This window comes from Cellulomonas sp. SLBN-39 (assembly GCF_006715865.1).
Taxonomy (GTDB): Bacteria; Actinomycetota; Actinomycetes; order Actinomycetales; family Cellulomonadaceae; genus Cellulomonas.
On record NZ_VFOA01000001.1, the window covers coordinates 2,631,611 to 2,686,422 of the forward strand.

The window sequence follows — 54,812 nt, forward strand, 5'->3', positions numbered from 1 at the left end:
ACCAGGGCGTCGGCGAGGCCGCCCGCCGCCAGGTCGGGCGGCGCGAAGGCCGCCACCAGCGCCCGCGCCTCGGCCAGGTTGTCGCGCGCCACCTGCTCCATCTGCCCCACGCGTCGCCGCGCCTGCTCCGTGCGGCCGTGCTCGATCTCCGCCGACGCGGCCTGCGCCAGCATCACCACCGACGTGAACCCCTGGGCGAGCGTGTCGTGGATCTCCCCGGCCAGCCGGGCCCGCTCGGCGAGCACCCCCGAGGCGTGGTGGGAGCTCGCGAGCTCGTCCTGCGCGGCCCGCAGCTCCTCGAGCAGGTACGCCCGCTCCTCGCTCTGCTCGGCGACCTGCGTGATCCACAGGCCCAGCACGATCGCGAACACGAGCGCCACGCCGAACTGCGCGCCGATCTCCGCGGTCGCCTGCAGGTCCGTGCCGAGGCGGGTCGCGGCCGCCGCGACGATCCCCACGGTGAGCACCGTGCTCCACGCGACGCCCGCCCACCGGTGCCGGCTGAAGAACCAGATGTGCGAGAACGCCACGAACAGCAGGACGCTGCCGATGCCGCCCATCGCGACCTGGACGACGACGACGGTGACGAGCAGCACCAGGTAGGCGTCGGCGAGGCGCGGGTCGCCCCGGACGGCGCCGCGGCGTCCCACCAGCACGTACGCCAGGCCGAGCACGACCAACGCCCCGAGCGCCACGGCCTTGCGGGCGGGCGGCATCGTGTCGACCAGCACCGCTACGGCGTACACCGCGAGCATCGCGACCAGCACGAGGTCCCACATCCGCAGCGTGCGCAGCCAGAACCCGTGCCGGTCGACGCCGCTGACGGGCACCGGGGGGCCGGGCGCGCTCATGGCCCGACCCTCTCACGGGCCGCCCCACGGCACGCGCCCGCCCCGCCCGACCCCCGGGTCCGGGCGGGGCGGGCCCCGACGTGCCGTGTCACCCGTCGTCCCGGCGTCGCCACCGGAACGTGCGCACGCCCACGACGAGTGCCACGACGAGCCACGCGGCCAGCACCGCGGCGGTCGCCCCGTGCTGCCACGACCCCGACGGCTCCAGCACCACCGCCTCGTCGGGCAGGAACACCGACCGCATGCCCTGCGCCATCCACTTCAGCGGGAACACCGACGCCAGCTGCTGCATCCACGACGGGAGCTGGTCGAACTGGAAGAACACGCCCGAGACGAACTGCAGCACCAGCACGACCGGGATCACCACGGCGCTGGAGCTGCGCCCCGAGCGCGGCACGGACGAGAACGCGACCCCGCACAGGGCCCCCGCCGCCGTCCCCAGGACGAACACCCACGCGAACGTCCACCACCGGCCCGGCTCGTCCGGCAGCGGCACGTCGAACGCCAGCGCCGCCACCGCCAGGAGCAGCGCGTTCTGCACCACGCTCGTCACGAGCACCTGGCCGGTCTTGCCCAGGAAGTACGCGGCAGCGGGCAGCGGCGTCGCCCGCAGCCGCTTGAGGCCACCCTCGTCGCGCTCCACCGAGATCGCGATCGCGAGGTTCTGGAAGCTCGACAGCATGACGCCCGTCGCGACCATCCCGGGCAGGAAGTACTGCGGGAACGTCACGCCCGACCCGGGCAGCACCTCGGTGTCGGCGCCGAACACGGTCGCGAAGATCGCGAGCATGAGGATCGGGTACGCGAACACGAACACCACGGCGTCGCGCTCGCGGAAGAACGACCGGACCTCGTAGACCGACCGGCTCAGCCCGAGCCGCAGCAGGCCCGGCAGGCGGCCGGTGCGCGGGACCCCGGGGGCCGGGGCGGCGGGCGTCGTGGTCGTGCTGGTCTCGACGGTGCTCATCACGCGGCCTCCTCCGTGCCGGTGCCGCTGCTCGCGGCGTTGCTCGTCCCGGCGGCGGTCGCCGCCTCCCCGATCAGGGACAGGTACACGTCCTCCAGCGTCGGTCGCAGCACCTGCAGGCCGGGGACCTCGCCCGTCTGCGCGCCGACGGTGGCCGCGAGGCGGGCCACGAGCGCCGTGGGGGAGTCGGTGCTCTCCTCGTGCCCGACCCCGTCCACCGTCCACCGCACCCGCGCGTGCCGTCCGGCGCGCCCGCCGATCTCGGCCGGCGTGCCCTCCGCGACGACGCGTCCCTGCGCGACGACGACGACGCGGTCCGCGAGGCGCTCGGCCTCGTCGAGGTAGTGCGTCGTCAGCAGGATCGTCGTGCCGCCGGCGCGCAGCCCCTCGACGAGCTCCCAGAACTCCAGGCGCGCCTCGGGGTCGAAGCCCGTGGTGGGCTCGTCGAGGAACAGCAGCTCGGGGTCGCCGACGACGCCGAGCGCCACGTCGAGGCGGCGCCGCTGCCCGCCGGACAGCTGGCGGGCGCGCGTGCCGACCTTCTCCCGCAGCCCGACCGCGTCGATGACGTCCTCGGGGTCGCGCGGCGTCGGGTAGAAGCCGGCGAAGTGGTGCACCAGCTCGCGCACCGTGGCCTCGGCGAGGTCGTCGTTGGTCTGCAGGACCACGCCGATGCGCGAGCGCCACGCGCGCCCGGCCGTGGCGGGGTCCTCGCCGAGCACGCGCACGTGCCCCGCGTCGGCGCGGCGGAAGCCCTCCAGGGTCTCCACCGTGGTCGTCTTGCCGGCGCCGTTGGGTCCCAGCACGGCGACGATCTCGCCCCGCTCGACCTGCAGGTCCAGCCCGTCGACGGCGCGCTTGGCGCCGTACCTCTTGTGCAGCCCGCGCACCTGCACCGCGGGTCCGTCCGCTCGTCCGGTCATGGCACGAGCCTGCTCGCCGGCCCGACGGTGGCGCGACGGCCCGACGACGGGCACCCGTGTCCACCGACCGGTGGACACGGGTGCGGGCGCGTGCCCGCTGCCGGTCTGCTACCGCGCGCCGGCCAGCAGCGCCTGGATCCGCGAGACGCCCTCGACGAGGTCGTCGTCGCCGAGCGCGTACGACAGGCGCAGGTACCCCGACGGACCGAACGCCTCGCCGGGCACGACGGCGACCTCGGCCTGCTCGAGGATCAGGGTGGCCAGGTCGGCGGAGCTGCGGACCGTCGTCCCGCGGATCGTGCGGCCGAGCAGGCCCTCGACCGACGGGTAGGCGTAGAAGGCGCCCTGCGGCGCGGGGCACACGACGCCGTCGATCGCGGACAGCATCTCGACCATCGTGCGTCGGCGCCGGTCGAACGCCGTGCGCATCGCGTCGACGGCGGACAGGTCGCCCGTCAGCGCCGCGAGCGCCGCGCGCTGGGAGACGTTCGCGACGTTGGAGGTCAGGTGCGACTGCAGGTTCGTCGCGGCCTTGATCACGTCGGCGGGGCCGGTCATCCAGCCCACGCGCCACCCCGTCATCGCGTACGTCTTGGCCACGCCGTTGAGCACGATCGTGGTGTCGGCGAGCTCGGGGACGACCCGCAGCACGGGGGTGAACACGGCGTCGTCGTAGGTCAGGTGCTCGTAGATCTCGTCGGTGACGACCCAGATGCCGTGCTCGAGGGCCCAGCGGCCGATCTGCTCGGTCTGCTCGGGGGAGTAGACCGCGCCCGTCGGGTTCGAGGGGGAGTTGAACAGCAGCACCTTGGTGCGCGGCGTCCGCGCGGCCTCGAGCTGCTCGACGGTGACGAGGTAGCCCTGGTCGACGCCGGCGAACACCTCGACCGGCACGGCGCCGGCCAGCCGGACCGCCTCGGGGTAGGTCGTCCAGTACGGCGCGGGCAGCAGGACCTCGTCGCCCGGGTCGAGGACGGCCGCGAACGCCTGGTAGACCGCCTGCTTGCCGCCGTTGGTGACCAGCACGTCGGCGGGGCGGACCTCGTAGCCGGAGTCCCGCAGGGTCTTGGCGGCGACGGCCTCCCGCAGCGCGGGCAGCCCCGCCGCGGGCGTGTACCGGTGGTTCGCCGGGTCCTGGCACGCGGCCACGGCGGCGTCGACCACGTACTGCGGCGTGGGGAAGTCGGGCTCGCCGGCGCCGAAGCCGATGACGGGCCGGCCGGCGGCCTTGAGCGCCTTGGCCTTGGCGTCGACCGCGAGCGTCGCCGACTCGGCGATCGCGGCCAGGCGCGCCGAGACGCGCGGGCGGGAGGACGTCGTCGTCGAGGTGCTCTGCTCGCTCACGGAGCCATCCTCGCACCGGCGGCCCCGCGCGGCGCCAGGGCTCTCGGCGGGTGGGCACGGCGCGTCGTACGAGGGCTCCCCGACGGTGGTTCGACCCAGCCGTGACCGTCGCGTACAGTGGGACCCCGGCGGTTGACGTCCGCCATGATGAGCCACGCCCCCGCACGGGTGCTGCCGCCCCTTCGGGAGCGGTGGTGCAGATCGCCGTGACGCGAGGCCGTTCATCGTGGATGATGTCGGTCCACCGAAGGGCAGTGGCGCAATTGGTAGCGCAGCGGTCTCCAAAACCGCAGGTTGCAGGTTCGAGTCCTGTCTGCCCTGCGCACGCGGACCGGTCCGGTCCATCGAGCTTCTCGACGGGCCGGACCGGCTCGTGAGCAGGACCGCCGGACGGTCCGGCGCGTCGCGTCGGTTCGTCCGTGCGTCCCGGGCACCTGCCGGTGCCCGTCGCCAGCACACACGAACGAGGGGCACGACGTGAGCGATACCGCTGCCGCCGCTGCGTCCGACGCCGAGGGTTCGGCGCCGCGCGCGAGCGGGTCCGCACCCCGGCGCCAGGAGCGCCGCGGCCTGTTCGCCCGGATCGCGCTCTTCGTCCGTCAGGTCGTCGCCGAGCTCAAGAAGGTCGTGCGCCCGACGCGGCAGGAGCTGCTGACGTACACGGGTGTCGTCCTGGTCTTCGTCGCCGTCGTGATGGCGTTCGTGACGCTGGTCGACCTGGGCGTCGGCCAGCTCGCCTTCCTCGTCTTCGGGTGAGGCCCGCCGGCGGAGCCGGCGCCCACCCCACCGCGCACGGCCACGGCCAGGCGCACGCACCGAAGCCCGTCGTCGGACGGACCACCGGAGAAAGCAGGTTGCACGTGTCGCAGGAGTCGCAGGAGCCCACGCCGGGTGCCGAGGCCGAGCTGGCGGACGCGCTCGCGTCCGTCGAGGCCGTCGAGGCCGGTGCCGGGCACGACGTCGACGCCGACGACGTGACCGACGCCGACGAGACGTCGCAGGACGACGCCGCCGACGAGGAGCCGGGCGCCGACGAGGACGACGCTCCCGTCGCCGACGAGCCCGACCCCGACGAGGACCCCGTCGCCGCGTTCAAGACCAAGCTGCGCCGCCTGCCCGGCGACTGGTTCGTCATCCACTCGTACGCCGGCTACGAGAACCGTGTGAAGACCAACCTCGAGTCGCGCACGCAGAGCCTCAACATGGAGGACTACATCTTCCAGGTCGAGGTGCCGATGGAAGAGGTCGTCGAGATCAAGAACGCGCAGCGCAAGGTCGTCAAGCGCGTGCGGATCCCCGGCTACGTCCTCGTCCGCATGGACCTCACCGACGAGTCGTGGGGCGCCGTGCGCCACACGCCCGGCGTCACCGGGTTCGTCGGCCACACGCACCAGCCCGTGCCGCTGACGCTCGACGAGGTCTTCTCCATGCTCGCGCCGAGCCTGGAGACGAAGGCCCCCGCGCAGCAGTCCCAGAAGCAGTCCGCGACGCCCGTCGAGGTCGACTTCGTGGTCGGCGAGTCCGTCACCGTCACCGACGGCGGCCCGTTCGACACGCTGCCCGCGACGATCTCCGAGATCAACCCCGAGAACCAGAAGCTTAAGGTCCTCGTCTCGCTCTTCGGCCGGGAGACCCCGGTCGAGCTGTCCTTCAGCCAGGTCTCGAAGATCTGACCTGCTGACCGGTCCCCGCCACCGCGGGGCCTGCAACCGGGTCATCGCCCACGGCGTCGGCCCACGACACGAGAGGGAAGGCGTCATGCCCCCCAAGAAGAAGGTCACCGGCCTCATCAAGCTCCAGATCAAGGCCGGCGCGGCGACGCCGGCCCCGCCGATCGGCCCCGCGCTGGGTCAGCACGGTGTGAACATCATGGAGTTCTGCAAGGCGTACAACGCGGCCACCGAGGCGCAGCGCGGCAACGTCATCCCCGTCGAGATCACGGTGTACGAGGACCGCTCGTTCACCTTCATCACGAAGACGCCGCCGGCCGCCGAGCTCATCAAGAAGGCTGCGGGCGTCGACAAGGGCTCCCCGACCCCGCACACCACCAAGGTCGCCTCGCTCACGCGTGACCAGGTGCGCGAGATCGCCAGCACCAAGCTCGAGGATCTCAACGCGAACGACCTCGACGCCGCCGAGAAGATCATCGCGGGCACCGCCCGTTCGATGGGGATCACCGTCCAGGGCTGACGCCCGGACGATCCCGCACCCCCAGTGGCAGGGCTCGTGCAGCCCGTCGACCACGACTGCTGACCAAGGAGAACAGGCAGATGCCCAAGCACAGCAAGGCGTACCGCGCCGCCGTCGAGAAGATCGAGGCCGGCCGGATCTACTCCCCGCTCGAGGCCGTGCGCCTCGCCAAGGAGACGTCGACCACCACGTACGACGCGACCGTCGAGGTCGCGTTCCGCCTCGGTGTCGACCCCCGCAAGGCCGACCAGATGGTCCGTGGCACCGTCAACCTGCCGCACGGCACGGGCAAGACCGCCCGCGTCATCGTGTTCGCCGTCGGCGAGCGCGCCGAGCAGGCCCGCGCGGCGGGTGCCGACGAGGTCGGTGGCGACGAGCTCATCGCCAAGGTCGCCGGCGGCTGGACGGACTTCGACTCCGCCGTCGCCACCCCCGACCTCATGGGCAAGGTCGGTCGTCTCGGCAAGGTCCTCGGCCCGCGTGGTCTCATGCCGAACCCGAAGACCGGCACCGTGACCATGGACGTCGCCAAGGCCGTCGCCGACATCAAGGGCGGCAAGATCGAGTTCCGCGTCGACCGACACGCGAACCTGCACTTCATCATCGGCAAGACGTCGTTCTCCGACGTCGCCCTGGTGGAGAACTACGCCGCGGCGCTCGACGAGATCCTGCGTCTCAAGCCGTCGTCGTCGAAGGGTCGCTACATCGCCAAGGCGACGGTCTCGACCACCAACGGCCCCGGCATCGCGCTGGACCAGAGCAAGACCCGCAACCTCACCGAGGAGGAGGACGCGGCCTGACGCGTCTCCACCACGGCAGCAGGGCCCGGCGACCGCACGGTCGCCGGGCCCTGCTGCATCCTGCTCGGGCCCCGTGGGCCGGTCCCCCTGCGTCCGGCCCGCCGACGCCCGTGTCAGCGCCGGCTCACCAGGGGAGCCATGTGGTCACGCACGTGCCCGACGCGCCGGTGCACACCAGCCGGACGGGCCCCTCGGGCCGCGTGTCGAGGCGGAAGTAGCCGACGTCGTCGGTCTCCACGCTCGCGACGTCCCCGTCGGGGGTGCGGAGCGTCACCTGGCCCGGTCGGGCCGGGATCAGCTGCCCCTCGACGCCGTCGTCGTCGATCTCGACCTCCACGCCGACGCCCTCGCCCTCGAAGACGAGGGTGCGGGACGGCTGCCCCGACCGGTCCCGGACCGCCGTCGAGGTGCCCGTGAGGTGGGAGTCGTGGACGAGGGTCAGGAGCATCAGGTCGACCGCGAGGTCGTCCCGGGCCGCGAGCATGCCGCGGTGCGCCGTGAACGCCCGGTGTGCGCTCGACGACACCCGCTCGTAGAGGTCGGCGTCGGCGAGCGCGTCGACCAGCTCCGCCGCCAGGGCGTCGTCGTCGGCCCACACGTGCTCCCAGCGCAGGGCGGCACCGCCCGTGGGGTCATCCGAGTGCCAGGACATCGCGGCCTCCTTCGCCGGGTGCAGCGCCGGTGGGCGCCCCGAGGTAGCTCCTGATCGCGGCGGTCTGCCGCAGCCGTGCCAGCCCACGCTGGCGGGTGGGGCCGATCGACCCGACGGGGATGCCCAGCTGCGCGGACACCTCCTGGTAGGTCGGCGGCGGGTCCGTGCTGAGCAGCAGGAGCAGCCGGCGCTGGTGGTCGGGCAGCTCGGCCAGCGCCGCACGCAGCGCCGCGTGGCGCTCGGTGCGCAGCAGGTCGCCGTCCAGCTCGGCGTCGTCCTGCACGTCGAAGCGGCCGGCCTGCGGATCGACCGGCACGCTGCGCCGCGAGAGGTTCGTCATGCGGATGCACTCGTGGCGCGTGGCCGTCGAGATCCACCCCGGCAGGGCCTCCGGGTCGCGGAGGTCGCCGAGGTGCTCGAGCAGGTTCAGCCAGACGGTCTGCGCCACGTCCTCGGCCTGCGACGGCGAGAGCCGGAACTGCCGCACCCGCGCCATCACCAGCTTGGTGTGCCGCCGCACGATCTCGGCCCACGCCTCTTCGTCGCCCGCGATCGCGCGGGCGACGAGCGAGGTCAGCGACGGCCCGGTCGGCATCGCTCGGGATACCGCCGGACCTGACGGGTCCACGGGGAGTCGGGTCACAGATCGCATGCTCCCGCGTTTGACACAGATTGTCTGCATCTCTCCTCCGCACGGCATCGATCGTCAGAGTCCAGGCAGGATGTGCAGCGCACGGCCGTAGTCGGGAACAGCGCGACCGGTCGCCCGCAGCTGGGCGTATGCGGTGCGGGCGCCGATCCCCTTCTCACGCATGAGGTTGGCGACCGCGCCGGCGACCTGGGGTGCGGCGAACGAGGTGCCGCTCCACCGGGCGAAGGCATCGGCGGGGAAGTCGTCGGGGTCGGCCGTGAACTCGTACGACTCCTTCCCCTTGACGAACGGTGCCTGGATGCCCTCGCCGACCGCGGAGCAGTCCACCCAGAAGCCGTGGCTCGACCAGGGCGCTGCGCGGTGCTCAGCCGTCAGAGCGGCGACGGCGACGACCTGACGGAACGCCGCCGGCCACATGGGACGTGTGTCGCCCGCGTTCCCTGCCGCCGCGACCACGAGGATCTCCCGGCCCTCGGCGTGCTCGATCTCCTCGACCCGCTCCAGCGCGGCCTCGACGGCGAGGGACGGCTGGTCGTAGAGGGTCGGCGAGCCCAGCGACAGGTTGATGATGTCCGCGCCCTGCTGCGCAGCCCGCACGATCGCCGCTGCGACGTCGACCTCGGTGCCCACCCCTCCGCCCAGCAGCGCGCGGTGCGCGGTGATGCGTGCGTGCGGTGCCACTCGTGCGACCACACCGGCGACGAACGTCCCGTGGCCCGCGCACAGGTCGAGATAGCCGTCGCCGGGATCGATATCGAGCGGGTCGATGTTGGTGTCCGGGCCCGACGTGTGTCGCGGGACGTCGACGAGCCAGCCGTCCGTCCGGACTCGCTCGTCGATCCCGGTGTCGATGACGGCGACGTGAGGTGCGTCGGGCAGGGGGCCGTGCTCGACGACCGGCAGGTGGTGCGCCAGCGCAGGGCCGCCGAGGTTCTTCATGATCGGTCCGCACGGCATGACCTGGTTCTGCGAGGCGGCGAAGCCGCGCAGGCGCAGCTCGGCGACCGTGTCGTGGAGCTCGTCCGCGCTCACGTCGTCGGCGGCCCGGAGCAGGACGATCTTGTCGTCGATCTCGGGGGCGTCGAGCTCGATACGCTCCAGGCGGCGCGCCTCGAGGTACGACCGCGCGCCCACGTCCGCCCACGTCTGCGTCGAGACGAGCAGCTCCCGTGTCGCGACGAGGACGCTGGTGCCGTCTCCCTGCGTCACCGTCTCCAGCGTCCGGTCGCACCGCGCCCGGTATCGGGCCGTGACCGACCGCACGACCTGTCGCTGGAGTGCCGGCTCCCGCGCGCTGCGTACCAGCTCCGTGACCTGCTGGCGGACCTTGGCCCGCTCGCGCGAGCTGGGTCGCGACTGCTGTGCGTCGGCGCCGGTACCGTCGGACGTGCTCATCGAGTGGTCCCTTTCTTGGGGAACGGATCAACAGGGAGAGGCTGGTCGTGATGGCGCGCAGGCGCACTGCTGCCCTCTCCGTGGACGAGGAGAGCGCAGCTGACCTCGTGATACATGCACGGCGGCTCGCGGACGAGGCCGTCGCTGACCCTCTCACCGCTGAGGCCGGTGTCGTCGACCTGCTGCACCGGGCCGAGGGCCTCGGCGCCACCCACGCGCTCGTGCACGCGCTTCGCGCGATGGCTGCTGTGCACCGGGCGCGGCTCGAGCACGTCGAGGCGCGGAAGCTGCTGGACCGAGCGGCTCGCATCGCTCGTCGCACGGGTCGCACGAGAGCGGAGGCCGAGGTTCTCGGTGCACGCGCCGCGGTCAACCTCGAGGTCGGACGCACCGACGCCGCCCGGCGCGACATCGCCCGGGCGCTCGCCCGTCTCGCTTCCACCCGGACCGCTGGTGCCGGTGTGGGCGACGGGCTCAACGCGTACCTGCGCCTTCAGCAGGCGGTGCTCGACCACAACGCAGGCCGGCTGCGCGAGGCCGAGGTGCTGTACCGACGGATCCTCGCGCTGGGGGACGTGTCGGAGGACGTCCGCGTCCGGGCGTCGAACAACCTGGCCATCCTGCTGGTGTCGCGGGGCGCCTACGACGAGGCGCTCGACTCGTCCGAGCGCGCCGTGCGGGCTGCCTCTGCACTCGGGCCGGTCACCGCCGCCATCGCGCGCCATACGCGGGCCTGGGTCGCGGTGCATCAGGGCAGGCTGACCGATGCCATGGTCGAGTTCAGCGAGGTCGCCGACGTCTATGCCGAGCAGGGGCTGCCGCTCGGAGAGTTCCACATCGAGGTCGCAGACGCGATGGCGGACCTCAGGCTTCTCCCCGAGGCTGTGTCTGCCGCGGAGCTGGCGATCAGCCAGCTCGCCGGGGCCGGGGTGTGGCTCATGCACGTCGAGGCCCAGGTCCGTCTGGCCCGTCTGCACCTCGAACGCGACGACCCGAGGCGGGCGCTCGAGGTCGCGGCGGACGTGATCGCGAGGAGTGGGCTGCAGGCGCGGGGGGCATGGGCGGACCGGGCGCGGATCCTCGAGGTGCAGGCGATGCTCGCGATCGACGCGGACGGCATCAGCGCGCGGGACGTCAGCGTCGCGCGACGAGCCGCGAGCCGTTTCGAGCGGTCCGGGGACGTGACGGCCGCCGCGGAGGCCCACGTGGTGGCGGGTCGGGCGGCGTTCGCGCTCGGGCGGACAGCTGCAGGCCATGCCGCCCTGCAGGCGGCCGGGAGACTCGCGCGACGCGGTCCGCTGCCGCTGCGGGTCCGCGGCCGGGTCGCGCGGGCGACGTCGGCGCGGGCCTCCGGAGACCTGCCCAGGGCGGTCCGTGAGGCGCGCGCGGGCCTGAAGGACCTGGCTGCTCATCGTGGAACTCTCCCGACGATGGAGCTGCGTGCGCTGGCTTCGGGGCATGGCGCCGAGCTCGGCGAGATCGGACTCTCCATCCTGTTGAGGAGCGGGTCGCCCTCGCGGGTGCTGCACTGGATGGAGCAGACGCGTGCCGCTGCGCTCCTGGCCCGGCTTCCCGTCGACGGCGACGACGTCGCGCTGGGTGGTGGTGGGGTCGCCCCGGCGGTCGACGCGCCGTCGCGCGCGCTGTCGACGGTGCTGGCGGGGCCGCTGCGCGACACCACCGATCGCGTCGGAGGCGGCGTCACGGCGGCAGCGCTCGCCCAGCCGGCGCGGGCGACGGTCGGGGTGGGCACGCTCAGGCAGCAGCTCGACGGTGGGGTGCTCGTCGAGTTCGGCCGGTGCGAGGGCCGATACGTCGCGGTGGTCGTCCGGCAGCGGACCGCGAACGTGGTCGATCTCGGACCGCAGTCCGCGGTGGCCGATCCGATCCGAGCCCTGGTGTTCGCCCTGCGCCGGCTCGCGGATCCGCGCTCACCGGCGTCGGCCGCCGCCGCTCGGGCGAGTGCGGAGATGCGGCTCGAGGCGCTGCGCACGCTGCTGCTCGAGCCGCTCGACCTGAGCCCGGACGACGAGCTCGCCGTCGTGCCCGTCGGCGCCCTGCACGGCGTGCCGTGGTCTGCGCTCCACGCCGGACCTGTGACGCTGGCGCCGTCCGCCACTGCGTGGTCCGGGGCGAGCGACGCGTCCCACGCGCCTCGCCCGCCCGGGACGGTGCTCGTGGCGGGACCGGACCTGGTGGGCGCCGAGGAGGAGGTCGACGCGCTCTCGCAGGTGCACCCCTCGGCCCGCGTCTTCGGTGCCGCTGACAGCCGTCGTGCAGACGTCCTCCCGCTCTTGCGTCAGGCCGGTCTGGCACACCTGGCGTGCCACGGCGTGCCGCGAGCCGACAACCCCATGTTCTCGTCGGTCGTGCTGGCAGACGGTCCGGTCACCGTGCAGCAGCTGCATCGCGCGGGCGCTGCACCGCGCAGGCTCGTGCTGGCGTCATGCCACTCGGGTGCCGACGTCGCCTACGCCGGCGACGAGGTGCTCGGCTTCGTCGCGGCGATGCTGTCGCGGGGGACCGCGGGGGTGGTCGCGTCGATCGCCGCGGTGCCGGACGTCGAGGTGGTGGACCTCATGCTGGGGCTGCACCGTCGGCTGGCGGCGGGGGAGACGATGGCGCGCGCCCTGCACGGGGCCCGGGGGGAGATCGACCGCAGCACGCCGGCGGGCTTCGTCAACTGGTGCACGTTCAGCGCCCACGGCGCCGGTTGAGCGCGGTCGGTCGAGGGGGCCGGGCAGGGGAGCGGCTGTGGCTGCGACGGTGGGTGCGGCGCAGATTTGGCCGGGCCGGTGATCTGGCATATGCTGCTGCGGCCCAAGACCGCCGGTCGTCGGTCCGCTCGTCGGACCGGCCGAAGCTCCGCAGCAGCGGGGACCAGCGCAGGCGAGAGTTCACCGGACCGACGTCCGCCACGTGCCCTGCTGCACGTGCGCCCGTCGTGATGTCGAGCCCCGCGCCTGCGCGGGGCTCTTTTCTGTTCTCGGGGTCGAGCACGGCGGCACCACCATCGGAAGGAATGCCATGGCGAGGCCGGACAAGGCAGCCGCCGTCGCGGAGATCACGGACCGGTTCCGTGCGTCGAACGCGGCCGTGCTGACCGAGTACCGCGGGCTCACCGTCGCGCAGCTGAAGCAGCTGCGCAAGGCGCTGCGCGGCAATGCTCACTACGCCGTGGTGAAGAACACGCTGACCGCGATCGCGGCCAAGGACGCCGGCCTCGAGGGCCTCGACGCCGGGCTCCAGGGCCCGTCGGCGATCGCCTTCGTGCACGGCGACCCGGTCGAGGCGGCCAAGGGTCTGCGTGACTTCGCCAAGGCGAACCCTGCGCTGGTCATCAAGGCAGGTGTCCTCGACGGGCGCCCGCTGACCGCGGAGGAGATCACCAAGCTCGCGGACCTCGAGTCCCGTGAGGTCCTGCTGGCCAAGGCGGCCGGCGCGATGAAGGCCAAGCTGTACCAGGCCGCGTACCTGTTCACGGCTCCTGCCTCGCAGGCCGTGCGCACCGTCGAGGCCCTGCGCGCCAAGCGCGAGGAGTCCGACGCCGCAGCCTGAGCCCACGCTCCGGCCGCACGCTGCAAGCCAGCAAGCCCCCTGCACGACCCCAGACCGCCGTCGCACCCGTCCCGGTGCGCGGTCCGAACGGAAGGAACCGCCATCATGGCGAAGCTCACCACCGACGAGCTCATCGACGCGTTCAAGGACCTCACGCTCATCGAGCTGTCCGAGTTCGTGAAGGCCTTCGAGGAGACCTTCGAGGTCACCGCCGCCGCTCCCGCCGCTGTCGCGGTCGCCGCCCCCGCCGGTGGCGGCGCGGACGCCCCGGTCGAGGAGGAGAAGGACTCGTTCGACGTCGTCCTCGAGGCCGCCGGCGACAAGAAGATCCAGGTCATCAAGGAGGTGCGCGCGCTCACGTCGCTCGGCCTCAAGGAGGCCAAGGACCTCGTGGACGGCGCCCCCAAGCCCGTGCTCGAGGGTGTCAACAAGGAGGCCGCGGACAAGGCCAAGGCTGCCCTCGAGGGCGCCGGCGCCACCGTCACCCTCAAGTGACCTCCCGGGCGGACGGGCGCGGCTGACCGCGACCGCCCTCCCGAGCCGCACGAGGCCCGCACCCCACCGGGGTGCGGGCCTCGTCGTCGTCCGGGCAGGGTCCCGCTCGAGGGCGTGCCGGACATGGCGGGGGAGCAGGGCGCACGCAGGTTGTGGGCGACAACTTCCCGGGCGGGCGTCCGTGTGCCACCATGTGCGAGGCGACGACGAGGTCGCCGGGCGCGACGGCGCCACCGTCGGACGGTTCGGCGGTGGGGCACCAGCACCACGCGACGCGAGGGCATCGGCGCCCCGCGGGCCGCGACCGCACGGGTCGTCGGAGCGTGGGTGGACTGGGCGCGCCTCGGAGAGTATGCTATCGCTTTGCGCTGGCCTGTGCCCGCGATCCCGTATAACCCGAGCCCCCAGACGCCGTTCGTGCGCGACGTCCTGCCGGCTCGCACGGCCGGGGGATCGTGCCTGCAGGGCCTGCGCAGCGTGCACTCCGATCCGCAGGGAAGGACCCCTCTTGGCTGCCTCGCGCACCCCTTCTGCTCCGTCTGCCGACGCCATCGCGAACCGCACCGCATCCCGCCGCATCTCCTTCGCCCAGATCTACGAGCCCCTCGAGGTGCCCGACCTTCTCGGCCTGCAGACCGAGAGCTTCGACTGGCTGCTCGGGAACGCCCGGTGGCAGGCCCGCGTAGCCGCGGCGGTCGAGAACGGTCGCCAGGACGTGCCGCAGACGGCCGGTCTCGAGGAGATCTTCGAGGAGATCTCCCCGATCGAGGACTTCGGCGGCTCCATGTCGCTGTCGTTCCGCGAGCACCGCTTCGAGCCGCCGAAGTACACGGCCGAGGAGTGCAAGGAGAAGGACTTCACGTTCGCCGCGCCGCTGTTCGTCACCGCGGAGTTCGTCAACTACACGACCGGTGAGATCAAGTCGCAGACCGTCTTCATGGGCGACTTCCCGCTCATGACCGAGCGCGGCACGTTCATCATCAACGGCACCGAGCGCGTCGTCGTCTCGCAGCTCGTGCGCTCGCCCGGCGTCTACTTCGAGCGCGTCGCCGACAAGACGTCCGACAAGGACATCTTCACGGCCAAGGTCATCCCCAGCCGCGGCGCCTGGCTCGAGTTCGAGATCGACAAGCGCGACAACGTCGGCGTCCGCGTCGACCGCAAGCGCAAGCAGAACGCCACCGTGCTGCTCAAGGCGCTCGGCATGACCGAGGGCGAGATCCGCGAGGAGTTCGCCGAGTTCCCCGCGGTCATCGACACGCTCGAGAAGGACCACGTCCAGACGCAGGACGAGGCGCTGCTCGACCTGTACCGCAAGATCCGCCCGGGCGAGCCGCCGACCGTCGAGGCCGGCCGCGCGCTCATCGAGAACTTCTACTTCAACCCCAAGCGCTACGACCTGGCCAAGGTCGGTCGCTACAAGGTGAACAAGAAGCTCGGCCAGGACGCCGCCCTCACGGACTCCGTGCTGTCGCTGTCCGACGTCGTCGCGACGATCAAGTACCTCGCCGCGCTCCACATCGACAAGGACACGCTGCCGGGCTCGCGCGGCGGCGAGCAGATCGACGTGCGCGTCGAGACGGACGACATCGACCACTTCGGCAACCGTCGCATCCGCGCGGTCGGCGAGCTCATCCAGAACCAGGTCCGCACCGGCCTGTCGCGGATGGAGCGCGTCGTGCGCGAGCGCATGACGACGCAGGACGTCGAGGCGATCACCCCGCAGACGCTGATCAACATCCGCCCCGTCGTGGCCTCCATCAAGGAGTTCTTCGGGACGAGCCAGCTGTCGCAGTTCATGGACCAGAACAACCCGCTGGCGGGCCTGACCCACAAGCGGCGCCTGTCGGCCCTGGGCCCGGGCGGTCTGTCCCGTGACCGTGCCGGCATGGAGGTCCGTGACGTCCACACGTCGCACTACGGCCGCATGTGCCCGATCGAGACCCCTGAGGGCCCGAACATCGGCCTCATCGGCTCGCTCGCCACGTACGGGCGGATCAACCCGTTCGGCTTCGTCGAGACCCCGTACCGCAAGGTCGTCGAGGGTCGCGTCAGCGACGAGGTGGACTACCTCACCGCCGACGACGAGGACCGCTACGTCATCGCCCAGGCGAACGCGCCGCTCGACGGCGACAACGTGTTCGCCGAGGAGCGCGTGCTCGTGCGGACCAAGGGCGGCGAGGTCGACTTCGTGCCCGGCACGTCCGTCGACTACATGGACGTCTCGCCGCGCCAGATGGTGTCGGTCGCGACCGCGCTCATCCCGTTCCTCGAGCACGACGACGCCAACCGCGCGCTCATGGGCGCCAACATGCAGCGCCAGGCCGTGCCGCTGGTCCGGTCCGAGGCGCCGCTGGTCGGCACCGGCATGGAGCGTCGTGCCGCGGTCGACGCGGGCGACGTCATCGTCGCGACCAAGCCGGGTGTCGTCACCGAGGTGTCGGCGGACCTGATCACGGTCGCGAACGACGACGCCACCACGTCGACGTACCGCGTCGCGAAGTTCCGCCGCTCCAACCAGGGCACGAGCTACAACCAGCGCGTGCTGGTCGACCAGGGCGCCCGCGTCGAGGTCAACTCGGTGCTCGCCGACGGTCCGGCCACGGACGAGGGCGAGCTCGCGCTCGGCCGCAACCTGCTGGTCGCGTTCATGTCGTGGGAGGGCCACAACTACGAGGACGCGATCATCCTGTCGCAGCGCCTCGTGCAGGACGACGTTCTGTCCTCGATCCACATCGAGGAGCACGAGGTCGACGCGCGCGACACGAAGCTGGGCCCCGAGGAGATCACGCGGGACATCCCGAACGTCTCCGAGGAGGTCCTCGCCGACCTCGACGAGCGCGGGATCATCCGCATCGGTGCCGAGGTCGCAGCCGGCGACATCCTGGTCGGCAAGGTCACGCCCAAGGGCGAGACGGAGCTGACCCCGGAGGAGCGCCTGCTCCGCGCGATCTTCGGCGAGAAGGCCCGCGAGGTCCGCGACACGTCGCTCAAGGTGCCCCACGGCGAGTCCGGCACGGTCATCGAGGTGCGCACGTTCAGCCGTGAGGACGGCGACGAGCTGCCCGCCGGCGTGAACGAGCTCGTCCGCGTGTACATCGCCCAGCGCCGCAAGATCACCGCGGGTGACAAGCTCGCCGGGCGTCACGGCAACAAGGGCGTCATCTCGACGATCCTGCCCGTCGAGGACATGCCGTTCCTCGCGGACGGCACGCCGGTCGACATCATCCTCAACCCGATGGGTGTCCCCGGACGCATGAACGTCGGGCAGGTCCTCGAGGTCCACCTGGGGTGGATCGCGTCGCAGGGCTGGGACATCCAGCTCGCGACGGAGGGCGACCTGTCGTGGAAGGAGCACGTGCCGGCCGTCGCCGCCACGAGCACCCCCCGCAACCCGGTCGCCACGCCGGTGTTCGACGGTCTGCAGGAGGACGCGCTGTCCGGGCTGCTGGAGTCGACGCTGCCGAACCGGGACGGGGACCGCATGGTCCAGCCCGACGGCAAGGCGCGTCTCTTCGACGGCCGCTCCGGCGAGCCGTTCCCCGAGGCGGTGTCCGTCGGCTACATGTACATCCTCAAGCTGCACCACCTCGTCGACGACAAGATCCACGCGCGCTCGACGGGCCCGTACTCGATGATCACGCAGCAGCCGCTGGGTGGTAAGGCGCAGTTCGGCGGGCAGCGGTTCGGCGAGATGGAGGTGTGGGCCCTCGAGGCGTACGGCGCCGCCTACACCCTGCAGGAGCTTCTCACCATCAAGTCCGACGACGTCCCCGGGCGCGTCAAGGTGTACGAGGCCATCGTCAAGGGCGAGAACATCCCCGACTCGGGCATCCCGGAGTCGTTCAAGGTCCTGCTCAAGGAGATGCAGTCGCTCTGCCTGAACGTCGAGGTGCTGTCCGCGGACGGCGTGTCCATCGACATGAAGGAGAACGACGACGAGGTCTACCGCGCCGCGGAGGAGCTCGGCATCGACCTGAGCCGTCGCCCCAACGCCAGCAGCGTCGAAGAGATCTGACGCCGAGCGCCGGTGCGGCCCCCGCCACGGGGCCGCACCGGCAGCCGACACCCCTGTGAGAGTCCATCCCGCCGGCGGGTTCGCCGCCCCCGGCAAGCGAAGGAAGTAGGACCCCCTTGCTCGACGTCAACGTCTTCGACGAGCTGCGCATCGGCCTGGCCACGGCCGACGACATCCGTGCCTGGTCGCACGGCGAGGTGAAGAAGCCCGAGACCATCAACTACCGCACCCTCAAGCCGGAGAAGGACGGGCTCTTCTGCGAGAAGATCTTCGGCCCCACCCGGGACTGGGAGTGCTACTGCGGCAAGTACAAGCGCGTGCGCTTCAAGGGCATCATCTGCGAGCGCTGCGGCGTCGAGGTGACCCGCTCGAAGGTCCGCCGTGAGCGGATGGGCCACATCGAGCTCGCCGCCCCCGTCACGCACATCTGGTTCTTCAAGGGCGTCCCGTCGCGCCTGGGCTACCTGCTCGACCTGGCGCCGAAGGACCTGGAGAAGGTCATCTACTTCGCGGCCTACATGATCACGTGGGTCGACGTGGACGGTCGCCAGGAGGACCTCCCGAACCTCCAGAACGAGATCGACCTGGAGAAGAAGGAGATCGCGGACCGCCGTGACAACGACATCAACGCCCGCGCGAGCAAGCTCGAGGCCGACCTGGCCGAGCTCGAGGCCGAGGGTGCCAAGGCCGACGCGCGCCGCAAGGTGCGTGACTCCGCCGAGCGCGAGATGGCGTCGCTGCGCAAGCGGGCCGACGCCGAGCTCGACCGGCTCGAGCAGGTCTGGGACCGCTTCAAGAACCTCAAGGTCGCCGACCTCGAGGGCGACGAGATGCTGTACCGCCAGCTGCAGGACCGGTACGGCAACTACTTCGAGGGCTCGATGGGCGCCGCGGCGATCCAGAAGCGCCTCGAGGCGTTCGACCTGGAGGCGGAGGCCGCGTCGCTGCGCGAGACCATCCGCAGCGGCAAGGGCCAGCGCAAGACCCGTGCCCTCAAGCGGCTGAAGGTCGTCAACGCGTTCCTCACGACGACGAACTCGCCCACGGGCATGGTCCTCGACGCCGTCCCGGTCATCCCGCCGGACCTGCGTCCCATGGTCCAGCTCGACGGTGGCCGCTTCGCCACGTCGGACCTGAACGACCTCTACCGCCGCGTCATCAACCGGAACAACCGCCTCAAGCGGCTCCTGGACCTGGGCGCGCCGGAGATCATCGTGAACAACGAGAAGCGGATGCTCCAGGAGGCCGTGGACTCGCTGTTCGACAACGGCCGCCGCGGCCGCCCCGTCACGGGCCCCGGCAACCGTCCGCTGAAGTCGATCTCCGACATGCTCAAGGGCAAGCAGGGCCGGTTCCGCCAGAACCTGCTCGGCAAGCGCGTCGACTACTCGGGCCGTTCGGTCATCGTCGTCGGCCCGCAGCTCAAGCTGCACCAGTGCGGCCTGCCCAAGCAGATGGCGCTCGAGCTGTTCAAGCCGTTCGTGATGAAGCGCCTGGTGGACCTCAACCACGCGCAGAACATCAAGTCGGCCAAGCGCATGGTCGAGCGCGCGCGCCCGGTCGTGTGGGACGTGCTCGAGGAGGTCATCACCGAGCACCCGGTGCTGCTGAACCGTGCACCGACGCTGCACCGTCTGGGCATCCAGGCGTTCGAGCCCCAGCTCGTCGAGGGCAAGGCGATCCACCTGCACCCGCTCGTCTGCGCCGCGTTCAACGCGGACTTCGACGGTGACCAGATGGCCGTCCACCTGCCGCTGAGCGCGGAGGCGCAGGCCGAGGCCCGCATCCTCATGCTCTCGAGCAACAACATCCTCAAGCCGTCGGACGGTCGTCCGGTGACCATGCCCTCGCAGGACATGATCATCGGCCTGTACCACCTGACGTCGGACCGCCCCGACGCGCTCGGCACGGGCCGGGCGTTCAGCTCGGTCTCCGAGGCGATCATGGCGTTCGACCAGGGGTCGCTCGACCTCAACGCGGTCGTGCGCATCCTCATGGACGACCTCGTCCTCGACGAGGAGCGCGCGCCCGAGGGCTGGGCTCCCGGTCAGACCCTGATGTTCGAGACGACGCTCGGCCGTGCGCTCTTCAACGAGCTGCTGCCGGTCGACTACCCGTACGAGAACGGTGTCGTCGACAAGAAGCGTCTGTCGGTCATCGTCAACGACCTCGCCGAGCGCTACCCGAAGGTCGAGGTCGCCGCCTCGCTCGACGCGCTGAAGGAGGCAGGCTTCCGCTGGGCCACCCGCTCGGGCGTCACGATCGCGATCTCCGACGTCGCGACGCCGGCGGTCAAGCAGACGATCCTCGACGAGCACGAGGCGCGTGCGGCGAAGGTGCAGGGCCAGTACGAGAAGGGCCTCATCACCGACGACGAGCGTCGCCAGGAGCTCATCGAGATCTGGACGCAGGCCACCGACAAGGTCGCCAAGGCGATGCAGGAGAACTTCCCTGCGCGCAACACGGTGTACCGGATGGTCGGCTCGGGCGCCCGAGGCAACTGGATGCAGGTGCGTCAGATCGCCGGCATGCGTGGCCTCGTGGCCAACCCGAAGGGCGAGATCATCCCGCGCCCGATCAAGTCGAACTACCGCGAGGGGCTGTCGGTCCTCGAGTACTTCATCGCCACGCACGGCGCCCGCAAGGGTCTGGCGGACACCGCGCTGCGGACCGCCGACTCCGGGTACCTCACGCGTCGTCTGGTGGACGTCTCGCAGGACGTCATCGTCCGCGAGGACGACTGCGGGACCGAGCGCGGCCTGACCATGCCGATCGGCGTGGCGGCGGCGGACGGCTCGCTGCGCCGCCACGACAAGGTCGAGACGTCCGTGTACTCGCGGACGCTCGCCACCGAGGTCTCGGTGGGCGACGAGGTCGTGGGCCGTCCGGGCGACGACGTCGGCGACGTCCTGCTCGACCGGCTCCTCGAGGCCGGCGTGACGGAGCTGAAGATCCGGTCCGTGCTCACGTGCGAGTCGCGCGTCGGCACGTGCGCGAAGTGCTACGGGCGGTCGCTGGCGACGGGCAAGCTCGTCGACATCGGTGAGGCCGTCGGCATCATCGCGGCGCAGTCGATCGGTGAGCCGGGCACCCAGCTGACGATGCGGACGTTCCACACCGGTGGTGTGGCCTCGGCCGACGACATCACGCAGGGTCTGCCCCGTGTCCAGGAGCTCTTCGAGGCCCGCACCCCCAAGGGTGAGGCGCCGATCGCGGAGTTCTCGGGCCGGGTCACGATCGAGGAGGGCGACCGCTCGCGCTCGATCGTCCTGACCCCGGACGACGGCTCGGAGGAGATCCGGTACCCGATCACCAAGCGGTCGCGCCTGCTCGTGCAGGACGGCGACCACGTGGCGGTCGGCACCCAGCTCGTCCAGGGTGCGGTCGACCCGAAGAAGGTGCTGCGCATCCTCGGCCCCCGGGCGACGCAGAAGCACCTGGTCGACGAGGTGCAGGAGGTCTACCGCTCGCAGGGCGTGGACATCCACGACAAGCACATCGAGGTCATCGTGCGGCAGATGCTGCGCCGCGTGACCGTGCTCGACTCGGGCGAGACGGGCCTGCTGCCCGGCGAGCTCGCCGAGCGCGGCCGCTTCGAGGACTTCAACCGCAAGGCGGTCTCCGAGGGCGCGCAGCCCGCGGCAGGTCGGCCGGAGCTCATGGGCATCACGAAGGCGTCGCTCGCGACGGACTCGTGGCTGTCGGCGGCCTCCTTCCAGGAGACCACCAAGGTGCTCACCGAGGCCGCGATGTCGAGCCGTTCGGACCCGCTGCTGGGCCTGAAGGAGAACGTCATCCTCGGCAAGCTCATCCCGGCGGGCACGGGTCTGCCCCGCTACCGCCAGGTGAGCGTGGAGCCGACCGAGGCGGCGAAGGCCGAGCTGTACCCGGCGTTCGGCTACGACGAGATCGACTTCCCGGCGCTCGGTCTGGGCACCGGCGAGGCGATCCCGCTCGAGGACATCGACTTCGGCGACTACCGCTGACGTCGAGCTCTCGTCCGCTCCGTCCCGAGGGGCCCGTCGGTGCGACCGACGGGCCCCTCGGGCGTGTGCTGCTCCCGGTGCGCGCCGGGCGTGCGGGGAGCCCGGCGTCCTGCTTTGACGGTGTCCGCGGGGGCGGGTAGCGTAGGAGACCGTGCCCGCGCCGTCGGGCCCTTGTGCGTGCACTCTCCAGACCGCCCCGGCGGTGGGGGAGCGGCGCCGGGCAGGAGCCCCTTCTCCGTCCACCGACCTCGTGTCGCGGCGGGGAGGACCAGGGCGACACGCCCGGGCGCGGGGGTCGGAGCGGGACGTCAGACCTCCGGGGTAGTCGCGCGACGGGCGACGATCCGGGACGAGCCGGCCGTCCAGGGTGACGGGTGCCGGTCAGACCAGAGAACACCGACAGACGGAGACGTAGTGCCTACGATCCAGCAGCTGGTCCGCAAGGGCCGGCAGGCGAAGACGAACAAGTCGAAGACGCCTGCCCTCAAGGGCTCCCCGCAGCGCCGTGGCGTGTGCACCCGCGTGTACACGACCACCCCCAAGAAGCCGAACTCCGCGCTGCGCAAGGTCGCGCGCGTGCGCCTGTCCTCGGGCATCGAGGTCACGGCCTACATCCCGGGCGTCGGCCACAACCTCCAGGAGCACTCGATCGTGCTCGTCCGCGGTGGTCGTGTGAAGGACCTGCCCGGTGTCCGCTACAAGATCGTGCGCGGCGCTCTCGACACGCAGGGCGTGAAGAACCGCAAGCAGGCGCGCAGCCGCTACGGCGCGAAGAAGGGCTGAACCGATGCCTCGTAAGGGTCCCGCCCCTCGTCGTCCGCTCGTCGTCGACCCCGTCTACGGCTCGCCGGTCGTCACGCAGCTCATCAACAAGGTCCTCCTCGACGGCAAGAAGACCGTCGCGGAGTCGATCGTGTACGGCGCCCTCGAGGGCGTCCGCGAGAAGACGCAGTCCGACCCGGTCGTCGTGCTCAAGCGCGCGCTGGACAACGTGCGTCCGGCCATCGAGGTCAAGTCCCGCCGCGTCGGTGGCGCGACCTACCAGGTGCCGATCGAGGTGCGCCCCGTGCGCTCCACGACGCTGGCGCTGCGCTGGCTCACGGACTTCTCGCGCGCACGCCGCGAGAAGACCATGACCGAGCGCCTCATGAACGAGATCCTCGACGCCTCCAACGGGCTCGGGGCGGCGGTCAAGCGCCGTGAGGACATGCACAAGATGGCCGAGTCCAACCGGGCGTTCGCGCACTACCGCTGGTGATCTGCGCCCCGGCGCCGTCCCTGCACCCCGCGAGGGTGCGCACGCGGCGCCGGGGTCGTCACCGGTCGGTCACCGACCTCAAGCCAACCGACAAGGGGCTCACACGTGGCACTGGATGTGCTGACGGACCTCAAGAAGGTCCGCAACATCGGCATCATGGCGCACATCGATGCCGGCAAGACGACGACCACCGAGCGGATCCTGTTCTACACCGGGGTCAACTACAAGATCGGTGAGACGCACGACGGCGCGTCGACGATGGACTGGATGGAGCAGGAGCAGGAGCGCGGCATCACGATCACGTCCGCCGCGACGACCTGCTACTGGAAGAACAACCAGATCAACATCATCGACACCCCGGGCCACGTGGACTTCACGGTCGAGGTCGAGCGCTCGCTGCGCGTCCTCGACGGCGCGGTCGCCGTCTTCGACGGCAAGGAGGGCGTCGAGCCCCAGTCCGAGACGGTGTGGCGGCAGGCGGACAAGTACGACGTCCCCCGCATCTGCTTCGTCAACAAGATGGACAAGCTGGGCGCGGACTTCTACTTCACGGTCAAGACGATCGTCGACCGTCTCAAGGCCAAGCCGCTGGTCATCCAGCTGCCGATCGGCTCCGAGAACGACTTCATCGGCGTCGTCGACCTGGTCGAGATGCGCGCCCTGGTGTGGCGCGGCGAGACGGCCCTCGGCGAGAAGTACGAGATCGAGGACATCCCGGCCGACCTGCAGGAGAAGGCCGAGCAGTACCGGTCCGAGCTCCTCGAGGCCGTCGCGGAGACCAGCGACGAGCTGCTCGAGAAGTTCCTCGGCGGCGAGGAGCTGACGGTCGCCGAGATCAAGGCCGGCATCCGCGAGCTGACGGTCTCTTCGTCGGCGTACCCGGTGCTGTGCGGCTCGGCGTTCAAGAACAAGGGCGTGCAGCCCATGCTCGACGCCGTCATCGACTACCTGCCGACGCCCCTGGACGTCGCGGCGGTCGAGGGTCACGACGTCAAGGACGCCGAGCTCGTGGTCGAGCGCCACCCCGACGCGACGGAGCCGTTCTCGGCGCTGGCGTTCAAGGTCGCCTCGCACCCGTTCTTCGGCAAGCTGACGTACGTGCGCGTGTACTCGGGCCGGGTCGAGTCGGGCGCCGCGGTGCTCAACTCGACGAAGGGGAAGAAGGAGCGCATCGGGAAGCTCTTCCAGATGCACTCCAACAAGGAGAACCCCGTCCCCGAGGCGCAGGCCGGTCACATCTACGCCTTCATCGGTCTCAAGGACGTCACCACCGGCGACACCCTGTGCGACCCGTCGGCCCCGGTGATCCTGGAGTCGATGACCTTCCCGGAGCCCGTCATCGACGTGGCGATCGAGCCGAAGACGAAGGCCGACCAGGAGAAGCTGTCGACGGCCATCCAGAAGCTCGCCGAGGAGGACCCGACGTTCCGGGTCAAGCTCGACGAGGAGACCGGCCAGACCGTCATCGGCGGCATGGGCGAGCTCCACCTCGACATCCTCGTGGACCGCATGCGCCGCGAGTTCAAGGTCGAGGCCAACGTCGGCAAGCCGCAGGTGGCCTACCGCGAGACCATCCGTCGTGCGGTCGAGAAGATCGACTACACGCACAAGAAGCAGACCGGTGGATCGGGCCAGTACGCGAAGGTGCAGATGACCTTCCAGCCGCTGGACCCCGCCGAGGGCGAGCTGTACGAGTTCGAGAACAAGGTCACCGGTGGCCGGATCCCGCGCGAGTACATCCCCTCGGTGGACGCCGGCATCCAGAGCGCGATGCAGCTGGGCGTGCTCGCGGGCTACCCGCTCGTGGGCGTCAAGGCGATCCTGCTCGACGGCGCGGCGCACGACGTCGACTCCTCGGAGATGGCGTTCAAGATCGCGGGCTCCATGATCCTCAAGGAGGCGGTGCGCAAGGCGGACCCTGCCCTCCTCGAGCCGATCATGGCCGTCGAGGTGCGCACGCCCGAGGACTACATGGGCGACGTCATCGGCGACATCAACTCGCGCCGCGGCATGATCCAGTCCATGGAGGACGCGACGGGCGTGAAGGTCATCCGCGCCCAGGTGCCCCTCTCCGAGATGTTCGGGTACGTCGGCGACCTGCGGTCCAAGACCCAGGGTCGTGCGGTGTACTCGATGCAGTTCGACAGCTACGCCGAGGTGCCTCGGAACGTTGCCGACGAGATCATCAAGAAGACCCGGGGCGAGTAGTCCCACAGGTCGAACCCTGCAGTTCCAGCTACACATCCGACCCGTAGGACCGCACGCCGCGCAGGTACCGTCAGGTGGCTGCCGTCGGGCAATCTCTACCAAGTCCTGAGGAGGACACCCAGTGGGCAAGGCGAAGTTCGAGCGGACCAAGCCGCACGTCAACATCGGGACCATCGGTCACGTCGACCACGGCAAGACGACGCTGACGGCCGCGATCTCGAAGGTGCTGCACGACAAGTACCCCGACCTGAACCCCTTCACGCCGTTCGACGAGATCGACAAGGCGCCGGAGGAGAAGCAGCGCGGCATCACGATCAATATCGCGCACGTCGAGTACCAGACGGAGAAGCGCCACTACGCGCACGTCGACGCTCCTGGTCACGCCGACTACATCAAGAACATGATCACGGGTGCGGCGCAGATGGACGGCGCCATCCTCGTGGTCGCGGCGACCGACGGCCCGATGGCCCAGACGCGTGAGCACGTGCTGCTCGCCCGCCAGGTCGGCGTCCCGTACCTGCTCGTCGCGCTCAACAAGTCCGACATGGTCGACGACGAGGAGATCCTCGAGCTCGTCGAGATGGAGGTCCGCGAGCTGCTGTCGTCGCAGGGCTTCGACGGCGACAACGCGCCCGTCGTGCGCGTCTCCGGCCTGAAGGCCCTCGAGGGCGACCCCGAGTGGGTCAAGTCCGTCGAGGACCTGCTGGACGCGGTCGACGAGAACGTGCCCGACCCGGTGCGCGAGATCGACAAGCCGTTCCTCATGCCGATCGAGGACGTCTTCACCATCACGGGCCGTGGCACGGTCGTCACCGGTCGTGTCGAGCGCGGTCAGCTCAAGGTGAACGAGGAGGTGGAGATCGTCGGCATCAAGGAGAAGGCGATCAAGACCACCGTCACCGGTGTCGAGATGTTCCGCAAGCTGCTCGACTACGCCGAGGCCGGCGAGAACGTCGGTCTGCTCCTGCGCGGCACGAAGCGTGAGGAGGTCGAGCGCGGCCAGGTCGTCGTCAAGCCCGGCTCGATCACGCCGCACACCGAGTTCGAGGGCCAGGTCTACATCCTGGCCAAGGACGAGGGCGGGCGTCACAACCCGTTCTACGGCAACTACCGTCCCCAGTTCTACTTCCGGACGACGGACGTCACCGGTGTCATCACGCTGCCCGAGGGCACCGAGATGGTCATGCCCGGCGACAACACCGAGATCTCGGTGACGCTGATCCAGCCCATCGCCATGGAGGAGGGCCTCGGCTTCGCCATCCGCGAGGGTGGCCGCACCGTCGGCTCGGGCCGGGTCACCAAGATCGTCAAGTGATCACCGCCCCTCGGGGCTGATCCTCACGCAGGGCCCGGGAGCCTCGGCTCCCGGGCCCTGCGTCGTCTCCCGTCGTGGGTGACGGACGGCACGATTGGCTTATCGGTGCCACGTCTGGCAGACTGTCGGGGTTGCCCGCTGGAGGTGGCGCGTTCGCGCGCGCCGCGAGCGGGGTCGGCGAGATCTTGACGGCGCGTGCTTCGCGCCGGCGGCTCGCGGCCACGCGTCAGGTCGATCCGACCACCGACGGGCGAACAGACGTGGAGAGCGTCCGGACCCCGGGGTCACCCGGTGGCGGCGCTCGACGACACCACGACCCCTGTTCCGTCGAACGGTACGCAGCACCCAGGTGCGTCGCGCAACGCGACACGCCCGAGTGCGGGGGTCGGACAGACCGGTTTCGAGAGAGAGAAGTAGACGACGCCATGGCGGGACAGAAGATCCGCATCCGGCTCAAGTCCTACGACCACGAGGTCATCGACAGCTCGGCGCGCAAGATCGTCGACACGGTGACTCGCGCTGGTGCGTCGGTCGTGGGTCCGGTGCCGCTGCCGACGGAGAAGAACGTCTTCTGCGTCATCCGGTCGCCCCACAAGTACAAGGACAGCCGCGAGCACTTCGAGATGCGCACGCACAAGCGGCTCATCGACATCATCGACCCCACGCCGAAGGCCGTCGACTCGCTCATGCGTCTCGACCTGCCCGCGGACGTGAACATCGAGATCAAGCTCTGATCGCTGGGAAGGACAGATCCTCATGGCTACCCAGCAGAACGCGCGCCCCGTCACGGCGCTGCTCGGCACGAAGCTCGGCATGACCCAGCTCTGGGACGAGGCAGGCCGCCTCGTCCCGGTCACGGTCGTCGCCGTCGGGCCGAACGTCGTCACGCAGGTGCGCTCCGCTGACACGGACGGCTACGCCGCCGTCCAGCTCGCCGCGGGCCAGATCGACCCGCGCAAGGTCACCAAGCCGCTCACCGGTCACTTCGAGAAGGCGGGGGTCACCCCTCGTCGTCACGTGACCGAGGTCCGCACGTCGGACGCGGCCGAGTACACGCTCGGCCAGGAGATCACGGCCGCCGTCTTCGAGGCCGGCCAGTTGGTCGACGTCGTCGGCACCACCAAGGGCAAGGGCACCGCCGGTGTGATGAAGCGTCACGGCTTCTCCGGCGTCGGCGCCTCCCACGGTGCGCACCGCAACCACCGCAAGCCCGGCTCGATCGGTGGCGCCTCGACGCCGTCGCGCGTGTTCAAGGGCCTGCGCATGGCCGGTCGGATGGGCCACGCCCGTCAGACCACCCAGAACCTGACCGTGCACGCGGTCGACGTCGAGAAGGGTCTGCTGCTCGTCAAGGGCGCGGTCCCGGGCCCCAAGGGTGGCGTCGTGCTCGTGCGTACCGCTGTGAAGGGTGCGTGACCTCCATGAGCGACACGCTGACCGTCGACGTGCTCGACGGGAAGGGCAAGAAGGCCGGCACCGCCGACCTGCCCGCCGACGTCTTCGACGTCCAGACGAACGTCCCGCTGATCCACCAGGTCGTCGTCGCGCAGCTCGCTGCGGCGCGCCAGGGCACCCACGACACCAAGTCGCGTGGTGAGGTCCGCGGTGGCGGCAAGAAGCCGTACAAGCAGAAGGGCACCGGCCGCGCCCGCCAGGGCTCGACCCGTGCGCCGCAGTTCGCCGGTGGTGGCGTCGTCCACGGCCCCACCCCGCGGGACTACTCGCAGCGGACCCCGAAGAAGATGAAGGCCGCGGCGCTCCGCGGTGCTCTCTCGGACCGCGCGCGCGCCGGCCGTGTGCACGTCGTGACCGGCTTCAACCCGGGTGAGGTCCCGTCGACGAAGGCCGCTCTCGCGGTGCTCGACAACCTGTCCGGACGCAAGAACGTCCTCGTGGTCGTCGAGCGTCAGGACGAGATCACCTGGAAGTCGCTGCGGAACGTCGAGCGGGTCCACCTGCTCGTCGCCGACCAGCTCAACACCTACGACGTCCTCATCTCGGACGACGTGGTCTTCACGCAGGGTGCGCTCGACGCGTTCCTCGCGGGCCCGGTCAAGGGTGCGAAGGCTGTCGCGACCGAGTCCGAGGCCAACGAGGAGACGAAGTGACCGCCGTCGGCAAGGACCCGCGCGACATCCTGATCGCGCCGGTCGTCTCGGAGAAGAGCTACGGCCTGCTCGACGAGGGGAAGTACACCTTCCTCGTCGACCCGCGGGCGAACAAGACCGAGATCAAGATCGCCGTCGAGCAGGTCTTCGGCGTCAAGGTCGAGTCGGTCAACACCGCGAACCGTCAGGGCAAGGCCCGCCGGACCCGCTTCGGCATCGGCCGCCGCAAGAACACGAAGCGTGCGATCGTCACCCTCCGCGAGGGCTCGATCGACATCTTCGGCGGACCGGTCGGCTGACCGAGAGCCAGTGAGGACGAATCTCCATGGGAATCCGTAAGTACAAGCCGACGACGCCGGGCCGCCGTGGCTCGTCGGTCGCCGACTTCGTCGAGATCACGCGCTCGACTCCCGAGAAGTCGCTGGTCCGCCCGCTGCACAAGACGGGTGGCCGCAACTCGACCGGTCGCGTCACGACCCGCCACCAGGGTGGAGGGCACAAGCGCGCCTACCGTGTCATCGACTTCCGTCGCCACGACAAGGACGGTGTGCCGGCCAAGGTCGCTCACATCGAGTACGACCCGAACCGCACGGCGCGCATCGCGCTCCTGCACTACGCGGACGGCGAGAAGCGCTACATCATCGCGCCGAACAAGCTGGGTCAGGGCGACGTCGTCGAGGCAGGTCCGGGCTCGGACATCAAGCCGGGCAACAACCTGCCGCTGCGCAACATCCCGACCGGTACGGTCATCCACGCCATCGAGCTGCGGCCCGGCGGCGGTGCGAAGATCGCCCGCTCGGCCGGGGCGTCCGTGCAGCTCGTCGCGAAGGACGGGCCGTACGCGCAGCTGCGCATGCCGTCCGGCGAGATCCGCAACGTCGACCTGCGCTGCCGCGCCACGGTCGGCGAGGTGGGCAACGCCGAGCAGTCGAACATCAACTGGGGCAAGGCCGGCCGCATGCGCTGGAAGGGCAAGCGCCCGACCGTCCGCGGTGTCGCGATGAACCCGATCGACCACCCGCACGGTGGTGGTGAGGGCAAGACGTCCGGTGGCCGTCACCCGGTGAGCCCGTGGGGTCAGCCCGAGGGTCGCACCCGTCGTCCGAACAAGCCGAGCGACAAGCTCATCGTGCGCCGTCGGCGCACCGGCAAGAAGCGCTGATAGGAGCCCGAGAGAATGCCTCGCAGCCTCAAGAAGGGCCCGTTCGTCGACGACCACCTCCAGAAGAAGGTCGACGCTCAGAACGAGGCCGGCACGAAGAACGTCATCAAGACGTGGTCGCGTCGCTCGATGATCACGCCCGACTTCCTCGGTCACACCTTCGCGGTGCACGACGGCCGCAAGCACACCCCGGTGTTCGTCACGGAGTCGATGGTCGGGCACAAGCTCGGCGAGTTCGCCCCGACGCGGACGTTCCGCGGCCACGAGAAGGACGACCGGAAGGGCCGTCGCCGCTGACCCCCGGGTCAGCCAGGTGACGCCCTGACCGGCAGAGAACAGAGAGCAGGACAGCGATGGAAGCCAAGGCGAAGGCGCGGTTCGTCCGCGTCACGCCCCAGAAGGCCCGCCGCGTCGTGGACCTCATCCGTGGCAAGCAGGCGGCCGAGGCCGTGGCGGTGCTGAAGTTCGCGCCGCAGGCCGCGGCAGAGCCCGTCCTCAAGACGGTGCAGTCCGCGGTCGCGAATGCGGTCGAGGGGGCCAAGCGCAACAGCGAGCGGCTCGACGAGGCAGACCTCTTCATCACCGAGGTCTTCGTCGACGAGGGCCCGACGCTCAAGCGGTTCCGCCCGCGCGCGCAGGGTCGCGCCGGTCGGATCCTCAAGCGCACGAGCCACATCACGGTCGTCGTCGCAGCGCGCGAGACGGCCTCCACCAAGGGAGGGACCCGCTAGTGGGACAGAAGGTCAACCCGCTCGGGTACCGCCTGGGCATCACGACGGACCACCGCTCGCGCTGGTTCGCGGACTCGACCAAGCCGGGTCAGCGCTACCGCGACTACGTCCGTGAGGACGTGCAGATCCGCAAGCTCATGGGCACCGGCCTGGAGCGTGCGGGGATCGCCAAGGTCGAGATCGAGCGCACCCGCGACCGCGTCCGCGTCGACATCCACACCGCCCGCCCGGGCATCGTCATCGGGCGTCGTGGTGCGGAGGCCGACCGCATCCGCGGCGAGCTCGAGAAGCTCACGGGCAAGCAGGTCCAGCTGAACATCCTCGAGGTCAAGAACGCCGAGATCGAGGCTCAGCTGGTCGCCCAGGGCATCGCCGAGCAGCTCGCGAGCCGCGTGTCGTTCCGCCGTGCCATGCGCAAGGGCATCCAGTCGGCCCAGCGCGCCGGTGCCAAGGGCATCCGCGTGCAGGTCTCCGGCCGCCTCGGCGGCGCGGAGATGAGCCGCACGGAGTTCTACCGCGAGGGTCGCGTCCCGCTGCACACGCTGCGCGCGAACATCGACTACGGCTTCTTCGAGGCTCGCACGACCTTCGGGCGCATCGGCGTCAAGGTCTGGGTCTACAAGGGCGACGTCACCGAGAAGGAGTGGGCGCGCGAGCAGGCCTCGCAGGCTCCTCGTCCCTCGCGCGGCGGCCCCCGTGGCGACCGTGGCGGCGACCGTCCCGACCGTGGTGGTCGTGGTGGCGCGCGTCGTCCCGAGCGTCAGGACGCACCGGCTCCGGCCGCCGAGCAGCCCGCCGCGGCTGCCGAGGCGCCCGCGCCGACCGAGACCGGAACGGAGGCCTGAGCCGTGCTGATCCCCCGCCGGCTGAAGCACCGCAAGCAGCACCACCCCAAGCGCTCCGGCGCCGCCACGGGTGGCACCACGATCTCCTTCGGTGAGTACGGCATCCAGGCTCTCGAGCCCGCCTACGTCACCAACCGGCAGATCGAGGCTGCTCGTATCGCCATGACCCGCCACATCAAGCGTGGAGGGAAGGTCTGGATCAACATCTACCCGGACCGCCCCCTCACGAAGAAGCCCGCCGAGACCCGCATGGGTTCCGGCAAGGGCTCGCCCGAGTGGTGGATCGCCAACGTCAAGCCGGGCCGAGTTCTCTTCGAGCTCGCCGGTGTCCCGGAGCCGCTCGCCCGCGAGGCCATGCGTCGCGCGCAGCACAAGCTCCCGATGAAGACACGTTTCATCGTGCGCGAGGGTGGTAACTGATGGCTATCGGAACCAAGGATCTGGCTCCCAGCGAGCTGGACACCTTCGACGACGAGAAGCTGGTCGCCGAGCTGAAGAAGGCCAAGGAGGAGCTGTTCAACCTCCGCTTCCAGTCCGCGACCGGCCAGCTCGAGAGCCACGGGCGCCTCAAGGCCGTCCGCCGCGACATCGCGCGCATCTACACGATCCTGCGCGAGCGCGAGCTCGGCATCCGTACCGCCCCGAGCGCGGAGTGAGGTCCTGATGAGCAAGCACGAGCACACGACGGCGACGTCCGACCACCGCGCGTACCGCAAGACGCGCCGCGGCTACGTCGTCAGCGACAAGATGGACAAGACGGTCGTCGTCGAGGTCGAGGACCGCGTCAAGCACCCGCTCTACGGCAAGGTCATCCGCCGCACGAGCAAGGTGAAGGCGCACGACGAGGCCAACGCGGCCGGCATCGGCGACCTCGTCTCGATCATGGAGACGCGGCCGCTGTCCGCCACCAAGCGGTGGCGGATCGTCGAGATCCTCGAGAAGGCCAAGTAACGACCTCGGCCTGCACGCAGCCTCGGCTGCACGCAGCACGAACAGTTGCCCACGGGCGTGGGTGGCCGGCTCGCTCCACGAGCAGGTCGGCCACCCGCGCGACGTGTGCACCACGGCAACCATCCGTTCGGCCAGGCTCGGGCGCCGCCCCGGTGGCACCGAGAACCCGCCAGACGACAGGAGTAGGTAGATGATCCAGCAGGAGTCGCGACTGCGTGTCGCCGACAACACGGGTGCGAAGGAGATTCTCTGCATCCGTGTGCTCGGCGGCTCCGGCCGCCGCTACGCCGGTATCGGTGACGTCATCGTCGCCACCGTCAAGGACGCCATCCCCGGCGGCAACGTCAAGAAGGGCGACGTCGTCAAGGCGGTCGTCGTGCGCACCCGCAAGGAGCGCCGGCGTCCCGACGGCTCGTACATCAAGTTCGACGAGAACGCCGCGGTGATCCTCAAGAACGACGGCGAGCCGCGCGGCACCCGCATCTTCGGCCCCGTGGGCCGCGAGCTGCGCGACAAGAAGTTCATGAAGATCATCTCGCTGGCTCCGGAGGTGCTCTGACCATGGCGAAGATCAAGAAGGGCGACCTGGTCGTCGTCATCTCGGGCCGCGACAAGGGGCAGCAGGGCCGTGTGCTCGAGGTGCTGGCCGAGTCGCAGCGTGTCGTGGTCGAGGGCGTCCAGCGTGTGCAGAAGCACACCAAGGCCGGCCAGACGTCGCGCGGCACCCGCACGGGTGGCATCGAGACCGTCGAGGCCCCCATCCACATCAGCAACGTGATGCTCGTGGACCCGGAGACCAAGAAGGGCACCCGGGTCGGCTACCGCACCGAGCAGGTCGAGCGCGACGGGCGCACGCGCACCGTGCGCGTCCGTGTCGCGAAGCGCTCCGGTAAGGACATCTGATGACCGAGACCACCATCGAGGCCCCGGCCCAGCCGCGCCTCAAGACGCGCTACAACGACGAGATCCGGACCGCGCTGTTCGAGCAGTTCGGTCACGAGAACATCAACCAGGTCGCGCGCCTGGTCAAGGTCGTCGTGAACATGGGTGTCGGCGAGGCCGCTCGCGACTCCAAGCTGATCGAGGGCGCGATCCGCGACCTCACGCAGATCACGGGCCAGAAGCCGCAGGTCACCAAGGCCCGCAAGTCCATCGCGCAGTTCAAGCTGCGCGAGGGCATGCCGATCGGCGCCCACGTCACGCTGCGTGGCGACCGCTCCTGGGAGTTCCTGGACCGCCTGCTGTCGGTCGCGCTGCCGCGCATCCGTGACTTCCGCGGCCTGTCGCCGCAGCAGTTCGACGGCCACGGGAACTACACCTTCGGCCTCGTGGAGCAGTCCGTGTTCCACGAGATCGACCAGGACAAGATCGACCGTGTCCGCGGCATGGACATCACCGTCGTCACGACCGCCACCACGGACGACGAGGGGCGGGCCTTCCTCAAGCTCCTCGGCTTCCCGTTCAAGGAGAACTGACATGGCGAAGACCGCCCTCATCAACAAGGCGGCCGCGAAGCCCAAGTTCGCGGTCCGTGGCTACACGCGCTGCCAGCGGTGCGGTCGTCCGCACTCGGTGTACCGCAAGTTCGGCCTGTGCCGGATCTGCGTGCGGGAGATGGCCCACCGTGGCGAGCTCCCCGGCGTGACCAAGAGCAGCTGGTAAGAACCACCGGACGTCGGTAGGTCCGTGCCCCCGCGAGGGGGCACGGATACCCCGGCGAGAAAGGGCTGACGCCCGATGACCATGACCGACCCGATCGCAGACCTGCTGACGCGTCTGCGGAACGCGAACTCGGCGCACCACGACACGGTGACGATCCCGTTCTCGAAGCTCAAGAGCCACATCGCCGAGATCCTCCAGGCGGAGGGCTACATCTCGGGCTGGACCGTCGAGGACGCGACCGTGGGGAAGAACCTCACGATCACCCTCAAGTACGGCCCCAACCGCGAGCGTGCGCTCGCCGGCGTCAAGCGCGTGTCCAAGCCGGGCCTGCGCGTGTACGCCAAGTCGACCAACCTGCCGAAGGTGCTCGGCGGCCTGGGCGTGGCGATCCTGTCCACGTCGTCCGGGCTGCTCACCGACAAGCAGGCCGCCAAGAAGGGCGTGGGCGGAGAAGTCCTCGCCTACGTCTGGTAATCCGAGACGGAGAGGAGACACAGCCATGTCCCGTATCGGCAGGATCCCCGTCCCGGTGCCGACCGGAGTCGACGTCACCATCGACGGCGCACTCGTCACGGTGAAGGGCCCCAAGGGCGCCCTCACCCACACGATCGCCGCCCCCATCCAGGTCGAGCGTGACGACGCCGGCGCCCTCGTGGTGCAGCGTCCCGACGACGAGCGCGCGTCGCGCTCGCTGCACGGCCTGACCCGCACGCTCCTGGCCAACATGGTCGTCGGCGTGACCGACGGCTACACGAAGAAGCTCGAGATCGTCGGCACGGGTTACCGCGTCACGGCGAAGGGCTCGAACCTCGAGTTCGCGCTCGGCTTCAGCCACCCCGTCGTCGTCGAGGCGCCGGAGGGCATCACCTTCGCCGTCGAGACGCCGACGAAGTTCTCGGTGCAGGGCATCGACAAGCAGCAGGTGGGCGAGGTCGCCGCGAACATCCGCAAGATCCGCAAGCCCGAGCCCTACAAGGGCAAGGGTGTGCGGTACGCGGGCGAGAACGTGCGCCGCAAGGTCGGAAAGGCTGGGAAGTAGCCATGGCGATCAGCATCAAGGGCAAGGGCAAGACGATCGCCCGGCGCCGCCGTCACGTCCGTCTGCGCAAGAAGGTCGTCGGCACGGCCGTGCGTCCCCGTCTCGTCGTGACCCGCTCCGCGCGGCACATCACGGCGCAGGTCGTGGACGACGCGATCGGTCAGACCGTCGCCTCCGCGTCGACCCTCGAGGCGGACCTGCGTGCCGCCGAGGGCGACAAGACCGCGAAGGCGCGCAAGGTCGGCGAGCTCGTGGCCGAGCGTGCGAAGGCGGCCGGCGTCGAGTCGGTCGTGTTCGACCGTGGCGGCAACAAGTACCACGGCCGCGTGGCCGCGGTCGCCGACGGCGCCCGCGAGGGTGGCCTGGCCCTGTGACGACGAACTCCGCATCGAAGAAGAGGACTTTCTGATGGCTGCTCCTCAGCGCAGCAACACCGGTGCCGGCGGCACCGGCGGCGACCGCCGCGAGGGCGGGCGTCGTGACGGCGGGCGGCGCGGCGACGCCGCCGAGAAGAGCGCTTTCGTCGAGCGCGTCGTGACGATCAACCGTGTCGCGAAGGTCGTCAAGGGCGGCCGTCGCTTCAGCTTCACCGCGCTCGTCGTGGTGGGCGACGGTGACGGCACGGTCGGCGTCGGCTACGGGAAGGCCAAGGAGGTGCCCGCGGCGATCGCCAAGGGCGTCGAGGAGGCGAAGAAGAACTTCTTCCGCGTCCCCCGCATCCAGGGCACCATCCCGCACCCCGTGCAGGGCGAGAAGGCGGCCGGCGTGGTGTTCCTGCGCCCGGCCTCCCCGGGTACCGGTGTGATCGCCGGTGGTCCGGTCCGCGCCGTGCTCGAGTGCGCCGGCATCCACGACGTGCTCAGCAAGTCGCTCGGGTCGTCGAACTCGATCAACATCGTGCACGCCACGGTCGAGGCCCTGCGCGGCCTCGAGGAGCCCGAGGCCGTGGCCGCCCGTCGTGGGCTGGCTCTCGACCACGTGGCCCCCGCGCCTCTCCTGCGTGCGCAGGCCGAGGGTCGTGCGGCGGCGGCGGCGAAGGTGGGTGCCTGATGGCCCGCCTCAAGGTGACCCAGACCCGGTCCGCCATCGGCGGCAAGCAGAACCAGCGCGACACGCTGCGCACCCTGGGCCTCAAGCGGATCGGCGACGTCGTCGTCAAGGAGGACCGTCCTGAGATCCGCGGCATGGTCAAGACGGTGACGCACCTCGTCGCGGTCGAGGAGGTCGAGTGACCATGGCCGACGACAAGAAGGCCGACGAGACGGTCGCCAGCACGGAGACGGCTCCCAAGGCCGCCGCCAAGAAGGCGCCCGCGAAGAAGGCTCCGGCGAAGGAGGTCTCCACGGAGGCCGCCGCGACGGAGAAGCCGAAGGCCGCGCGCAAGCCGGCCGCGGCGAAGGCTGCGGAGAAGCCCTCGGGCAAGACGACGGAGGGCGCGGGCGGCACGCTGCGCGTGCACCACCTGCGTCCCGCCCCCGGCGCCAAGACCGCCAAGACCCGCGTGGGTCGTGGTGAGGCGTCGAAGGGCAAGACCGCCGGTCGTGGCACCAAGGGCACCAAGGCCCGCTACCAGGTGCCGGACCGGTTCGAGGGTGGGCAGATGCCGCTGCACATGCGTCTGCCGAAGCTCCGCGGCTTCAAGAACCCGTTCCGTGTCGAGTACCAGGTCGTGAACCTGGACAAGCTCTCGGCGCTGTACCCGCAGGGCGGCGACGTCACCGTCGCCGACCTGGTGGCCAAGGGCGCGGTCCGCAAGGGCCAGCCGGTCAAGGTGCTCGGCACCGGCGACATCACGGTCAAGGTCTCCGTGGCGGTCGACGCGTACTCCGCGTCCGCCAAGGAGAAGATCGTGGCCGCCGGCGGCAGCATCCAGGACTGACGTCTCGACGGGGCCGGTGGGCGTATGCCCGCCGGCCCCGTTTCGTCTGTCCGACACCATCCGTTAGGGTTCCCCGGGGTCCGCCGGCACACCAGGACCACGTGGCCGGGACGGTCCGGCCGTCGACATCGCCGCCGCGGCGGCTCAGGAGGACCAGGTGCTCAGCGCATTCGTCCGGGCGTTCCGGACGCCCGACCTGCGGCGCAAGCTGCTCTTCACCATCGGCATCATGGTGGTGTTCCGCGTCGGGTCGTTCCTGCCCACCCCTGGGGTGAGCTACCCGAACGTCCAGGTCTGCATCGAGCAGACGGCCGACGGGAACAACCTGCTGGGCCTCGTGAACCTGTTCAGCGGGGGAGCGCTCCTGCAGCTGTCGGTGTTCGCGCTCGGGATCATGCCGTACATCACGGCGAGCATCATCATCCAGCTCCTGCGTGTGGTGATCCCCAAGTTCGAGGAGCTGCACAAGGAGGGCCAGTCCGGCACCGCGAAGCTCACGCAGTACACGCGGTACCTGACGATCGGCCTGGCGATCCTGCAGTCGACGACCGTCATCACCTTCGCGCGCAGCGGCAACCTCTTCGCCGGCTGCACGGTCGAGGTCATCCCGGACGACTCGTGGTCGACGCTCCTGGTCATGGTCATCACGATGACCGCCGGCACGGGCCTGATCATGTGGCTGGGCGAGCTCATCACCGAGCGCGGCGTCGGCAACGGCATGTCGCTGCTCATCTTCACGTCGATCGCCGCGAGCTTCCCCGGTGCGATGTGGTCGATCATCGGCGCGAACGACGGCGTCACGAAGTTCCTCGTGGTCTTCGCGATCATCATCCTGGTGATCGGGCTCGTGGTCTTCGTCGAGCAGTCCCAGCGGCGCATCCCCGTGCAGTACGCCAAGCGCATGGTCGGTCGACGGATGTACGGCGGCTCCAGCACCTACATCCCGATCAAGATCAACATGGCCGGCATCATCCCGGTCATCTTCGCGTCGTCCCTGCTGGCGGTGCCCACGCTGCTCGCGCAGTTCGGCGACCCGACCGAGGGCTGGGTGCAGTGGATCAGCATCCATCTCGCCGACCCGGGGGCCCCGCTGCACATCGCGATCTACGTGGTCCTCATCATCTTCTTCTGCTACTTCTACACGGCGATCACGTTCAACCCGGACGAGGTCGCGGACAACATGAAGAAGTACGGCGGGTTCATCCCCGGCATCCGCGCGGGCCGCCCGACCGCCGAGTACCTCGACTACGTCATCACGCGCATCACCGCGCCGGGATCGATCTACCTGGCCCTGGTCGCGCTCATCCCGACCATCGCGTTCATCGTCATGGACGTGGGGACGAACATCCCGTTCGGCGGGGCGTCGATCCTCATCGTGGTCGGTGTGGGCCTGGAGACCGTCAAGCAGATCGAGTCCCAGCTGCAGCAGCGTCACTACGAAGGGTTCCTGCGTTGAGCGCACGTCTCGTCCTGCTCGGTCCCCCCGGCGCCGGCAAGGGCACCCAGGCCGTCCGGATCTCGGAGCGCCTGGGGGTCCCGGCCATCTCGACCGGCGACATCTTCCGCGCCAACATCACGAACGGCACGGAGCTGGGACGCAAGGTCCAGGACATCACCGCGTCGGGCGCGCTCGTGCCGGACGACCTGACCAACGCGCTGGTCCGTGACCGCCTCACCCAGGCGGACGCGGTGGACGGCTTCCTGCTCGACGGGTACCCCCGCAACGTCGCCCAGGTGGCGGCCCTCGACGAGATGCTGTCCGCCGCCGGCCTGAGCCTCGGTGCCGCGGTCGAGCTGACCGTCGACCCGCAGGTCGTGGTGGACCGGCTCACCCGACGCGCGCAGATCGAGGGGCGCGCCGACGACACGGAGGACGTGATCCGGCACCGACTCGACGTGTACGCCGAGCAGACCGCCCCGATCTCCCAGGTGTACGCCGCTCGGGGTCTCCTGGTGCAGGTCGACGGGCTCGGGGACGTCGACGAGGTCACCGGTCGTCTGCTGGCCGCGCTCGCGCCCGTCGTCGCCTGACAGCGGCCGCATGTTCGGCAGGGAGAAGATCGAGCACAAGTCGCGCGAGCAGATCCTGCTCATGCGCCGCGCGGGACTCGTCGTGGCCGACGCGCTGGACGCCGTGCGTGCGCGCATCGCCCCGGGGATGACCACCGCCGATCTTGACGCCGTCGCCGAGGAGGTCATCCTCGGCGCGGGGGCCACGCCGTCGTTCCTGGGCTACCACGGGTACCCGGCGTCGCTCTGCGTCTCCGTCAACGAGGAGATCGTCCACGGCATCCCCGGGCCCCGCGTGCTGCAGGCGGGGGACGTCGTCTCGGTCGACTGCGGTGCCATCGTCGACGGCTGGCACGGTGACTCCGCCGTGACGGTCGTGCTGGGCGAGGCCGACCCGCTCGACGTCGAGCTGGCGACGACCACCGAGGACGCGCTGTGGGCCGGGATCGCGGCGATCGCGTCCGCCGACCGGCTCGGTGCCGTCGGCGAGGCCGTCGAGGACGTCGTCGAGCTCGCCGCCGCCCGCGGGGCGAACGGCGGGCGGGCGTACGGGATCGTCGAGGACTACGTGGGCCACGGCATCGGCACGGCGATGCACCAGCCCCCGGACGTCCCGAACTTCCGCACCCGCGACCGCGGCGCGAAGGTCCGCCCCGGCCTGTGCGTCGCCGTCGAGCCGATGCTGGTGCGGGGCGCCGAGGCCAACCACGTCCTCGCGGACGACTGGACGGTCGTCACCGACGACGCGTCGCGCGCCGCGCACTGGGAGCACACCGTGGCCGTGCACGAGGGCGGCCTGTGGGTGCTCACCGCGCGCGACGGGGGAGCGGAACGGCTCGCCCGCCTGGGTGTCCAGGTCGCCCCGTTGTCCTGACGGGTCGCGGACCGTCGCCGGAGGTGGCCGGGAGCACCGTCGTCGTCGAGCATGCGGCTGCATGACGTATGATGGTGCGTTGGTTGTGTGCACCGAGCATCCTCCTGCCCGTACGCCCCTTCGTGGGCGCGTGGCGGTGGTGCGCGGCGCCGCGTACGACTCCCCACGACGGCACGGGCGCGGACCTGCGCGCCCGTGGCCACCGCGGGGTGCACGGCAGCAGAAGATCGACAGTTAGCGGAGGACATGGCCAAGAAGGACGGCGTCATCGAGATCGAGGGGAGTGTCGTCGAGGCACTCCCCAACGCGATGTTCCGCGTGGAGCTCGCGAACGGCCACAAGGTGCTGGCCCACATCTCGGGGAAGATGCGCCAGCACTACATCCGGATCCTCCCCGAGGACCGTGTCGTGGTGGAGCTCAGCCCGTACGACCTGTCCCGCGGGCGCATCGTCTACCGCTACAAGTAACCACCACTCGACACGCCGTCGCACCGGGAGAGCCGGTGGCACGGCGGCGGAGGAACACGCGATGAAGGTCAAGCCGAGCGTCAAGAAGATCTGCGACAAGTGCAAGGTGATCCGCCGGCACGGTCGCGTCCAGGTGATCTGCGAGAACCTGCGCCACAAGCAGCGCCAGGGCTGAGCAGCACACCTGCAGCACCCGCCCGTCAGGGCAGCAAGCGCACCGTCACTTCGGCGCGGGTCGTGCGACCCGCCCGGTGAACCCCCGGCTCGGAGGCCGGGGCCCGCGGCACAGCGGGATGGCGGTGCGGCAGACCTCCGAACGCAGTACAGGAGCCGTCAGGCACATGGCACGTCTCATCGGTGTCGACCTGCCCCGCGACAAGCGGGTCGAGGTCGCTCTCACCTACATCTACGGGGTCGGACGCACGCGTGCGCAGCAGACCCTCGCCGCCACGGGCATCAGCCCCGACGTCCGGGTGAAGGACCTGGGCGACGCCGAGCTGGTCGCGCTGCGCGACCACCTCGAGGGCAGCTTCAAGCTCGAGGGCGACCTCCGCCGCGAGGTCGCCGCCGACATCCGCCGCAAGGTCGAGATCGGCAGCTACGAGGGCCTGCGTCACCGCCGCGGCCTGCCGGTGCGCGGTCAGCGCACCAAGACCAACGCGCGCACCCGCAAGGGTCCCAAGCGCACCGTCGCCGGCAAGAAGAAGGCCGGGCGCAAGTGACGTCGCGGGCCGGTCGCGCCTGCCGCTGACCGCCCGTCCGTCGCCCTCACGACCCGCAGACCCCGAGAGAAGAAGAGATGCCTCCCAAGTCCCGCACCTCCGTGCGCAAGCCGCGTCGCAAGGAGAAGAAGAACGTCTCCCACGGCCAGGCGCACATCAAGAGCACGTTCAACAACACCATCGTGTCCATCACCGACCCGTCGGGCGCCGTCATCGCGTGGGCGTCCTCCGGCCAGGTCGGCTTCAAGGGCTCGCGCAAGTCGACCCCGTTCGCCGCGCAGCTCGCCGCCGAGGCCGCCGCGCGTCGTGCGCAGGAGCACGGCATGCGCAAGGTCGACGTCTTCGTCAAGGGCCCGGGCTCCGGTCGTGAGACCGCGATCCGCTCCCTGCAGGCGACCGGCCTCGAGGTCGGCTCGATCCAGGACGTCACGCCCCAGGCGCACAACGGCTGCCGCCCGCCGAAGCGTCGCCGCGTCTGACCCCGACGGCCGGGACCGGTAGCGGAAGCACCGGTCCCGGCCCTCGCGCGTCCGTCCGTCGGACGCGCGGGACCCGGGGTCGACACCCGCACCTCCGTTGGCCGCGCGGACCGAGGCCCGGCCAGCCCAGCAGCACTCGCGGAGCGTCATATGGCGGACGCCCGCGGAGAGGAACCCCACCGTGCTCATCGCACAGCGCCCCACCCTGACCGAAGAGGTCATCTCGGAGCACCGCTCGCGGTTCTCCATCGAGCCCCTCGAGCCCGGCTTCGGCTACACGCTCGGCAACTCCCTGCGCCGCACCCTGCTCTCCTCGATCCCGGGTGCGGCGGTCACGTCGATCCGCATCGACGGCGTGCTGCACGAGTTCTCGACCGTGCCGGGGGTCAAGGAGGACGTCACCGAGATCATCCTCAACATCAAGAACCTCGTCGTCTCCTCGGAGAACGACGAGCCCGTCGTGATGTACCTGCGCAAGCAGGGTGCGGGCGAGGTGTCGGGCGCGGACATCGTCCCGCCGGCCGGTGTCGAGGTGCACAACCCCGAGCTGCACCTGGCGACGCTCAACGAGAAGGGCAAGCTCGAGATCGAGCTCACCGTCGAGCGCGGCCGCGGCTACGTCTCCGCGGCGCAGAACAAGTCGTTCGACGCCGAGATCGGCCGCATCCCGGTCGACTCGATCTACTCGCCCGTCCTCAAGGTGACCTACAAGGTCGAGGCGACGCGTGTCGAGCAGCGCACGGACTTCGACAAGCTCATCGTCGACGTCGAGACCAAGCCGGCGATCAGCCCCCGCGACGCGCTCGCGTCGGCGGGCAAGACGCTGGTCGAGCTCTTCGGCCTGGCGCGCGAGCTCAACGTCGAGGCCGAGGGCATCGAGATCGGTCCCTCGCCGACGGACGCGGCCCTGGCCGCGGACCTGGCGCTGCCGATCGAGGACCTGCAGCTGACGATCCGGTCGTACAACTGCCTCAAGCGTGAGGGCATCCACTCCGTCGGCGAGCTCGTCGCGCGGTCCGAGGCGGACCTGCTCGACATCCGCAACTTCGGTGCGAAGTCGATCACCGAGGTCAAGGAGAAGCTCGCCGAGCTGGGTCTGACCCTCAAGGACAGCCCCCTCGACTTCGACCCGCACGCCAGCGGGTACTACACCGAGGACGAGGGCGACTTCGTCGAGGACGAGCAGTACTGACGCCGGGGAGCGCGCGGGTCGCCGCTGAGCGGCGGACCGGGCGCGACGCCCATCACTGGAACTTCAAGGAGTAGAGACCATGCCCACGCCCACCAAGGGTCCCCGGCTCGGTGGCAGCCCGGCGCACGAGCGGCTCATCCTCGCGAACCTCGCGACGCAGCTGTTCGAGCACAAGCGGATCACCACCACGGAGACCAAGGCCAAGCGCCTGCGCCCCCTCGCCGAGCGTCTCGTCACGCTCGCCAAGCGCGGCGACCTGCACTCGCGTCGTCGCGTGATGACGGTCGTCAAGGACAAGGGCGTCGTGCACGTCCTGTTCACCGAGATCGCCCCGGCGGTCGCCGAGCGTCAGGGCGGCTACACGCGCGTCACCAAGATCGGTCCCCGCAAGGGCGACAACGCCCCCATGGCCGTGATCGAGCTCGTGCTCGAGCCGCTCTCGCCGAAGCAGGCCGTCGTCAAGGAGGCCACCAAGGCCGCCGCGAAGGCCGCTCCCGCCCCGGTCGAGGACGCGCCCGTCGAGGACGCCCCCGTCGCCGAGGACGAGGCCGGCGAGGACACCGCCAAGGCCTGACGACCGACGCACCACGGCCCCGGTCCCCGCGAGGGGGACCGGGGCCGTCGTCGTCCGGGGCGTGCGCGTCCGTCAGGTCGAGGGGGTGCGCCGGCGGACGGCCTCCGCCCGGGCGGCCTGCGCGAGCGTCCCACCCCGGCCCGGCGTCGGGACGAGTGCCCGGTCGTCCTCGTGGGCGGCGGCCGGGTCCGTCTGGCCGGTGGCCTGGCCCGCGGGCCCGTCAGGCTGCGGGGCGACGCCGGCACCGGGGAGGAGCCTGCGGCGCGGGTCGCGGAGGCGGTCGACGGCGCCGGTCGTGACCAGGTCGGCGATGACCGGATCCAGCGTCCGGCGGGCCAGCACCACGTTCCAGCCGGGCGGACCCAGCATCACGAACGCGGTGCCGCCCGGGACGAGCGTGGCGTACACGGTCGCGCCAGGTGTCTCGACGACGGCCCGGACACCGCCCTCGCGGTCGCCGTCGACGAGCATGAGGGTCGTCGCGACGGCACGGGCCGCCATGACGACCTCCTCGGGCGAGTCGTCGTCGGCGAGCTCGACCCGGTCGCCCGGGTCGAGCACGAGGACGTGCGTGACGTCGTCGAGCGCGCGGTGCAGGCGGTCGACGACGTCACGTGCCGGGTCGTCCATGGGGTCCTCGGGGCGGGGCGGGCGGATCAGATCTCGAGCTCGTCCTCGAGCGTACGCAGACCGCGGCGGGCGAGCGCGAGGTTGCCCTTGGTGCGGTCCAGCACGAGGTACGAGAAGATCCCCGCCAGGTCGGGGCGCGCCGAGATCCGGATCAGGTGGAACTGCGTCCCCAGCGTGATGAGGATGTCCTCGATCGTGTCGCCGAGGCCGAGCGCGTCGATCGCGCGGAGCTTGGCCCGGACGACCTCCGTGTTGACGGCTGCCGCGAGCTCGAGGTCGAACGGCACCGTGGACTGCTGCGCGAGCGCCATGCCGCTGGCGAAGTCGACGAGCGCGACGGCGAGGGCCCCCTCTTGCTCGAGGATCTTCTTGAGGGCGGCGTCGGGAGTGGCCATGTCGGTGTCCTTCGTTCGGGCGGCCGCTCGGGGTCTCACGGCGTCGGGGCAGGAGCGCGGGCGCAGGGCGCCGCATCGAATGGTCGGGGCAGGCACCGGGGGCGGCAACCGCGGTCCGTCGGCGTTTGACGCGGCATGCGCCGAATGCCGGGACGTTCGCCCGGTCCGTCCGGAACGGATTCACCCGGTCTCCGGCCCGCGTGCCACCCGTGCGGCCCAACCGTGGCGGGGCCCCGGCACGCCGTGCCGCCGGGCGACGGCGAGCCGGCCGCCCGGACAGGGCTACGGTCGCGAGGGTGAGCACCTCGGTAGACGGCGTCCCGGTCGTGCTCGTGCACGGGTTGCGTACCTCGCGCACCATGTGGCGGGCGCAGGTCGACGCGCTCGAGGCGTACGGGCGACGCGCCGTCGCGCTGGACCTGCCCGGGCACGGGACGCGCAGCGGCACGCGGTTCACGTCCGCCGGTGCTGTCAATGCGGTGCGCGACGCCGTCGACGGTGCCGGCGGACGGGCGCTCGTGGTCGGGCTCTCGCTGGGCGGCTACACGGCGATCGCCCACGCGGCGCGCCACCCGGAGCAGGCCGTGGGCGTGGTGGCCGCAGGGTGCTGCACGCAGCCGTCGCGCATGCTCGTCGGCGGCTGGGCCGTGGCGGCACAGGGCTTCGCGCGGATGCCCGACCGCGGTGCGGCCGTCAACGGGTTCCTCGTGCGGCACGTCCTGCCGCCGGCGGGCGCGCGGGACGTCGCGGCCGGCGGGTTCGCGCTCGACGTCGTGGAGGACGTCCTGCGCGAGGTCGGCCGCACGGACCCGCTGACCGACCTCGCACGCGTCGAGGCACCCGTCTGGCTCGTCAACGGTCGGCTCGACCACTTCCGCACGCAGGAGCGGCGGTTCGTCGCGGCAGCGCCGGACGCCCGCCTGGTGGTGGTCCCTGGGGCGACGCACCTGGTGAGCCTCGTCGCGCCGGTGCGGTTCACGCGGGTCGTCCTCGAGGCGGCCGACGAGGTCGACCGCCGCGCCGGTGGCTGAGCCGGTCCGGTCAGGCCGACAGGTCCCACGCGCGGACGCCGCCGACGATGCCGGCCTGGTTCGGCACGACCACGACGTCGTCGCCGAGCCGCGCGAGCGTCGCGGGGGTGATGCGCCGGCTGTTCCCGCCGCCGAGGTAGAGCCGGTCCCAGTGGAAGACGGGCCGGAACCCGTCGACGACGCGGCGGACCCGTCGCGACCAGAGCCCGTCGCCGAGCCGTGCGCGCTCGTGCTCCCCGACGTACGCGTCGTACGTCGTGCCCCACCGCACGGGGGCGTGCGACAGCTCCAGGTGCGGTGCCAGGCGCCCGCCGTCGAAGACGGCCGACCCCAGGCCCGTGCCGAGCGTGAGGACGAGCTCGAGCCCGGTGCCCGACACGACGCCCGCCCCGTGCACCTCGGCGTCGTTGAGCACGAGGGTCGGGACGCCGAGCCGCTCCTCGAGCATCGCCCGGACGTCGCAGCCCGCCCACGCCGCGGCGAGCGCGGGGACGACGGCCGACCGGGGGCCCGACCGTGTGACGTAGTGGGGCGTCGCGACGACCACCCCGTGCCGGATCATGCCCGGGACGCCGACCGTGGCCCGTGCGGCGGACGGCAGGCCGGCGGCGATCGTCGCGACGGTCTCGACGAGCCGCTCGGGGGGCAGCGGGTAGGGGGTCGGGACGCGCACGGGCGGGACGTGCAGGGTGCCCGACGCGTCCAGCACGGACGCCTTGATGCCGCTGCCGCCGCAGTCGACGGCGAGCGTGAAGGGGTCGTGGTCGCGCGGCACCCGACCACGCTAGCGCGCGACCGGCGCCCGGGTGCGGGACGGCCCGGCGCGGGCGCTACCGTGTGCCGCGTGGACGCGGTGGACGACGACGGCACGGGCCGCGCGGGCAGCACGGACGGGGACGGCACGGGGGCGACCGACGGTGCGGCCGGGCAGGACGCGACGGTGCGGCTGCGTCTCGACCTCGCGTACGACGGGACGGACTTCGCCGGGTGGGCCCGCCAGCCGACGCTCCGCACCGTCCAGGGGGTGCTGGAGGACGCGCTCGCCCTGGTGCTGCGCAGCGGGCCGCGCGGCGAGGCGCCGCCGCGGCTGACGGTCGCCGGCCGGACGGACTCCGGCGTGCACGCGCGCGGGCAGGTGGCGCACGTCGACGTCGTGCCCGCGGCGCTGGAGGCCGTGCGGGGCCGCAGCGACAGACCGGTGCTCGACGTGCTCCGCACACGCCTGACGGGCGTCCTCGACGACGACGTGGTGGTCCGGGACGTGACGCCCGCACCCGCGGGCTTCGACGCGCGCTTCTCGGCGTTGCGGCGCCGGTACGCCTACCGGGTGGGGGACGACCCGTCGCTGCGCGACCCGCTGCGGCGGGCGCACGTGCTCCAGCACCGGCAGCCCCTCGACGTGCCGGCGATGGACGCGGCCGCGTCCGCCCTGGTCGGACGGCACGACTTCGCGGCGTACTGCAAGCCGCGCCCGGACGCGACGACGATCCGCACGCTGGAGGCCTTCGGCTGGTCGCGGGTGGCCGACGGGCCCGACGCGGGGCTCGTCGTCGCCCACGTGCAGGCCGACGCGTTCTGCCACTCGATGGTGCGCGCGCTCGTGGGCGCGAGCCTCGCGGTCGGGGAGGGGCGCCGGCCGGTGGGGTGGCCGTACGAGCTGCTGCGCTCGCGCCGGCGCGAGGGCGGCGCCACCGTCGTCGCCGCGCACGGCCTGACGCTCGAGGAGGTGACGTACCCGCCCGACGCCGAGCTGGCGGTGCGTGCCGACCGGACGCGGGCGCGGCGGCAGGCCCACGAGGCCCAGGGCGCCGATCCCGGGCCCGCGGCGTCGGACGGGCCCGGGGACTGCTGCGGCTGAGGTCCGCTCAGAGGTCCTCGTCGTCGTCGGTGTCGACGTACTCCTCCTCGACGAGGTGCACGGCGGCCTCCTCGGCCGACGCGGCCCCGCCCGCGACGCCCGCGTCGACGGCGAACTCGTCGGTGCCGCCCGCCTCGACGGCGTCGGGGTCGGCGACCAGGCGACCGGCGCGCAGCTCCTCACGGTCGCCCGTGGGACGCGGTGCGCGCTCCCAGACCTCGGGCTCCTCCTGGAGCACGCGCTGGTCGAGGCTCTCGCCGTGCGCCTCCTCCCACGGGGTCTCGCCCCACGTGGAGGTGCGTGCCCGCTCGGGCGGCGACCACCCCTCGTCGAGGAGGTCGTCCACGCCGCGCTCGACGAGCGTGTCCTCCTTGGGCAGCTGGTCGGTGTCGCCCTCGGCGCCCAGCGCGGGGTCGGTGCTCGTGGCGGGGGTGTCCTCGGTCATGACCCGAGCCAAGCACCGCGCACGGCGGGGCGCCACACCAGCGCCACGGGCGGCTGGGCGGGTCAATGCGCTTCCCGTCGGCGGGGCGCGGCACGGACACTGGGGGCATGGGTCATCTCGACGTCGCCGGGGTCGGGTACGTCCTGCCCGACGGGCGGCCGCTGCTGCACGACGTGTCGTTCCGGGTCGCGGACGGGGCGCGGGTCGCGCTGGTCGGGCCGAACGGCGTCGGCAAGTCCACGCTCCTGCGGATCGTCGCCGGCGAGCTCGCGCCGCACGCGGGCTCCGTGACCGGCAGCGGGGGGCTGGGCGTCATGCGCCAGGACGTCGGGCGGGTGCGCGACGACCGGTCGGTCCGCGACCTGCTCGCCTCGCTCGCGCCAGCCTCGCTCCGGGCGGCGGCGGCCGAGCTGACGGCGGCCGAGCTGCTGATGATGGAGGTCGACGACGAGCCGGCGCAGATGCGGTACGCGCAGGCGCTCGCGGACTGGGCGGACGTCGGGGGCTACGAGGCCGAGGTCACGTGGGACCGGGTGACGGACGCGGTGCTGTCGGTGCCGTTCGAGCGGGCGCAGCACCGTGAGGTCCGCACGCTGTCGGGGGGCGAGCAGAAGCGCCTGGTGCTGGAGGCGCTGCTGCGGGGGCCCGACCAGGTGCTGCTGCTCGACGAGCCCGACAACGCCCTCGACGTGCCGACCAAGCGCTGGTTGGAGGACCGGCTCGTGGAGTCGGGCCGCAGCGTGCTGCTGGTCAGCCACGACCGGGAGACGCTCTCGCGGGTGGCCACGCACGTGGCGACGCTCGAGCCCACCGAGGTCGGCGCCCAGGTCTGGGTGCACGGGGGAGGGTTCGCCGGGTACGGGCAGGCGCGCGAGGACCGTCGGTCGCGGCTCGCCGAGCTCCTGCGCCGGTGGGAGGAGGAGCACACGCAGCTGCGCGAGCTGGTGCTGACGCTGCGGCAGAAGGCCGCGTTCAACGACGGCCTGGCCTCGCGGTACCAGGCGGCGCAGACCCGGCTGCGCCGCTTCGAGGAGGCGGGGCCGCCGACGGTCGTGGCGCCCGAGCAGCGGGTGACGGTCCGGCTGCGCGGGGGGCGGACGGCGAAGCGGGCCGTGGTGGCCCGGGGGCTGGGCCTGACGGGCCTGCTCGAGCCGTTCGACCTCGAGGTCTGGTACGGCGAGCGGGTGGCCGTGCTGGGGTCCAACGGCTCGGGCAAGTCGCACCTGCTGCGGCTGCTCGCCGCGGGCGGCTCCGACCCCGGCCCCGACCAGGAGCCGGCCGGCGACCTCGTGCCCGACGCCGTGGCGCACACGGGCTCGGTGGTGCTCGGCTCGCGGGTCCGTCCGGGCTGGTTCGCGCAGAACCACCCGCGCCCCGACCTGGTGGGGCGCACGCTGCTCGACGTCCTGCACCGGGGCGACGGCCGCCGCGCCGGCCTGGCCCGGGACGCGGCGAGCCGTGCCCTGGACCGCTACGAGCTGGTGGCCGCCGCCGAGCAGCGCTACGAGACGCTCTCCGGCGGTCAGCAGGCCCGGCTGCAGATCCTCCTGCTCGAGCTCGGCGGTGCCACGCTCCTGCTGCTCGACGAGCCCACGGACAATCTCGACCTGCACTCGGCGGAGGCCCTGGAGGCGGGGCTCGCGGCGTTCGAGGGCACGGTGCTCGCGGTCACGCACGACCGGTGGTTCACGCGCACGTTCGACCGGTTCCTCGTCGTGGGCTCGGACGGGACGGTCGTCGAGACGCCCGAGCCGGTGTGGGACGTGGCACGCGTCGACCGCGCCCGCTGACCGCCGGCTGACCGCCCGTCGACCGGCGCCGACCGGTGCGCCGGCGGCGTCGGCCACGTCACCCGGGACCGGGTTTTGCCGACGCTGCACGGTGCCGTACTCTGTTGTGTCGTTGTGCGTCCCCTGTCGCGCACCGGTGGCTTCTCACCACCGTGTGCCGATGGCCGTCCTGGTGCGATCCCACTCGCTGGGGCGGGATGCTCCGACAGCCATCCTCGGCCGCCCCGCTCGTGCGGGACCGGCCTTGACACGCAACACGAGACAGAGGCCCACACCCGTGCGCACGTACACCCCGAAGCCCGGCGACGTCGAGCGGACCTGGTACGTCATCGACGCGAGCGATGTCGTCCTCGGCCGCCTGGCCACCCATGTGGCCACGCTGCTGCGCGGCAAGCACAAGCCCACCTTCGCGCCCCACGTCGACGGCGGTGACTTCGTCATCGTCATCAACGCCGCGAAGATCGCCCTCACCGGCAACAAGCGTGAGACCAAGCTCGCCTACCGTCACTCGGGCTACCCGGGCGGACTCCGGGCGACCCCGTACTCGGAGCTGCTCGAGAAGCACCCCGAGCGCGCCATCGAGAAGGCCGTCCGAGGGATGCTCCCCCGGACGACCCTCGGCCGCCAGCAGCTGAGCAAGCTGAAGGTGTACGCCGGCTCCGAGCACCCGCACGCAGCCCAGCAGCCGAAGCCGTTCGAGCTGACCCAGGTGGCGCAGTAAGCCTCGGGCTGCTGCGGCAGTGACGAACACAGAACGCGAGGATCCCGTGGCCGAGACCACCGTCGAGAACGAGTTCGAGGGCGAGACGCCCAGCACCTACACGAGCGAGTCGTCCGCGCCGACCGGCCGTGGCCAGAGCCTCACGGCTCCGGGCCAGGCGCTGGGTCGCCGCAAGGAGGCCGTCGCCCGCGTCCGTCTGGTCCCTGGCACCGGCCAGTGGACCATCAACGGTCGCACGCTCGAGGACTACTTCCCCAACAAGGTCCACCAGCAGCTGGTCAACGACCCGCTGAAGCTCGTGGACGTCGAGGGCCGGTTCGACGTCGTCGCCCGCATCAACGGCGGCGGCGTGTCGGGCCAGGCCGGCGCGCTGCGCCTGGGCATCGCACGTGCGCTGAACGCCATCGACGCCGAGAACAACCGCCCGGCGCTGAAGAAGGCCGGCTTCCTCACGCGTGACGCCCGCGTGGTGGAGCGCAAGAAGGCCGGTCTGAAGAAGGCCCGCAAGGCGCCGCAGTACTCGAAGCGCTGACGCAGCGTTCCCGCTCGACGGCCCCGGCGGTTCACCAGAACCCCGGGGCCGTCGGCGTGCTCGGGGTCGGCGCGCCGCGCCGGCGGTGGGGGAGCAGGCAGGTGCCAGGACGGCGGGCGTACCGTGAGGGCGGCCGCCGGGACGAGGGAGTCGTGTGATGGGTCGACTGTTCGGCACGGACGGCGTGCGCGGGCTGGCCAACAGGGACGTGACGGCGGAGGTGGCGCTCGACCTGTCGGTCGCCGCCGCCCACGTGCTCGGGAGCATCGGGGCGTTCGAGGGCCACCGCCCCCGCGCCATCGTCGGCAGGGACCCCCGCGCGTCGGGCGAGTTCCTGGCCGCCGCGGTCGCCGCGGGGCTCGCCTCGGCGGGTGTCGACGTCGACATGGTCGGCGTGCTGCCGACGCCGGCGGTCGCGCACCTGACGGCGTCGCGCGGCGTGGACCTGGGTGTCGTCATCTCGGCGTCGCACAACCCGATGCCCGACAACGGCATCAAGTTCCTCGCGCGCGGCGGCCACAAGCTCGACGACGAGCTGGAGAAGGCCATCGAGGCGCGCATGGGCGAGCACTGGGAGCGCCCCGTGGGCGCCGGTGTCGGCCGCATCCGGATCGACGTGGGGCTCGCGGGCGAGCAGTACGTCCAGCACCTCGTCAGCACCGTCCAGCACCCGCTCGACGGGCTGCGGATCGTCGCCGACTGCGCGAACGGCGCCGCCTCCGAGGTCGGCCCCGCGGCGCTGCGGGCCGCCGGTGCGGACGTCGTCGTCATCAACGCGTCCCCGGACGGGCGCAACATCAACGAGGAGTCCGGGTCGACGCACCCGGAGCCGCTCCAGGCGGCCGTCCTCGCGGCGCACGCCGACCTCGGCGTGGCGTTCGACGGCGACGCCGACCGGTGCCTCGCGGTCGACGCGGACGGCCGGGTCGTCGACGGCGACCAGATCATGGGCGTGCTCGCGATCGCCCTCGCGGAGCGGGACGGGCTCGCCCACGGCACGCTCGTGACGACGGTCATGAGCAACCTGGGGCTGCGCCTGGCCATGCAGGCCGCGGGCATCGCGACCGTCGAGACCGCGGTCGGCGACCGGTACGTCCTCGAGGCCATGCGGGCCGGCGGGTACGGCCTGGGCGGCGAGCAGTCCGGGCACATCATCCTGGCCGAGCACGCCACGACCGGGGACGGGGTGCTGACCGCGCTGCAGCTCGCGTCGCGCGTGGCGGCCACCGGACGGCCCCTCGGCGAGCTCGCGGACGTCGTGCGGCGCCTGCCGCAGACCCTCGTCAACGTCCCCGGCGTCGACCGGGGGCGCACCGACGACCACGTCCTGCTCGACGCGGTCCGCTCGGCGGAGAAGGAGCTCGGGGAGACCGGGCGGGTGCTGCTGCGCCCCTCCGGCACGGAGCCCCTCGTGCGGGTCATGGTCGAGGCCGCGACGCAGACGGAGGCCGACCGGGTCGCCCACGAGCTCGCGGAGGTCGTGCGCGAGCGGCTCGCGCTGTGACCGACCGGCGGGTGACGGTCGTCCGCGACCTCGTGCGGCGGCTGCTCGACGACGCCGGCGGCACGGGCACGGCGCCGATCGTCCAGGTGGGGCACCCCGTGCTGCGTGCCACGGCGTTCCCCTGCGACGGTCAGCTCGACGACGCGGACCTCGCCCTGCTGGTCGCCCTCATGCAGCGCACGATGCGCGCGGCGCCGGGCGTGGGCCTCGCCGCCCCCCAGATCGGGATCCCGCTGGCGCTCGCGGTCGTCGAGGACCCGGGCGTCGACGACGCCGAGGTCGCGCGCGTGCGCGAGCGGGACCGGGTGCCCTTCCGGGTGCTGGTCAACCCCGCGTACGAGCCCGTCGGCGAGGACCGCGTCGGCTTCTACGAGGGCTGCCTGAGCGTCGTCGGCTACCAGGCGGTCGTCGCGCGCCCGCGGACCGTGCGGCTGCGGGCGCACGACGTGACCGGAGCAGCGGTGGACGAGGTCGTCACCGGGTGGGCGGCCCGGATCGTGCAGCACGAGACGGACCACCTGGGCGGGACGCTCTACCTGGACCGCGCCGAGATGCGGTCGCTGTCCGCGACCGACAGGCTGGGAGCGCACTGGGCGTCGCAGCCCGTGCCGCTCGAGGCGTCTCGGGCGCTGGGCTTCGCGCTGCCGACGCCCGCCGGACCGGGCGGGGCCGCTCCGCGCTGACGGGAGGTGCTCGTGCGCCCGTTCCTCTTCCTGGGGGTGCGGCCCGAGGACGGGCCGGCCGACGACGAGTACGCCGCGATGCTGCGCTGCACCGGCCTCGACGAGCGGGACCTGCGCCGGGTCCGTGTCGAGGCGGCGCCGCTGGCTCCGGTCGACCCGCAGGAGGTCGCCGGGATCGTGCTGGGCGGCGGACCGTTCCAGGTCAGCGACCCCGAGCGCACGAAGTCGGCGGTGCAGCGCCGCGTCGAGTCCGACCTGGCCCGGCTCCTCGACGTCGTCGTCGCGGCCGACCTGCCGTTCCTCGGCGCCTGCTACGGCATCGGCACGCTCGGCCGGCACCAGGGCGGTCACGTCGACCGCACGTACGGCGAGCCCGTCGGCGCGGTCCGGGTGGAGCTGACGGCCGAGGGACGGTCCGACCCGGTGCTCGGTGTCGGGCCGGCGACCTTCGAGGCGTTCGGCGGGCACAAGGAGGCGCTGCGCGCGGCACCGCCGGGGGCGACGCTGCTGGCCCGGTCGCCGGGGGCGCCGGTGCAGGCGTTCCGCGTCGGGAGGCACGTGTACGCGACGCAGTTCCACCCCGAGCTCGACACGGACGGGCTCGTCACCCGCGTGCAGGCGTACCGGCACGAGGGGTACTTCGCGCCCCAGGAGCTCGAGGACGTCGTCGCCCGGGCCCGGGCCGCCGCGGCGGTGCAGGCCCCGCCGGTCCTGCGGGCGTTCGTCCGCATGGCTCTCCGCCTGCAGGACGACGGCACGGTGGACGGAGGGCGACCTCGGGGGGATCTGCGCACGGCTCAGGGCTGAATCGGGGTGTCCCCGGGTGTTCGCCGGGCCTCGGGGGCTCTAGCGTGGGTCCTGTCGACCTGCTCGGGTCGGGGGGTCGGGGAGACGGGGACGCATGGTCGAGGACTGGGCACTGCAGCTGGCGGGGTCGCCCTGGGTCCTCGTGGTGCTGCTCGCGCTCACGACGGTCGACGGGTTCTTCCCGCCGGTCCCCAGCGAGTCCGTGGTGATCGCGCTCGCCTCGCTGTCCGTCTCGACGGGTGCTCCCGCCCTCTGGCCGGTCGTGGCGGTGGCCGCCGTGGGAGCGTTCCTCGGCGACCAGGTGGCGTACCAGATCGGCTCGGCGGTGGACCTGCGGCGCCTGCGCCTGTTCCGGGGGCGGCGCGGCCGCCGGGTGCTCGACTGGGCCGAGCACGCGCTGACCCACCGGGGCGCGTCGTTCATCATCGCCGCGCGGTACATCCCGATCGGGCGCGTCGCGGTGAACATGACCGCCGGGTCGCTCGGCTTCCGGCGGCGCCGGTTCGTGCTGCTCACGGGCATCGCCGCCGTCACGTGGGCGCTCTACTCGACGGCGATCGGCATCGGTGCCGGGCACGTGCTGCAGGAGCGCCCGCTGCTCGGCGTCGTGGTCGGCGTGGTCGGCGGGCTCCTGCTCGGCGTGGTGGTCGACTGGGTGCTGCGCCGCCTCCTCGGGCTGCCGCCGCAGGCGCTGGTCGGGCGCGGGGACGCCGTCGTCGTCGCCGGGCCCCGGGGTGCCGCCACGGTCGGCGCCGAGCGGGACACGACCGCCGCCTGAGACCGCGGACGGACGTCCGTGCCGGACCGGTGTCCAGGTCACAGGGACCTCACGATCGGGCACGACGCGGCAACGATCCGGTATCGACCGGACGGGTGATCCGTCCGCGCGCCTAGTCTCGGGGGCAGGGCGCCGCCGACGCCGTCCTGCGCGCACCGCGGGCCCGCCAGGGCCGATCCGTGGTGCGCTTCCGGACGGGACGAGGGGGCGGCGACGTGGCACGTGCAGGGCGGGTGGCCGGCGCCGTGGCGCTCGTGCTCGCACTCGCCGGCTGCGCCGACGCGGCGCGCGCGGGCCAGGACGCCGGTGCGGCGACCGCCGAGGTCCACG

General features: G+C 71.6%; 64 protein-coding genes and 1 tRNA gene (2 of these 65 running past the window's edge). 54 read left to right on the top strand and 11 right to left on the bottom strand.

Annotated features, from left to right (window positions below; all coding sequences use genetic code 11):
• The 4 genes from FBY24_RS12110 to FBY24_RS12125 form a co-directional block, all read right to left on the bottom strand.
• Positions 1-851 carry the 5' portion of a sensor histidine kinase gene (locus FBY24_RS12110; RefSeq protein ID WP_142160905.1) on the bottom strand. Its footprint begins 418 nt before the window's first position, so 851 of the gene's 1,269 nt are visible here — the first part of the coding sequence; the start codon lies at positions 849-851; the stop codon falls past the left edge of the window.
• 88 nt (positions 852-939) lie between these two features.
• On the bottom strand, positions 940-1,818 hold the full coding sequence (locus FBY24_RS12115; protein ID WP_142160907.1) for an ABC transporter permease: 879 nt from the start codon (positions 1,816-1,818) through the stop codon (positions 940-942).
• Positions 1,818-2,741, bottom strand: a complete 924-nt coding sequence (locus FBY24_RS12120; protein WP_142160909.1) for an ABC transporter ATP-binding protein — start codon at positions 2,739-2,741, stop codon at positions 1,818-1,820. The genes FBY24_RS12115 and FBY24_RS12120 overlap by 1 nt, the downstream gene beginning before the upstream one ends.
• 108 nt (positions 2,742-2,849) lie before the next feature.
• Complete coding sequence (locus FBY24_RS12125; protein WP_142160911.1) at positions 2,850-4,085, bottom strand: pyridoxal phosphate-dependent aminotransferase; 1,236 nt, start codon at positions 4,083-4,085, stop codon at positions 2,850-2,852.
• 248 nt (positions 4,086-4,333) lie between these two features.
• Here FBY24_RS12125 and FBY24_RS12130 point away from each other — a divergent pair.
• From FBY24_RS12130 to rplA, 5 genes are all read left to right on the top strand, one after another.
• A tRNA-Trp gene (locus FBY24_RS12130) sits at positions 4,334-4,406 on the top strand.
• A 156-nt stretch (positions 4,407-4,562) separates the two neighbouring features.
• Positions 4,563-4,841, top strand: a complete 279-nt coding sequence (secE, locus tag FBY24_RS12135; protein ID WP_140457325.1) for a preprotein translocase subunit SecE — start codon at positions 4,563-4,565, stop codon at positions 4,839-4,841.
• A gap of 104 nt (positions 4,842-4,945) precedes the next feature.
• Positions 4,946-5,758: a transcription termination/antitermination protein NusG gene (nusG, locus tag FBY24_RS12140; protein ID WP_142160913.1), complete on the top strand. Its 813-nt coding sequence runs from the start codon at positions 4,946-4,948 to the stop codon at positions 5,756-5,758.
• Between the two features lie 85 nt (positions 5,759-5,843).
• Positions 5,844-6,275: a 50S ribosomal protein L11 gene (rplK, locus tag FBY24_RS12145; RefSeq protein ID WP_142160915.1), complete on the top strand. Its 432-nt coding sequence runs from the start codon at positions 5,844-5,846 to the stop codon at positions 6,273-6,275.
• Positions 6,276-6,355: 80 nt separating this feature from the next.
• Positions 6,356-7,075, top strand: a complete 720-nt coding sequence (gene rplA / locus FBY24_RS12150; RefSeq protein WP_142160917.1) for a 50S ribosomal protein L1 — start codon at positions 6,356-6,358, stop codon at positions 7,073-7,075.
• Between the two features lie 124 nt (positions 7,076-7,199).
• On the opposite strand, the gene FBY24_RS12155 is transcribed toward rplA, so the two are convergent.
• From FBY24_RS12155 to FBY24_RS12165, 3 genes are all read right to left on the bottom strand, one after another.
• Positions 7,200-7,727, bottom strand: a complete 528-nt coding sequence (locus FBY24_RS12155) for a hypothetical protein (RefSeq protein WP_142160919.1) — start codon at positions 7,725-7,727, stop codon at positions 7,200-7,202.
• On the bottom strand, positions 7,708-8,322 hold the full coding sequence (locus FBY24_RS12160; RefSeq protein WP_142160921.1) for an RNA polymerase sigma factor: 615 nt from the start codon (positions 8,320-8,322) through the stop codon (positions 7,708-7,710). Before FBY24_RS12160 ends, FBY24_RS12155 begins: the two co-directional genes overlap by 20 nt.
• Positions 8,323-8,433: 111 nt before the next feature.
• A complete protein-coding gene (locus tag FBY24_RS12165; RefSeq protein WP_142160923.1) occupies positions 8,434-9,774 on the bottom strand; it encodes a S8/S53 family peptidase in 1,341 nt (446 codons plus the stop codon).
• 50 nt (positions 9,775-9,824) lie between these two features.
• Between FBY24_RS12165 and FBY24_RS12170 the strand changes: the two genes are divergently transcribed.
• The 39 genes from FBY24_RS12170 to rplQ all read left to right on the top strand — a co-directional run bounded on the left by FBY24_RS12170 (position 9,825) and on the right by rplQ (position 43,308).
• Positions 9,825-12,491 (top strand): CHAT domain-containing tetratricopeptide repeat protein, encoded by a 2,667-nt coding sequence (locus FBY24_RS12170; protein ID WP_142160925.1) that lies wholly within the window; start codon positions 9,825-9,827, stop codon positions 12,489-12,491.
• A 310-nt stretch (positions 12,492-12,801) separates the two neighbouring features.
• Positions 12,802-13,332 carry a 50S ribosomal protein L10 gene (gene rplJ, locus FBY24_RS12175; protein ID WP_140457316.1) on the top strand — a complete coding sequence of 177 codons (531 nt, stop codon included), beginning with the start codon at positions 12,802-12,804 and terminating at the stop codon, positions 13,330-13,332.
• A gap of 105 nt (positions 13,333-13,437) precedes the next feature.
• A complete protein-coding gene (rplL, locus tag FBY24_RS12180; RefSeq protein ID WP_142160927.1) occupies positions 13,438-13,827 on the top strand; it encodes a 50S ribosomal protein L7/L12 in 390 nt (129 codons plus the stop codon).
• Positions 13,828-14,335: 508 nt separating this feature from the next.
• Positions 14,336-17,845, top strand: a complete 3,510-nt coding sequence (rpoB, locus tag FBY24_RS12185) for a DNA-directed RNA polymerase subunit beta (protein ID WP_142160929.1) — start codon at positions 14,336-14,338, stop codon at positions 17,843-17,845.
• A 116-nt stretch (positions 17,846-17,961) separates the two neighbouring features.
• Entirely contained in the window at positions 17,962-21,831 is a 3,870-nt protein-coding gene (locus FBY24_RS12190) for a DNA-directed RNA polymerase subunit beta' (RefSeq protein ID WP_142160931.1), read from the top strand.
• 414 nt (positions 21,832-22,245) lie between these two features.
• A complete protein-coding gene (rpsL, locus tag FBY24_RS12195; RefSeq protein ID WP_013117883.1) occupies positions 22,246-22,614 on the top strand; it encodes a 30S ribosomal protein S12 in 369 nt (122 codons plus the stop codon).
• Between the two features lie 4 nt (positions 22,615-22,618).
• Entirely contained in the window at positions 22,619-23,089 is a 471-nt protein-coding gene (gene rpsG / locus FBY24_RS12200; RefSeq protein WP_140457312.1) for a 30S ribosomal protein S7, read from the top strand.
• Between the two features lie 105 nt (positions 23,090-23,194).
• Complete coding sequence (gene fusA / locus FBY24_RS12205) at positions 23,195-25,297, top strand: elongation factor G (RefSeq protein ID WP_142160933.1); 2,103 nt, start codon at positions 23,195-23,197, stop codon at positions 25,295-25,297.
• 121 nt (positions 25,298-25,418) lie between these two features.
• Positions 25,419-26,612, top strand: coding sequence for an elongation factor Tu (gene tuf, locus FBY24_RS12210; protein WP_142160935.1), 1,194 nt, complete (start codon positions 25,419-25,421; stop codon positions 26,610-26,612).
• A 425-nt stretch (positions 26,613-27,037) separates the two neighbouring features.
• Entirely contained in the window at positions 27,038-27,346 is a 309-nt protein-coding gene (gene rpsJ / locus FBY24_RS12215; protein WP_013117879.1) for a 30S ribosomal protein S10, read from the top strand.
• Positions 27,347-27,368: 22 nt separating this feature from the next.
• Positions 27,369-28,028 (top strand): 50S ribosomal protein L3, encoded by a 660-nt coding sequence (gene rplC, locus FBY24_RS12220; protein ID WP_140457309.1) that lies wholly within the window; start codon positions 27,369-27,371, stop codon positions 28,026-28,028.
• 5 nt (positions 28,029-28,033) lie between these two features.
• Complete coding sequence (gene rplD, locus FBY24_RS12225) at positions 28,034-28,720, top strand: 50S ribosomal protein L4 (RefSeq protein ID WP_142160937.1); 687 nt, start codon at positions 28,034-28,036, stop codon at positions 28,718-28,720.
• Positions 28,717-29,019, top strand: coding sequence for a 50S ribosomal protein L23 (gene rplW / locus FBY24_RS12230; RefSeq protein WP_046528991.1), 303 nt, complete (start codon positions 28,717-28,719; stop codon positions 29,017-29,019). The genes rplD and rplW overlap by 4 nt, the downstream gene beginning before the upstream one ends.
• A gap of 26 nt (positions 29,020-29,045) precedes the next feature.
• Positions 29,046-29,882 carry a 50S ribosomal protein L2 gene (gene rplB / locus FBY24_RS12235; RefSeq protein ID WP_140457307.1) on the top strand — a complete coding sequence of 279 codons (837 nt, stop codon included), beginning with the start codon at positions 29,046-29,048 and terminating at the stop codon, positions 29,880-29,882.
• 15 nt (positions 29,883-29,897) lie between these two features.
• Positions 29,898-30,179: a 30S ribosomal protein S19 gene (gene rpsS / locus FBY24_RS12240; RefSeq protein WP_136519176.1), complete on the top strand. Its 282-nt coding sequence runs from the start codon at positions 29,898-29,900 to the stop codon at positions 30,177-30,179.
• Positions 30,180-30,235: 56 nt separating this feature from the next.
• On the top strand, positions 30,236-30,613 hold the full coding sequence (gene rplV, locus FBY24_RS12245) for a 50S ribosomal protein L22 (protein WP_140457306.1): 378 nt from the start codon (positions 30,236-30,238) through the stop codon (positions 30,611-30,613).
• Positions 30,613-31,458 carry a 30S ribosomal protein S3 gene (gene rpsC, locus FBY24_RS12250; protein ID WP_140457305.1) on the top strand — a complete coding sequence of 282 codons (846 nt, stop codon included), beginning with the start codon at positions 30,613-30,615 and terminating at the stop codon, positions 31,456-31,458. Before rplV ends, rpsC begins: the two co-directional genes overlap by 1 nt.
• A 3-nt stretch (positions 31,459-31,461) precedes the next feature.
• Positions 31,462-31,878: a 50S ribosomal protein L16 gene (gene rplP, locus FBY24_RS12255; protein ID WP_140457304.1), complete on the top strand. Its 417-nt coding sequence runs from the start codon at positions 31,462-31,464 to the stop codon at positions 31,876-31,878.
• Positions 31,878-32,114, top strand: a complete 237-nt coding sequence (gene rpmC, locus FBY24_RS12260; RefSeq protein WP_140457303.1) for a 50S ribosomal protein L29 — start codon at positions 31,878-31,880, stop codon at positions 32,112-32,114. The genes rplP and rpmC overlap by 1 nt, the downstream gene beginning before the upstream one ends.
• Positions 32,115-32,121: 7 nt before the next feature.
• Positions 32,122-32,409 carry a 30S ribosomal protein S17 gene (rpsQ, locus tag FBY24_RS12265; protein WP_140457302.1) on the top strand — a complete coding sequence of 96 codons (288 nt, stop codon included), beginning with the start codon at positions 32,122-32,124 and terminating at the stop codon, positions 32,407-32,409.
• 190 nt (positions 32,410-32,599) lie between these two features.
• Positions 32,600-32,968: a 50S ribosomal protein L14 gene (gene rplN / locus FBY24_RS12270; RefSeq protein WP_013770175.1), complete on the top strand. Its 369-nt coding sequence runs from the start codon at positions 32,600-32,602 to the stop codon at positions 32,966-32,968.
• A 2-nt stretch (positions 32,969-32,970) separates the two neighbouring features.
• Positions 32,971-33,312 (top strand): 50S ribosomal protein L24, encoded by a 342-nt coding sequence (rplX, locus tag FBY24_RS12275; protein ID WP_140457301.1) that lies wholly within the window; start codon positions 32,971-32,973, stop codon positions 33,310-33,312.
• A complete protein-coding gene (rplE, locus tag FBY24_RS12280) occupies positions 33,312-33,884 on the top strand; it encodes a 50S ribosomal protein L5 (protein ID WP_140457300.1) in 573 nt (190 codons plus the stop codon). Before rplX ends, rplE begins: the two co-directional genes overlap by 1 nt.
• 1 nt (position 33,885) lies before the next feature.
• Complete coding sequence (locus FBY24_RS12285) at positions 33,886-34,071, top strand: type Z 30S ribosomal protein S14 (protein WP_013882869.1); 186 nt, start codon at positions 33,886-33,888, stop codon at positions 34,069-34,071.
• A 75-nt stretch (positions 34,072-34,146) separates the two neighbouring features.
• Entirely contained in the window at positions 34,147-34,545 is a 399-nt protein-coding gene (gene rpsH, locus FBY24_RS12290) for a 30S ribosomal protein S8 (RefSeq protein ID WP_140457299.1), read from the top strand.
• A gap of 25 nt (positions 34,546-34,570) precedes the next feature.
• Complete coding sequence (rplF, locus tag FBY24_RS12295) at positions 34,571-35,110, top strand: 50S ribosomal protein L6 (RefSeq protein WP_140457298.1); 540 nt, start codon at positions 34,571-34,573, stop codon at positions 35,108-35,110.
• A gap of 2 nt (positions 35,111-35,112) precedes the next feature.
• Positions 35,113-35,484 (top strand): 50S ribosomal protein L18, encoded by a 372-nt coding sequence (gene rplR / locus FBY24_RS12300; RefSeq protein WP_140457297.1) that lies wholly within the window; start codon positions 35,113-35,115, stop codon positions 35,482-35,484.
• Positions 35,485-35,518: 34 nt separating this feature from the next.
• Positions 35,519-36,160 (top strand): 30S ribosomal protein S5, encoded by a 642-nt coding sequence (rpsE, locus tag FBY24_RS12305; RefSeq protein WP_142160939.1) that lies wholly within the window; start codon positions 35,519-35,521, stop codon positions 36,158-36,160.
• Positions 36,160-36,342, top strand: a complete 183-nt coding sequence (gene rpmD, locus FBY24_RS12310) for a 50S ribosomal protein L30 (RefSeq protein ID WP_013117860.1) — start codon at positions 36,160-36,162, stop codon at positions 36,340-36,342. The genes rpsE and rpmD overlap by 1 nt, the downstream gene beginning before the upstream one ends.
• A 2-nt stretch (positions 36,343-36,344) precedes the next feature.
• Complete coding sequence (gene rplO / locus FBY24_RS12315; protein WP_142163494.1) at positions 36,345-36,989, top strand: 50S ribosomal protein L15; 645 nt, start codon at positions 36,345-36,347, stop codon at positions 36,987-36,989.
• A 157-nt stretch (positions 36,990-37,146) separates the two neighbouring features.
• Positions 37,147-38,445 (top strand): preprotein translocase subunit SecY, encoded by a 1,299-nt coding sequence (gene secY / locus FBY24_RS12320; protein ID WP_142160941.1) that lies wholly within the window; start codon positions 37,147-37,149, stop codon positions 38,443-38,445.
• Positions 38,442-39,020 carry an adenylate kinase gene (locus FBY24_RS12325; protein ID WP_142160943.1) on the top strand — a complete coding sequence of 193 codons (579 nt, stop codon included), beginning with the start codon at positions 38,442-38,444 and terminating at the stop codon, positions 39,018-39,020. The genes secY and FBY24_RS12325 overlap by 4 nt, the downstream gene beginning before the upstream one ends.
• A 10-nt stretch (positions 39,021-39,030) precedes the next feature.
• Positions 39,031-39,873, top strand: coding sequence for a type I methionyl aminopeptidase (gene map, locus FBY24_RS12330; protein ID WP_142160945.1), 843 nt, complete (start codon positions 39,031-39,033; stop codon positions 39,871-39,873).
• Positions 39,874-40,119: 246 nt separating this feature from the next.
• Positions 40,120-40,341, top strand: coding sequence for a translation initiation factor IF-1 (gene infA / locus FBY24_RS12335; RefSeq protein WP_012867920.1), 222 nt, complete (start codon positions 40,120-40,122; stop codon positions 40,339-40,341).
• 61 nt (positions 40,342-40,402) lie between these two features.
• Complete coding sequence (rpmJ, locus tag FBY24_RS12340) at positions 40,403-40,516, top strand: 50S ribosomal protein L36 (RefSeq protein WP_013117849.1); 114 nt, start codon at positions 40,403-40,405, stop codon at positions 40,514-40,516.
• Between the two features lie 166 nt (positions 40,517-40,682).
• A complete protein-coding gene (gene rpsM / locus FBY24_RS12345; protein ID WP_140457292.1) occupies positions 40,683-41,063 on the top strand; it encodes a 30S ribosomal protein S13 in 381 nt (126 codons plus the stop codon).
• A gap of 77 nt (positions 41,064-41,140) precedes the next feature.
• Positions 41,141-41,542 carry a 30S ribosomal protein S11 gene (gene rpsK / locus FBY24_RS12350; protein WP_140457291.1) on the top strand — a complete coding sequence of 134 codons (402 nt, stop codon included), beginning with the start codon at positions 41,141-41,143 and terminating at the stop codon, positions 41,540-41,542.
• A gap of 181 nt (positions 41,543-41,723) precedes the next feature.
• Complete coding sequence (locus tag FBY24_RS12355) at positions 41,724-42,734, top strand: DNA-directed RNA polymerase subunit alpha (RefSeq protein WP_140457290.1); 1,011 nt, start codon at positions 41,724-41,726, stop codon at positions 42,732-42,734.
• A 79-nt stretch (positions 42,735-42,813) separates the two neighbouring features.
• Complete coding sequence (gene rplQ / locus FBY24_RS12360) at positions 42,814-43,308, top strand: 50S ribosomal protein L17 (protein ID WP_142160947.1); 495 nt, start codon at positions 42,814-42,816, stop codon at positions 43,306-43,308.
• 72 nt (positions 43,309-43,380) lie between these two features.
• Here rplQ and FBY24_RS12365 read toward each other — a convergent pair whose 3' ends face one another.
• Positions 43,381-43,938 carry a hypothetical protein gene (locus FBY24_RS12365; RefSeq protein WP_142160949.1) on the bottom strand — a complete coding sequence of 186 codons (558 nt, stop codon included), beginning with the start codon at positions 43,936-43,938 and terminating at the stop codon, positions 43,381-43,383.
• Between the two features lie 26 nt (positions 43,939-43,964).
• Entirely contained in the window at positions 43,965-44,333 is a 369-nt protein-coding gene (locus FBY24_RS12370) for a hypothetical protein (RefSeq protein WP_142160951.1), read from the bottom strand.
• Between the two features lie 296 nt (positions 44,334-44,629).
• On the opposite strand from FBY24_RS12370, the gene FBY24_RS12375 reads away from it, so the two are divergent.
• Complete coding sequence (locus FBY24_RS12375) at positions 44,630-45,364, top strand: alpha/beta fold hydrolase (protein ID WP_255432373.1); 735 nt, start codon at positions 44,630-44,632, stop codon at positions 45,362-45,364.
• 10 nt (positions 45,365-45,374) lie between these two features.
• Here FBY24_RS12375 and FBY24_RS12380 read toward each other — a convergent pair whose 3' ends face one another.
• Positions 45,375-46,139 carry an ROK family protein gene (locus FBY24_RS12380; protein WP_142160953.1) on the bottom strand — a complete coding sequence of 255 codons (765 nt, stop codon included), beginning with the start codon at positions 46,137-46,139 and terminating at the stop codon, positions 45,375-45,377.
• A gap of 165 nt (positions 46,140-46,304) precedes the next feature.
• Here FBY24_RS12380 and truA point away from each other — a divergent pair, with 165 nt between their 5' ends.
• Positions 46,305-47,222, top strand: coding sequence for a tRNA pseudouridine(38-40) synthase TruA (truA, locus tag FBY24_RS12385; RefSeq protein ID WP_142163498.1), 918 nt, complete (start codon positions 46,305-46,307; stop codon positions 47,220-47,222).
• A 7-nt stretch (positions 47,223-47,229) separates the two neighbouring features.
• On the opposite strand, the gene FBY24_RS12390 is transcribed toward truA, so the two are convergent.
• The gene (locus FBY24_RS12390) at positions 47,230-47,667 is read right to left on the bottom strand and encodes a DUF5709 domain-containing protein (RefSeq protein ID WP_142160955.1); all 438 of its coding nucleotides are present in this window, start codon (positions 47,665-47,667) and stop codon (positions 47,230-47,232) included.
• Between the two features lie 107 nt (positions 47,668-47,774).
• Here FBY24_RS12390 and FBY24_RS12395 point away from each other — a divergent pair, with 107 nt between their 5' ends.
• From FBY24_RS12395 to FBY24_RS12430, 8 genes are all read left to right on the top strand, one after another.
• Positions 47,775-49,457, top strand: coding sequence for an ABC-F family ATP-binding cassette domain-containing protein (locus FBY24_RS12395; protein ID WP_142160957.1), 1,683 nt, complete (start codon positions 47,775-47,777; stop codon positions 49,455-49,457).
• Positions 49,458-49,734: 277 nt separating this feature from the next.
• Positions 49,735-50,178, top strand: coding sequence for a 50S ribosomal protein L13 (gene rplM, locus FBY24_RS12400; RefSeq protein WP_140457282.1), 444 nt, complete (start codon positions 49,735-49,737; stop codon positions 50,176-50,178).
• A gap of 46 nt (positions 50,179-50,224) precedes the next feature.
• Positions 50,225-50,710 (top strand): 30S ribosomal protein S9, encoded by a 486-nt coding sequence (gene rpsI / locus FBY24_RS12405; protein ID WP_140457281.1) that lies wholly within the window; start codon positions 50,225-50,227, stop codon positions 50,708-50,710.
• Between the two features lie 157 nt (positions 50,711-50,867).
• A complete protein-coding gene (gene glmM / locus FBY24_RS12410) occupies positions 50,868-52,214 on the top strand; it encodes a phosphoglucosamine mutase (protein WP_142160959.1) in 1,347 nt (448 codons plus the stop codon).
• An 11-nt stretch (positions 52,215-52,225) separates the two neighbouring features.
• On the top strand, positions 52,226-52,897 hold the full coding sequence (locus FBY24_RS12415) for a peptide deformylase (protein ID WP_142160961.1): 672 nt from the start codon (positions 52,226-52,228) through the stop codon (positions 52,895-52,897).
• A 12-nt stretch (positions 52,898-52,909) separates the two neighbouring features.
• Positions 52,910-53,704: a glutamine amidotransferase gene (locus FBY24_RS12420; RefSeq protein WP_142160963.1), complete on the top strand. Its 795-nt coding sequence runs from the start codon at positions 52,910-52,912 to the stop codon at positions 53,702-53,704.
• A gap of 94 nt (positions 53,705-53,798) precedes the next feature.
• Positions 53,799-54,482: a DedA family protein gene (locus FBY24_RS12425; RefSeq protein ID WP_142160965.1), complete on the top strand. Its 684-nt coding sequence runs from the start codon at positions 53,799-53,801 to the stop codon at positions 54,480-54,482.
• A gap of 215 nt (positions 54,483-54,697) precedes the next feature.
• Positions 54,698-54,812, top strand: partial view of a hypothetical protein gene (locus FBY24_RS12430; protein ID WP_142160966.1) — the start only. 455 nt of this gene lie beyond the right edge of the window; 115 of the gene's 570 nt are visible here — the first part of the coding sequence; its start codon is at positions 54,698-54,700; the stop codon falls past the right edge of the window.

Excerpts from the sequence above, each read along its gene's own strand:
- infA (WP_012867920.1), top strand. The coding sequence starts at position 40,120 with ATGGCCAAGAAGGACGGCGTCATCGAGATCGAGGGGAGTGTCGTCGAG.
- FBY24_RS12155 (WP_142160919.1), bottom strand. The coding sequence starts at position 7,727 with ATGTCCTGGCACTCGGATGACCCCACGGGCGGTGCCGCCCTGCGCTGG.
- rplX (WP_140457301.1), top strand. The coding sequence starts at position 32,971 with ATGGCGAAGATCAAGAAGGGCGACCTGGTCGTCGTCATCTCGGGCCGC.
- rplL (WP_142160927.1), top strand. The coding sequence starts at position 13,438 with ATGGCGAAGCTCACCACCGACGAGCTCATCGACGCGTTCAAGGACCTC.
- FBY24_RS12365 (WP_142160949.1), bottom strand. The coding sequence starts at position 43,938 with ATGGACGACCCGGCACGTGACGTCGTCGACCGCCTGCACCGCGCGCTC.
- rpmD (WP_013117860.1), top strand. The coding sequence starts at position 36,160 with ATGGCCCGCCTCAAGGTGACCCAGACCCGGTCCGCCATCGGCGGCAAG.
- rplJ (WP_140457316.1), top strand. The coding sequence starts at position 12,802 with ATGGCGAGGCCGGACAAGGCAGCCGCCGTCGCGGAGATCACGGACCGG.
- rpmC (WP_140457303.1), top strand. The coding sequence starts at position 31,878 with ATGGCTATCGGAACCAAGGATCTGGCTCCCAGCGAGCTGGACACCTTC.
- FBY24_RS12170 (WP_142160925.1), top strand. The coding sequence starts at position 9,825 with ATGGCGCGCAGGCGCACTGCTGCCCTCTCCGTGGACGAGGAGAGCGCA.
- rpsJ (WP_013117879.1), top strand. The coding sequence starts at position 27,038 with ATGGCGGGACAGAAGATCCGCATCCGGCTCAAGTCCTACGACCACGAG.
- rplQ (WP_142160947.1), top strand. The coding sequence starts at position 42,814 with ATGCCCACGCCCACCAAGGGTCCCCGGCTCGGTGGCAGCCCGGCGCAC.
- FBY24_RS12425 (WP_142160965.1), top strand. The coding sequence starts at position 53,799 with ATGGTCGAGGACTGGGCACTGCAGCTGGCGGGGTCGCCCTGGGTCCTC.
- FBY24_RS12395 (WP_142160957.1), top strand. The coding sequence starts at position 47,775 with ATGGGTCATCTCGACGTCGCCGGGGTCGGGTACGTCCTGCCCGACGGG.
- FBY24_RS12285 (WP_013882869.1), top strand. The coding sequence starts at position 33,886 with ATGGCGAAGACCGCCCTCATCAACAAGGCGGCCGCGAAGCCCAAGTTC.
- map (WP_142160945.1), top strand. The coding sequence starts at position 39,031 with ATGTTCGGCAGGGAGAAGATCGAGCACAAGTCGCGCGAGCAGATCCTG.
- rplB (WP_140457307.1), top strand. The coding sequence starts at position 29,046 with ATGGGAATCCGTAAGTACAAGCCGACGACGCCGGGCCGCCGTGGCTCG.
- rplD (WP_142160937.1), top strand. The coding sequence starts at position 28,034 with ATGAGCGACACGCTGACCGTCGACGTGCTCGACGGGAAGGGCAAGAAG.
- rpsS (WP_136519176.1), top strand. The coding sequence starts at position 29,898 with ATGCCTCGCAGCCTCAAGAAGGGCCCGTTCGTCGACGACCACCTCCAG.
- rplC (WP_140457309.1), top strand. The coding sequence starts at position 27,369 with ATGGCTACCCAGCAGAACGCGCGCCCCGTCACGGCGCTGCTCGGCACG.
- rplN (WP_013770175.1), top strand. The coding sequence starts at position 32,600 with ATGATCCAGCAGGAGTCGCGACTGCGTGTCGCCGACAACACGGGTGCG.
- rplK (WP_142160915.1), top strand. The coding sequence starts at position 5,844 with ATGCCCCCCAAGAAGAAGGTCACCGGCCTCATCAAGCTCCAGATCAAG.
- FBY24_RS12160 (WP_142160921.1), bottom strand. The coding sequence starts at position 8,322 with ATGCCGACCGGGCCGTCGCTGACCTCGCTCGTCGCCCGCGCGATCGCG.
- rplO (WP_142163494.1), top strand. The coding sequence starts at position 36,345 with ATGGCCGACGACAAGAAGGCCGACGAGACGGTCGCCAGCACGGAGACG.
- glmM (WP_142160959.1), top strand. The coding sequence starts at position 50,868 with ATGGGTCGACTGTTCGGCACGGACGGCGTGCGCGGGCTGGCCAACAGG.
- rpsM (WP_140457292.1), top strand. The coding sequence starts at position 40,683 with ATGGCACGTCTCATCGGTGTCGACCTGCCCCGCGACAAGCGGGTCGAG.
- FBY24_RS12120 (WP_142160909.1), bottom strand. The coding sequence starts at position 2,741 with ATGACCGGACGAGCGGACGGACCCGCGGTGCAGGTGCGCGGGCTGCAC.
- rplE (WP_140457300.1), top strand. The coding sequence starts at position 33,312 with ATGACCGAGACCACCATCGAGGCCCCGGCCCAGCCGCGCCTCAAGACG.
- rpsQ (WP_140457302.1), top strand. The coding sequence starts at position 32,122 with ATGAGCAAGCACGAGCACACGACGGCGACGTCCGACCACCGCGCGTAC.
- rplV (WP_140457306.1), top strand. The coding sequence starts at position 30,236 with ATGGAAGCCAAGGCGAAGGCGCGGTTCGTCCGCGTCACGCCCCAGAAG.
- rpmJ (WP_013117849.1), top strand. The coding sequence starts at position 40,403 with ATGAAGGTCAAGCCGAGCGTCAAGAAGATCTGCGACAAGTGCAAGGTG.
- rpsG (WP_140457312.1), top strand. The coding sequence starts at position 22,619 with ATGCCTCGTAAGGGTCCCGCCCCTCGTCGTCCGCTCGTCGTCGACCCC.
- rplF (WP_140457298.1), top strand. The coding sequence starts at position 34,571 with ATGTCCCGTATCGGCAGGATCCCCGTCCCGGTGCCGACCGGAGTCGAC.
- FBY24_RS12165 (WP_142160923.1), bottom strand. The coding sequence starts at position 9,774 with ATGAGCACGTCCGACGGTACCGGCGCCGACGCACAGCAGTCGCGACCC.
- FBY24_RS12390 (WP_142160955.1), bottom strand. The coding sequence starts at position 47,667 with ATGACCGAGGACACCCCCGCCACGAGCACCGACCCCGCGCTGGGCGCC.
- FBY24_RS12115 (WP_142160907.1), bottom strand. The coding sequence starts at position 1,818 with ATGAGCACCGTCGAGACCAGCACGACCACGACGCCCGCCGCCCCGGCC.
- rplR (WP_140457297.1), top strand. The coding sequence starts at position 35,113 with ATGGCGATCAGCATCAAGGGCAAGGGCAAGACGATCGCCCGGCGCCGC.
- rpsH (WP_140457299.1), top strand. The coding sequence starts at position 34,147 with ATGACCATGACCGACCCGATCGCAGACCTGCTGACGCGTCTGCGGAAC.
- rpsE (WP_142160939.1), top strand. The coding sequence starts at position 35,519 with ATGGCTGCTCCTCAGCGCAGCAACACCGGTGCCGGCGGCACCGGCGGC.
- FBY24_RS12370 (WP_142160951.1), bottom strand. The coding sequence starts at position 44,333 with ATGGCCACTCCCGACGCCGCCCTCAAGAAGATCCTCGAGCAAGAGGGG.
- rplA (WP_142160917.1), top strand. The coding sequence starts at position 6,356 with ATGCCCAAGCACAGCAAGGCGTACCGCGCCGCCGTCGAGAAGATCGAG.
- rpsK (WP_140457291.1), top strand. The coding sequence starts at position 41,141 with ATGCCTCCCAAGTCCCGCACCTCCGTGCGCAAGCCGCGTCGCAAGGAG.